The sequence below is a fragment of the Actinomadura sp. NBRC 104425 genome (assembly GCF_030269545.1).
Lineage (GTDB): Bacteria > Actinomycetota > Actinomycetes > Streptosporangiales > Streptosporangiaceae > Spirillospora > Spirillospora keratinilytica.
The window spans coordinates 1-57022 of record NZ_BSTN01000033.1; the positions used below are offsets into that span (position 1 = coordinate 1).

Genomic DNA, 57022 nt, shown 5'->3' on the forward strand with positions numbered 1-57022 from the left:
CTGACTCAGAAGCCCCTTTGCCGCGCGTGTACTGAAGGCACCGCGCCGCAGTCCGAGGTGGAACACAGTCGACAACCCGGGGCAGCCCTGTGCAGGGCTGCCCCCTTCCATGCCCGTCTACCCGCGTTCCGGACCACCCCCGCTCGCGCGGGGAGAACTGCGCGCCCGCGCCCGCACGCGACACCGACCGCGGACCACCCCCGCTCGCGCGGGGAGAACATCGATGGGTTACGTGCGTTCTCGGCAACGTCCGGACCACCCCCGCTCGCGCGGGGAGAACTCCTGGGGAACGTTCCGGGATTGTTCTCCGTGCGGACCACCCCCGCTCGCGCGGGGAGAACGCGGCGTACGCGGTCCGGATCGCCCTCACTTGCGGACCATCCCCGCTCGCGCGGGGAGAACTCCGGTATACCGCCGAGGAGGGACGCCACCGTAGGACCACCCCCGCTCGCGCGGGGAGAACGCCCTCAGCGGCATCTCAGACCACGCGAAGGCCGGACCACCCCCGCTCGCGCGGGGAGAACACCAGCGACTAACGCGCCGCGCCGAATGAGAACGGACCACCCCCGCTCGCGCGGGGAGAACAGCCTTTCCGGTCTCGGGACGGTTATCGGAAACGGACCACCCCCGCTCGCGCGGGGAGAACGCGTGCTCGGTCGCCAACTGGCGGGTGACCTTCGGACCACCCCCGCTCGCGCGGGGAGAACACTTGCTGAGCTGGTGCTATGCGACGGCGTTATCGTTTTGTGACCTTGTGTGGTGTGCCGGTGGTTGGTCGGGCATGGAGGCAGTTTAGGCGCGGCAGGGATCGTGTTGGTGGCTGTGGTGCGGTTGCTCTGGGAGGTTGTGGCCGTGAGCGCAGGTGAACGTGGCGCAGTTCTCCCCGCGCGGGCGGGGGTGGTTCGCTGACGCGGCGGGGCCGGCGGACCGCCATCGGCTGCCGTCTTCGACTACTTCGACTGGAATTTCGTCGGCTGTGTCTGGGGCTGCCGCCGCGAGAGGGCCTGCGGCGTCCGCGTAATGATCGCCGGGCACGCCGGGCACGCTCAGGTGCGCATCGTCCGTTCATGGTGCGTCGTCGACCGGTTTGTTGAACAGCCCACTTGGCCTGCTTCCTTCTCCTGCGTGCAGGGGTGGCGGTGGCCATGCCGTCTACGCTCTCGAACGGCGGCAACCTGTTTGCCTACCTATCAACGGTGCCCGTTTGAACGCCGAGTGTGTCCGCGTCTGGCGGTGCAGCACCGTTCTACTGGGGGTCAAGATTCGCGGGGCCCATGTCGGGAACATGGTCGCCGCCCCTGGGTGCAGTCATCGTCTGCTGGTGGCGCCTGGTTCGCTGATGTTGCTGCATCTGTGAGGGGCGTGGGGCGAGGTGGGGGTATGGGGGCTCGGTGATGTCTGGGTTCGTGTCCGCGAGCCAACATGGAGCCGACACGGGGACGAACCGGGGTGAAGGCGACGGCGGGCATACCGGGGCATACTCGCGTTTGCCCTGGTCAGACTGGGTGGGTCGCGTGGGACTCGAACCCACAACCTACGGATTAAAAGGTCTAGGTCATCATTCCAAGCTTGTCCGGTGACGTCCGGACCCCAAAGCTAGGTGCAGTCTGTGGACGATGGTGGAAACCACGGGACCCCACTGAACTGCAACCGGAACTGCAACCTGGCCTGCAGCACGTCCGCCAGGGGCTGGCGCCGCCCCGCGTGCTTCCCGACTCATGGTCGTTCGACAGCGAGATGGCCACTGCACACCGCTGCCAGTTGGCGCGCGGCCGAGGGGCGGCGTCTTACAGCAACACCGAGCCGTCATGGATGCGGACGTACGGACCTCCATCGCTGAGGGCGTCAAGGACTCGAATAGCGCGGGCTTCCGGCATCATGCTGGCAACTTCCGTCGGCAGAACCCATTCCACTTTTGAGGCTTCGGTAGATGGGCCAGCCTGGCCGCCCACCGGACGACATAGGAAGGCGAGCGAGACAACGCCAAGTTTCATGTTCTTGTAGACACCGGTTAGACGCTCCACTTCGATTCTGACGCCGGTCTCTTCTAGGACTTCACGGATGACACCATCGTGCGGATGTTCATCTAGTTCCAGAACTCCCCCCGGGGGGACCCAGCGACCGTCGTCCATGCGCTTGATGGCAAGGATGTTCCCATCTCCGCGCAGGACGATGCCCGTCACGCTCACCGAGTGCCGAGGTAGGTCAGCGCTGGCGCTCATTCTTCGGCCGCCCATTCGTAGGTAAGTTTCCAAAGCTGGCAGGGGAAGACGTTGTACACAACGTCCAAGGGTTTTCCCGTGCGGTCGAAGGCGAAACGTATCACCTCAAGGACGTGCTGTGATCTGCCGATCTTAAGAAAGTCGGCCTCCTCTTCGGTTGGGCGGCGGGATTCGATCTCTTCCATGAATCGCACGACGCGGTGTCCACGCTCCGCGAGCCGCTCGTAAAGACCGTTCGGTCCCGTGTCCGGGAACGCAATACTTACATCCCCAGCCGCAGACATGGGGACGTATGAAGTCGCCAATTGAACTGGCCGGTCGTCTGCGAACATGTGTCGCTTACGAATCAAGACCCGTTCACCAGTCGCCAAGTCCAAGCGCTCCGCTACCTCGGGTGGCGGGGTAATTTCGTCCACCTGGACGAGTTTCGTGCTCGGCTTGAGTCCGGCCTTCTGCATTCCCTCAGCGAAACTACTCCCGCTGCCTCTGCCGCGCGGGGGTATACGCCGAACTCGCTTTACAGTCGGGATGTCCAGGACGAAGGAACCGATGCCTCGCTCGGTGCGAATCAACCCTTCTGATTCCAGAAGCGCAATCGCGCGATTGATAGAGGTCTGTGTGAGGCCGTACTTGCGGGCCAGCTCCGGCTGGCTGGGCAGAGCCGCGCCCGGCCCGTATGTACCGCGCCTGATCGCTTCCCTCAGGTCGTCCGCTACCTGCTGGTAGCGGGAGCGGGGGCGCTGCAGTGACACGAGCGGCTCCTTCGGCTGTCGGACCTATAACACTGACCATAGCCGTACTGCGGAAGATCCCACATTCTCCCAGCTCAGAGCCCTGTAGCCTGCGAGGGCTTGCAACCTAAAACATATGTGTTAGGCTCCCGCATCGTGAGTGGACCACAGCGGACACTCACGGACACCGCACGACGGCCATGGAGGTTTCCTGTGTCCCGTTCCCTCTCCCCGTTCGCAGACCTGCGGGGGAGACCCATCATCGGTGCTCAGTGCCGGTTTGACCCGGACTTGCACGCCGGTCCGGTCGGTGAGGAGTCGCCGGCCGAGCGTGCGGCCCGTGAGGCGGTGGCCGTGGAGGTGTGCCAGCTGTGCCCGGTGCGTGCCCGGTGCTTGGACTTGGCGATGTGGGTGCGCCCCGAGTACGGGGTGTGGGCTGGGCTGACCGCCGCCGAGCTCGCCGCGCTGGCCGACCTGTCCGAACTCGACATGAAAGAGGTGGCCTAACCCATGACGGCCCGCGCCCTGACCGCGTCGCGTCCCGGCCCGGTGGCCCTGTCGGTTGACCTGCCCGCCGGTGACGTGACGGTCATCGCCGACCCGGCCTGCACGGTCGCCGAGGTCACCGTGACCGCCCGCGGTGACGACCCGGCCGCCCACGACGCCGTCCGTGATGCCGTCCTGCGGTGGGAGGAGGCGACGAACACGCTGAGCGTGCGTGTTGACTCGCATGTCGGCGGCGGTGTCGCCGTCGTGGGCGGTACGCAAACGGTGATCGGCCACCGTGGGATGACCGTCGTGCAGTCGTTCGGCGACATCCCCACCGGTGTGACCGTCAACGGGGCCGCGATCACCGGCGACGGCATCGTCAATCTCGGTGGCCGTGTCGTCATCAACGGAGTCGAGATCACCGGCCGTGGTGCGATCGTGGCCGGTGGCCGAGTTGAGATCACCGCGCACGTTCCCGAGGGCACGAGCGTGGCCGCAGTCACTCAGTCCGCGCCGCTGACCTGTTCCGGCGAGTTCGCCGCGGTCGATTTCACCTCGACTTCCGGTGGCCTGTCGGCCGGTGGGGTCGGTTCGCTGCGTGCCGAGACCACCTCGGGCGCTGTGTCGGCCGCGGCGGTGGACGGTGCGGCGGTGGTCCGGTCGGTGTCGGGGGAGGTGTACCTCGGCCGCGCCGGCGACGTGCACGCCGCTACCACATCCGGGGATGTGACGGTGACCGCCTTCGCCGGCCGGGCCGACGTGTCCACGGTGTCGGGGGATGTGCGGGTGCGCGCCACCGGGGGCGGAACCGTGCGCGCCCGGTCGGTGTCCGGCGACATCACGGTGATCGCGACCGGTACGGCGCTGGCCGAGGGGCTGGCCGTGACCGCCCGTTCGCAGAGCGGCGATGTGGTCACCCCCGACCCTCGGCGTGACGCCCTGGCCTGACCGCTGGTGCGTCCGGGCGGCCGGGCCGGGTGTCCGGCCGCCTCACGGACCGGCGAGACAGGTTCACAGCTGTGCACCCCGGGACGCCCAAACCGCCAAGCCCGGCGTCCCGGGGCCCTTCAAGAAAGGAGTTCCCATCATGACGTACCTGCGTCTCCTGCGCCAGGTCCTGCCGGTGGCGGCCGCTTGCCACCTGTGCGGCGGGTCCGGCGAGATCCGCCCCGGCGACCCGTGCCGGGTCTGCAACGGCACCGGCAGGTGCGGCCGGTGAGAGAACCGGTCGGAAGGAGGAAGCAGCAAGTGAAGCCGAAGAGGTTGTCCCCCGAGACCCGCGCGGTGATCGACGCCGTGCGTGAGGCGGTGGACGTCCCCGCGGCCGCGCCGCACCCGGGTGACCAGCAGCGGCGCGGCGAGATCCTCGATGCCCGCATCCGCCACCTGCTGCGGTCCCTGGAGGCGCTGCCCGGCGGTCGGGTGGACGTGCAGGCGCACATCGCCAGCCTGCGGGCGCTGCTGGCCGCGTACCCGGCGACCGGCTACAGCCACGCCTGCGACACCACGGGCGGTGTGTCGTGACGCCGGACGCGATGCGCGGCGGGATCGCCGTGATGTTCATCCTGCTGGGCGCATCCGTGGTGATCTCGGCCGTGGCGCCCGTGCCGGGGCCGCTGGTCCTGTCCGGCCCGGTGCTGGCCGTTCTGGCGGGCGTGCGCGCCTACCTGGACGGCAGGGAGGGGAGCCAGCGGTGAGCGACCGCTACGACCTGACGAACGAGCTGGTGAACCTCGCCGACGCCGTGCGGGACGCGCTCACCGTCCCGGAACCCGCCGGCGGGGAGTGGGCCGACTACTACCACACCAGCGCCGCCCGGGGCGCCTACGTCAGGGACGCGCTGGCCGGGCTCGCCGGCCTGAGCGGCACGGCCGCCGACCTCGACACGGTCCGTGCCGCCCTCCGCGCCGCGATCGGCGAGATCGAGCGCGCCGACCAGGCCGTCAAGGTGACCTACCCGGTCTCGGCCGGACGGTGCCCGACCTGCCGCGGGCAGATGTGGCAGGTCCGGGGCCGGGACGGCACCCAGACGCCGGAGTGCCCGTGGTGCGATCACGACTACTTCGGCGAGCACCGGGGCGGCGTCTCGGCGAGGGCGTGCCCCGAGTGCCGGGGTGAGGGCCGCCGCTGGTACCAGGGGCCCGGCGTCACGTCCGACTACGCCTACGCCGCGTGCGACGCGTGCGGCGGCGAGGGCCTGCTGGAGGTTTCCCGATGACGACGATGCAGATTCCCGCGCCGGACCCGGACGACATCGAGCAGGGCATCGCCGCGTTGGAGCGGCACTTGGCCGAGGCGGCCGACTCCGCGACGCCGACGCTGCAGCTGCTGCCGTCCGGCGACCTGCCCGTCGCCGGGCGGGTCCCGGACGGCGAGACCAAGCGCGTCAAGCGGTTGCGGGCCGAGGTGGCCGAGGCGCACCGGCTCGCCGAGTTGTACCAGGACGACACGCCGCTGACGTTGGAGTCCGAGCGGGTCCGGCGCCGCCGTCGCCGCGTGTACGAGGCGCACCGGCTGCACGAGCTGTCCCGGGACCCGCGGGCCCTGGCGTGGCAGGCCGCCCGGGTGCGCCGCATCGCCATCGGCGCGTCCATGACGGCGCTGGCCCTGGCGCTCGGCTGGAGCAGCGCCGGAGTCCAGGTGTTCGCCGCAGACGGCGCGCCCGCATGGTCGGCGCAGTGGTTGTTCGCGTGGACCGTTGAGCCGTTCCTCAGCCTGGCGCTGCTGTCCATCGTCGGCGTGCGGGCGTTCCTGGGCGCGCACGGCCAGCCGGTCGAAAGCAGGACGCTCAACTGGCTGGAGGGCCTGTTCCTGGCCCTGACGGTGACGATGAACGCCTACCCGCACTTGCCGGGCGTCGCGTCGCCGTTCTCGTTCGAGCGGCTCATGGTGCACCTGATCGGCCCGATCGTCGCCGTGGCGATCGTGACCGGGCTGCCCGTCCTGCTCGATGCGCTGTCGCGGCTCGACATCGCCACCGAGCCCGAGAGGGCTACCGGCCTTACTGGCCTTACGTACAGGCAAAACGCACCGACCTACCGGTCGGGAAACCGAGCCGAGGTCGACGCGCTCGTGCTCCGGGCGCGGCAGTTGATCGACGCGGGCGAGCTGCCGCCCGAGCCGTCGGCGAACGCGATCCGCGCCCGGTTTCGCTGCGGGATGGACACGGCCCGCGCCGTCCGGGACGCGATCCGGGAGGGCGGCGAGTAGCGGTGCGGCACCGGCCGTACGTCGAGCCCGTCGTCGACGGTTGCCGGATCGGCTACCGGATGCGGTGCACGTGCGGGCAGGCGGGCGAGGTGTACGAGACCCGCCGCGTGCCGCGCTACGAGGTCGACTCGCACATCGCCACCCTGCCGCGCGTCCCCGTCGGCCAGCAGTGCCGCGACCGGCGCGCGCACGGCCGGCGGCCGTGGGAGCCCTACGAGCTGTGCACCAACCAGATGGCCCTGTTCTGAGAGGAGATCCGGTGACCACCGACACCGACCAGAGGCTGCCGCGCTACCGGGGGCTGTGCGGCGCCATCGTCCGCCTCAAGCCGATCGCGGTGGACGAGGGATACGGCCTGACCCGCGGGTTCGGCTGGGAGTGCGACTGCGGCGAGACCGGACAGCACCTGCGCCGCGCCGACCTCAACGCCTCGCTGTTGCTCGCCGACGCCCGCCAGGCCGCCAACCAGCACGCGAGCACGTGCCGGGCTCTGCCCGACCCGATCGGAGAGTGAGAGGAGAACCCACATGTCCAACGACCGCAACAAGTGCGGTGCGACGTTCGTCGGCCGCGACGGCGAGACCGTGAAGTGCGACCGGGACGGCGCCAGGCGGCACGTGGCACACCGCGCCGCCGACGGCACGACCGCCGTCCGGGTCCCGGGCGGCGCCGTCATCACCAAGCCCCGCAACAAGTAGAGCCCGTACCCGGCCGGGGCTCACATCAGCAACGGCCCCGGCCGGGCCCTCAACGAGAGGCAGTCACATCATGACCCACAGGAGGCACCGGTGAGCGACCGCGTCATCGATGAGCTGGCCGGCGTGGAGTTCGGCGGGTCCCTCGCGATCGCGTTCGAGCTGTACGCGCGCGAGTTGTTCACGATCGCTCGCGCGTGGCAGCACGAGCTGGACATGGCCAGCTCGGACGCCGAGGCGGCCATGTCCGAGCTGCACGGGCACCCGCTGCTGTTCGGGTTGGACGCCAAGGTCAAAGCCCGGCGCGTCGCCCGCCGGTTGAAGCGGGCGCAGGCGCTGGCGCACGGCCTGGCCGAGGAGGCCCAGCGGTTCAACCGGGCGTACCGGCGGCACTTCCTGGGGAGCTGACCATGGCATCCGCTGAGCGAATCATCATCCAACTGGGCGAGACCGCCTTCCGCGGGCAGGTCGGCCGGGCCGTCGCCACCTACGCCCGGGACACCCAGACGCTGGCGCACGACATGGCGGCCGAGCTGGACGTGGCCGCCGAGCGGGCGCAGGCGGCGATGTGGAAGCTCCGCAAGCTGCCCGAGATGCGGCGGGTTGACGTGTGGGTGCGGGCCCGGATGGTGTCCCGCCACCTGCGCCGCGCGCGGGCCCTGTGCCAGGGCATCAGCGCCGAGGCGGTCCGGTTCAACGTCGCCTACCGGCGGGAGTTCCTCGACCTGGAAGAGGCGGTCCGCCGCAGGAGCCGCAGGAGTGGCGAGATCGAGGTGAGGCTGTGATGGGCGGACGCATCGAGGCTGCGGGCGGCGCCGCGTTGGACCGGGCCGCCGTCGCCACCGTCTCCAAGATCGGTCCTTTGGTGCCGCCGTGGGCGGTGCTGCTGATCGTGTGGCCGCTCGCGCTTGTGGCGCACGTCCTGTGGGGCGAGCCCCCGGCGGTCGCCTGGGTCGCCATGGCCGGCACCCTCATCGCCGTGATCCTGGCCGCGTTGACCTGGCTCGTCTCGCACGGGTGCGGCATCTTGGGCCGGGTCCACTCCACGGTCACCGCTGGCGGCGCCATGCTGTGGTTCACGGTCGCCACGATCACCGGCCCCACATCGGGGTTCGCGCTCGCTGCGTGGTTCTTCGGCGGCGGCGGACTGGCCGCCGCGTGGAACATCCGCGCCGTCATCCGCGCCAAGAACACCGACAGCGCCGACACCGACCCGCTTGGCGGCCTCTTCGACAAGGCCAAGGAGCGGTTCGGGCTCAAGGGCGCCAGCGTGAAGACCCGCGAGGTCGACGATCACGCGATCAAGGGCACGCTCCAGCTCCCGCCGGGTGAGCGCACCCAGAGCGACATGCTCAAGAAGACGGAGACCATCGAGTCTGGTCTCCGCTTCCCGCCGGGGTCGGTGGTGTTGGCGCCGCATGAGGACGACGCCAGCAAGATGCACATCACCGTGACCGACCCGCGGATGATGCGGCGACCGATCCCGTGGCCCGGTCCGAGCAAGCCGGGCGCGTCCATCGCCGAGCCGCTCCGCATCGGCGTCTACCAGGACGCGACTCCGGCCCTGCTCACCCTGCCCGGCACACACCTGCAGATCATGGGCATGACCGGGTCGGGTAAGTCGATCGGCGGCGGCTGGAACATCCTCGGCGAGGCCATCACCCGGTCGGACGTGGCAACGTTCGTGGCCGACTTGGCCAAGTCAGACCAGACGGTCGGGCCGTTGACCCCCGCCATCACACGGTTCATCAAGACCAAGCCCGAGCTTGTGGCACTCATCCGGGCACTGGTGCGGATCATCCCCGAGCGCACGGCCTGGCTCGCCGAGCATGGCTACCAGCGGTGGGCTCCGGGCTGTGGCCTCACCTACTGGATCGTATGGCTCGAAGAAGCCGCCAAGATCTTTGACGAGCTCGGCTCGCGAGAAGAAGAGCTGCTGTTGCAGGTGCTCAAGGAGGCCCGGTCGGCCGGGTGCAGCATCATCCTCTCGCTCCAGCGCGCCGACTACAGCCAAATGCCCACGATCGCCCGCGCGCAGTTGGCGCGCATGACGTTCGGCGTCGCCAGCACTGAGGACAGCGGGTTCGGGCTCTCCGAGCGCCAGCAGGCCGCTGACTGCGCCCCCGAACTGTGGGGGAGCCATCAGCCCGGCATGGCCTACCTTGACGCGCCAGGCGTGCCTGAGACGCACTACGCGGTGCCGCTCAGGACGTACGCGTGGGGGGCGGACGACCAGGACGCCAACGCCGCGATGCGCGAACACGCGGCCCGCTACCCGGCCGCAGCACGGGACATGGACATGGACGAGTTCACGACGCGCCTGGCGGACTCGGTCGGCACCGGACCGCGCGTCATCCAGGCGACCACCGTCGACCAGGAGGACGACATGCGAGACGACCGAGACGAGGACACCGGCGACGCCATCGCCGACTACCTCGGCGAGCCCGACCCCGACCCCGACCTCGCCGACGTCGCACCCGACGCCGAGATCAAAGAGCCCACCGCCGAGGAAGCCGAGCGGTTCGTGATCCCCGAGCCGACCGCCCAGAAGATGTCGCCGCAGGCCGCACGCCGGCTCCTCGCCGACTGGCTCAAGTTCCGCGCCCGGGGCGGACGGCACACGTTCACCGCGTCCGACCCCGAACTGCTCAAGGTCCGGGACGCCACCGGCAACCGGTCCCGGGCGTGGGCCTACAAGGTCCTGCGCGAACTGGTCGACCTGGGCGTGCTCGCCGAGGACGACGCCGGACCCACCACCCGGTACACGATCGCCGACCTGTCCGCGCTCGACCGGGACCCGGTCGCCGTCTAGACCCTCGCGAGGGGCCCGCACGGCCCGTACCGGCGGGCCCCTCCCCCCGCGCACGGCTGCGCGTGTAGGCGCGCACCCGCACCCGTTGTTGATCTTGTCACGGGCGTGTCACGGACCCTGTCACGGGCGCCTGTCACGGCCGTCACGTGACACCGTGACACCCGCCCTGACCTGCAACTCCCTCCCCCAGCCCCCGCCCGCGTCACGACAGGAGGAAACATGCCCGACACCAGCACCGCAACCGTGCACATCACCACGTTCGGATACCTGCACGGCGCGCCCCCGCCCGCTGAAATCACCCTCGACCTGAGGCACCACTTCCGCGACCCGCACGTGTCCCCCGAGCTGCGGTACCTGACCGCCCACGACGCGCCCGTAAGGGCCGCCGTGCTCGACACCCCCGGCATCCGCCCCCTGATCGACGCCACCGCCGCCATCCGCGCCTACCTCGCCGGACCGTCCGCCGGACCCGTCACCGTCGCCGTCGGCTGCGCCGGCGGCCGCCACCGCGCCGCCACCGTCGGCATGACCCTGGCCGACATCCTGGTCGGACAGGCCGTCGCCCTGACCCACCGCGACCTCCACAGGCGAGTGATCAACCGGTGAACGCGTACACGCGGCTTGAGCGTGGCCGGCCCGTGACGATCGTGACCGGCCCCGGCGGCGGCCGCACCCGCCCCATCACCACTTCCGGTGTGGAGGTGCGGATGGCCGGGTGCCCCCGCTCGCCCCGCAACTGCGCCATCCGCCGCGAGGACGGAACGGTCGTCGTCCGCCCCTACCGCGGGCTGCGCAAGTTCGTGGACTGACCGCCGGTGCGTCCGGGCGGCCGGGCCGGGTGTCCGGCCGCCTCACGGACCGGCGAGACACGCTCACCGGCCACGAACAGTGCCCCTCGGGACGCCCGAACCGCAAGCCCCGGCATCCCGGGGGCCCCTCCCAGACAGGAAAGGAGTCCCCACCCATCATGACCCACCCGGTCCCGCCTGTCCCGCACCGGCCGGACATGGCCGCCTCGCCGCAACGCCACACCTGGCAGCGACGCGACGCCCACAACGCCGTTTGCGTACGGTGCGGCACGCACGCCCAGAAACGGCCCTCGCCGTACGAGCGCCGATGGTTCACCGAGTGGCGGTTGCCCGATGGGACCTACGTCAACAACCACGACGGACAGCCCACGCCGCCGTGCCGGCCGCTCACCGAGGGCGCCGGCACCGGCGACGGCATCCCCGACACCGCCGACCTGTTGACGGCCGCGCTCGGCCACGCGGCCCGCGGCTGGCACGTGTTCCCGCTGCGGCCCGGTGACAAGCGCCCCGCTGTGACCAACTGGGAAGGCCGCGCGACCGCCACCGACACCGCGCGCATCCGGCGATGCTGGCAGCACACCCAGTACAACATCGGGATCGCGTGCGGCCCGTCCGGGTTGGTCGTGATCGACCTCGACACCCCCAAGCCGGGGCAGGTTCCGCCCCCTGAATGGGCCGATGAACCCGGTATCAGCACCGGCGCCGACGTGCTCGCCGCGCTCGCCGAGCGGCACGGCCAGCCGTTCCCATTCGAGACCTACACCGTGCGCACCGCATCGGGCGGGATGCACTTGTACTTCACCGCCCCACCCGGCGTGGCGCTGCGCAACACCGCCGGGCGGCTGGGCTGGCTGATCGACACCCGCGCTCACGGCGGATACGTCGTGGCCGCCGGAAGCGCCGTCGGTCCCAACGCGTACGCCACCGCCTACGACGTGCCGCCGGCGCCGTTGCCCGGCTGGCTGGCCGAGCTGCTGCGCCCGGCGCCGCGGCCGCCGCAACAGCCGGTCGTGGTGCACCTGGCCGCGCCCGGCCGCCGCGCCGCCTACCTGAACAAAGCGATCAAGGCCAGCGTTGACGCGGTCGCCGCCGCACCGCAGGGGCGCCGCAACGCCACCCTGTACGGCGCCGCCGTCGCTCTCGGCCAGTTGGTGGCCGGCGGCGCACTGGACCCAGCCGACACCGAAGACCTGTTGGTCAACGCCGCCGTGCAGTCCGGACAGTCCGAGCTGGCCGCGCGGCGGACCATCATGTCGGGGTTCCGGGCCGGTGCGCAGCGTCCCCGGAGGGTGCCCGCATGACCGCGAACACCCCGCCCCCGAACACCCCGCCCGTGAACGCCCCGCCGGCGGGCGCTCCCCGGCGGTTGAAGGTCGGGTCCGGGCCCGAGACCATCCGCGTCCTCAGAGCGGCGCTGGCCGCCGGTGCGCTGCCCGACACCTACGTCTCCGCCGGGTCCCTGGTGCACATGGAGACCGTGTCGGGCGGTCAGGCCAGCCCGGCCGCCGATGACGATTCGCCTCTGCCGGTGACCGCCAGCCCCATCACCCCCGCGACTTTGGCCAGGGTGCTGGCCGAACACGCCTACGTGTACCGGGAGCGCTCCCGCAAGACCGGTGACGGCGGGGTGGAGTTCTATGAGGAGGAGGTGACCCCGCCGCGCGAGATCCTGGCGTCGGTGCTGGCGGGCAAGACCTGGCCGAACGTGGCGCCGCTGCGCGGCGTGATCGGCGCGCCTGTGCTGCGCCGAGACGGCACCCTGCTGCAACGTCCCGGCTACGACCCCGCCACCGGCCTCTATTTGGCCTCCAAGGTCGCGCTGCCACCGGTTCCCGACGAACCCACCCCCGAGCAGGTCCACGCCGCCCGGGAGTTCCTGCTGGGCCGGTTTCTGCGCGACTTCCCCTGGGCGGGCCCCGCCGACCGGGCGAACTACATCGCGCTGCTGGTGACGCCGATCCTGCGGCACTTCACCCGCTCGCTGACGCCGTTCGGGCTGGTCGATGCGACCATGCCCGCGTCCGGCAAGAGCATCCTGACCGGGGCATGCGGGATGCTGTACGGCCAGCGGGTCATTCCCTGGCCCTACACCGAAGAAGAACTGCGGAAAAGCATCACGGCCGTGCTCGCCGAACAGGTCGGCGTCGTGGTGTGGGACAACCTGGCCGAGGGGACCGTCATCGACTCGGCCACCCTCGCCCTGCTGGTCACCACCGGCGTGTGGTCCGACCGGCAGCTCGGCGCGTCCCGCACCATCGCCACCGTCAACGACCGGCTGTGGATGGCCACCGGCAACAACCTGCAGGTCGGCGGGGACATGGCGTCCCGCACCGTCCGGGTGCACCTCGATCCCAACATGCCCCGCCCCGAACAGCGTGACCAGAGCCGTTTCGGCATCCCGCACCTGGATCAGTGGATCACCGTCCCGGCCAACCAGATGACGGTGCTGTGGCACCTGCTCGTGCTGGTCTTGGACTGGACCCGCCGCGGCGCGCCCCGCGCCGACACCATCGCGATGCGGCAGTTCACCCCCTGGGCCCAAGCGCTGGGCGGGTTCCTGGCACACCATGGCATCGATGGATTCCTCGGCAACGCCGCCGAGGTGCGCGGCATCGACGAAGACGAGAGCCGCTGGCGGGCGTTCCTGGCCTGCTGGCACCGCCTGCACGGCGACCGGCGCATGACCGCCGCCGAGCTGCGCCGGAGCGGTGAACCCGAGCGCATCGGCAACGACGAACACGACCCCTGGGACGGCCAGTTCATCACCACCCACACCGGCCGCCCGCCCAACGTGCTCGCTCTCGGCCGCCTGCTCACCGGCCAGGTCGGCCGGTGGCGCGGTGACTACGTGATCCGCTGCGCCAAAAACGACCGGGGCGACCGCAACGTCTTCTGGGTCGAACACCATGCCTGAACCGATGCCGGACCGGGGACCGCTGAAACATCCCCGCAAACTCCGCAACGCCGCACACCCCCGCTCACCTGCACAAACACGTGCGGAGATAGCGGAGACCAAACTCCGGTCATCTCCGCAACTCCGCAACCCCTGCGGAGATCAACCCCCGGTTGCGGAGATGACCAGAGCCCCACCGTCTCCATCTCCGCACACATCACCGCAGGTCACGGCCACCTTTGCGGAGATGCGGAGATGCGGAGATGTTTCAGCCCCTCACACCAGAGGCCGACGGACGGCCGCCAAAGCACGCCAAGCGACCGGAACAAGGAGGTGCCCATCATGACGACGCCCGCCCCCGAGGTGCCGCCGGAAATGCGGCTCTACAGAGTGACTGACGTTGCGCGCCTGCTGTCGCTGTCGCGCAGCACGCTGTACATCCTTATGGAGTCCGGTCGACTCCGGTCGGTCAAGGAAGGCCGCACCCGCCTGATCCCCGGTACCGCCATCGTCGAGTACATCGCTCGCCTTGAGCAGGAGGGCAGGAGGTGACCAAACAGTCCGGCAAGCGGAAGCCGAACGGACGATCCTCCATTTACTACAGCGAGTCCGACGGCAAGTGGCACGGCTGGGTGACCATGGGGCGTGAAGCCCGATGGTCGCCCCGACCGCAGGCACCGCAAGGCCGCCACGGAGGCCGAAGTCACGCGCAAGGTTCGCGAGCTGGAGGCCAAGCGCGACGCGGGCAAGACCAGTAAGCCCGGTCGCGCGCCGACCGTCGCGGAGTGGATGCGGACTTGGCTCGACACCATCGCCGCACGCAAGGTGGACGAATCCACTATGCGCACCACCTACCGCCCCAAGGTGGAACAGTGGATCATCCCTGGTCTCGGTCAGCATCGCCTAGACCGGCTGCACCCTGACCACCTTGACGCCTTCTACGTCTCCCTGGCGGATGCAGGATTGGCGCCGAACACCGTCTTGCAGATTCACCGCATTCTGTCGCGAGCTCTCAAGGTGGCCACTCAGCGCGAGATCATCGCGCGTAATCCGGCCACGCTTGTAGACGCGCCCCAAGCGGAAGAGACCGAGACTGAGACTCTGACCGCGGCCCAAGCGCGGACGGTGCTCACGATCGCCGGTGAGCAGCGCAATGGAACGCGGTGGTCTGTCGCGCTCGCGCTCGGCCTACGGCAGGGTGAAGCGCTCGGGCTGCGCTGGAGATACGTGGATCTGGAACGCGGTGTCATCCGGGTGCACTGGCAGATCAAGCACATGCCCTACCGGCATGGTTGCGACGATCCCCATGAGTGCGGCGCCCGGCTGCATCGCTGGCCCTGTCCCGAAGACTGCCCAAAGGCCAAACGGACGTCCGGACGGCGCCACGTCTGCCTCACGCGCTGCCCCGCCAATTGCAAGCGCCACAAGGACGGGAAGTGCCCGAAGCTGTGCCCGCCGGACTGCACAGGACACGAGCGTTCGTGCCCCAAGCGGGTCGGGGGATGGAGGTTCACCCGGCCCAAGGGCAAGCGCGGGCGCGAAATCCCCATCCCGCCGCCGCTCCTGGAGCTGCTCAAAGCGCACAAGGCCGCCCAGGATGCCGAACGCCAGGCGGCGGGGGAGAACTGGGAAGACTGGGACCTGGTGTGGTGTCGGCCGGACGGCCGGCCGATCGATCGGCGCGCCGACTGGGGCGCGTGGAAAGAGCTCTTGCGCGCCGCGGGCATCCAGGCGGATGCCTACCGGCTGCACGACGCGCGGCACACGGCGGGCACGCTGCTCGGCGAGCAGGGGGTGAGCATCCACGTGATCCAGCGCATCCTCGGCCATGCTCAGCTCAGCACGACGCGCCGCTACACCCGGCCCACGGACGACCTGACGGTGGACGCCGTGGGGCGCATGGGAGCTGCCCTGTGGGAGTGATCGACTAGGCCGACTGCAACCCAGACTGCAACCCGGAAGGTCAAGGGCGTATGCCGATCACGGCATACGCCCTGCTCGTTCGCGGTGGGTCGCGTGGGACTCGAACCCACAACCTACGGATTAAAAGTCACCGCAGAACATGCTGGCCCGGTATTGGCGGTGTCACGTTGTGCCGTTCTGTGCACATCCAAGTGCATTTCAGGTTCGGGCTGTGCCGCTGCAGACCGTCCCGTACCGATGCCGCCGAGCGGACAACGAGCCAACTAGGCCATCGCCACCCGCCGGCCGCGTCCGCAGCGTTGCCCGTACGGTGGTGTCCCGCGAGCGGGAGGCGAAGCCCGTCAAGTCCGTGATCGGCGCGCTCTGATTCTCCCCGCACAGGTGGGTGGGTGGTTCGTCGGGGAGCTGCGGTGATGTGGTGGCGCCGTTGTCGTGAGTCGGCGGCGGTTCTTGCTGTGGTGTTTGGCGGGGTGTGGTTAGGCTGCTCGGGCGTCGGTCGCCATGTGAGTGGAGTGCCAGTGTTGTCGGAGCATGTTCAGGAGATCGAGGTCAAGTACCGGGTGATCGAGGGGACGGCGCTCGAGGCGGCTCTGGCCGGACGGGGTGTGGTGCTGTCTGCTCCGGTGCGGCAGGACGACCAGGCCTACGCTCCCCGAGGTTGGAGCTATGGGGACAGCAAGATCGGTGTTCCCTTCGCCAGGCTGCGTACCCAGGAGGGGCGGTGCGGGCATCTGTTCACGGTGAAGAGGCCGGTGGCCAATGAGCAGGCGTGCGTCGAGCACGAGACGATGGTCCAGGACCGGGCGCAGATGCACGAAGCCTTGGTGGCGATGGGGTTTCGGCCGACGGTGAGGATCGTGAAGACCCGCCGGACGGCGCGCATGGACACTCGGGAGTTGGGTGAGGTGGCCGTGTGCGTCGACGAGGTCGAGCATCTCGGGCTGTTCCTGGAGCTGGAGGCTCTCGTCCGGGGCGGCTCGGCAGAAGGTGCGCAGCGGGCCCTTGACCGTGTGGCGCGGTCGCTGGGCGTCGGGCTGGAGCGTGTGTCGGATACCTATGACTCGCTGGTGCGGCAGACGCCGGCGACCGCGTGAGTGCCACGTTTTCGTGGGCAAAGGTCAGAAGAGGGTGGCCTCGTCGTCGGTGGTCGGATCGCTGGTCTTCAGCAGGGCTGTTGCGTCGGCGCGTAGTGAGATGCTCACCGCGGCGTGGTCGGTGAGGCGGGGGCCGTGTGGGTTGCGGGTTTCGTGCAGGTAGGTGCTGGAGGCGAGCAGGTCGGCCAGCGTTTGGGACACGTGGAAGTAGTCGTAGCGGTAGCCGTCGCCGGTTCTGCCGATCCATGAGTGCGGTTGGTCTGCGGGACGGCAGTGTTCGTGGGCGTCGACCAGGCCGGATGCGCGGAGCGAGTCGAGCAGGGCGTACTCGAACGGCAGGAAGCCGGTGTGCGCGGGCCGGTGGTCGCGGCTGATGACGTTGTAGTCGCCGCCGAGCACCAGGCTGTCGCGGTGCTCGACCGGCAGGGCCTGGATTGCCTGCAGGAGGGTCGTGATGAACTGCTGTTTGCGGTCGGTCTTGGCGGCGGACCGGTCGCGGCTGGGCACGTACACCGAGGTGACGCACAGCCGGGGCCGGGTGTCCAGGACCGCCGCGGCGACCCGGCCGGGGATGCTGACCTTCGCGAACGCCGCGGGCTCCTGCGGGATGGGGATTTTGGAGACGAGTGCCGTGCCGCGGTCGCCGGGGGTCGGGGTGTGCACCAGCGCGTATCCGGCGCGGTGGAACCGGTCCAGCAGGCGGGTGGTGCCGCGTCCGCTGCTGGTCTCGGTCAGCAGGAACACCTGCTCGGGGCGGGTGGCCAGCCAGCTGAGAATCCGATCGGCGCGGCTTTCGGCCGCTGCGCCGATGTTGATGGTCAGCAGTGACAGCACGGCTTGTGTTTCCTTCGGGTCGTCTATGTCGGCAGGTGATCGAGGTGGTCGCAGATGGTGTCTGCGACCCGGCCCGGGGGTGACGTGCCGCAGTCGAGGCGTTGCTGGTGCCAGCCCCGCGCGGCCAGGAACTCGTAGGCCTCCGCATACAACTGGATGGCTCGGGTCGGCGTCCCTTCCTGTTCCAGACGGGACAGGCGGTCACGCTCATTCAACCGGGCCTGCAAGAGGTCTGCGGGTGCTTGCAGGTAGAACGTCGCGGTCGGGGCGGGCAGGTCGGCGTTGTACAGCCAGATCTCATCCAGGGTGAGCCCGTCCAGGCGCTGCAGGACCAGTGACGAGGGCACGTACCGGTCGCTGATCACCAGTCGGCCTTGGGCGACGGCGGGAAGGATCTCGTGTTCGACGTGGGCGCGCCGGTCGGCGGCGACCGCCAGGGCCAGTGCCCGGCCGCGAAGCCGGGCCTCGGCCGAGCGGATCAGGCGGCCGAGGGGAGTGTTGGACGGCTCCGCAGTGACGTGGACGTCCCGCCCGGCCGCCGACAGCCGTGCTGCGAGGGCGGCGGCGGTGGTGGTCTTGCCGACTCCGTCGGGCCCCTCGATCGCGATGAATACTCCGGTGCGCATCAGTGGCGTCGGCCGATCTGCAGCAGCGGCCGGTGTTCGACCCGGGGGCACTGCTCGGTGTCGACCTCCCCGACCTGTCGTCCCTGAGCAATGACCGCAGCCGGGCAGCCTTTGCCGCAAGCCGCGTTCAGGTCGCATGCCGTGCATGTGGCGTTCGCCCCCGGCCGCAGTACGCGGTCCACGTCGAAGCGGTCCAGCGCCGCGGCGACGTCTGAGTGCAGGATGTTGCCGACCAGGAACGCGGTGTCGGGGACGTTGGACTGCGGGGTGCGGGCGGCGAACACCAGGTACGGGCAGACAGCGGTGGCGCCGTCGGCGAAGACGTAGATGAGCTTTCCGGCGTCGCAGCCGGAGAGGGGCTTGTCGTCGTTGGGGAAGCGGATGTGGACGACTTCGATGCCGCGGTCGCGGAACTGCTCGGTCACCTGGCGGATGGTGTTCATGGTCGCGGTGTCGGCGGCGAGACGGGACTGGCTTTTGACACCGCGGCCAAAAGAGCTGAGCGGGTTCATCAGGACGTACTTTGCGCCGACCTCGACGGCGAACTCGCACAGCTCGGCGAACTCGGCCGGCTCCGTCAACGCGTTCGGGGTGGACAGGAGTCCCTGCAACAACCCGGCCCGAGCGAACTTGCGGATCGTGGCGACCGTCACCTCGAACGAGGAGGTGTCTCCCCGGAAACGGCCGTGGCTGGTACGGCGGAAGCCGTCCAGGCTCACGTTGATGTGGACGCCACCGAGCTCGGCGAGTTCGGCGATCTGCTGGTCGCTGGTCTGGGTGGCGTTGGTGCACAGCCCGACCGGCAGGCCCTCTCCGGTGAGCATGCGGACGATCTCCATCAGCTCGGGGTGCACGAACGGCTCCCCACCCGTCAGCGTGATGCGCTCCACCCGGGCCTGCCGGAGGCGCGGCAGCACGGTGTGGGCCAGGTCGTCGTAGGACAGGTCCCGGCCCTCGCGGGTCGAGGAGACGAAGCAGTGCGCGCAGTGCAGGTTGCAGCGTTCGGTGATCTGCACCAGGGCCTTGCGCCGGTCACCGGCTACGGAGGTCCGAAAGAAGCAGGAGGCGGCGTTGGTGTCGACGATCAAGGAGCGCTTCATCTGTGATCCCCCTGATGAAAGGCGGGTACGGGGTCTGGCTTGTGGGGCGGGGTAGTCCTGCGAGGGCGGGGCGACCGGGCCGCGCTTCCGGCCGCCCCGCCGTCTGGTGCCGCGCCCGTGGAGCCTGCTGCCGGCCTCCAGCGGGTGCGGCCGTAGGGGTTGGCGGCGGCGCGGAGGGAAGGGGCCGCGCCGCCGCCACCGCGGCCCCGGTCCGGCGCCGTGGTCCTGGTCGCCGGGGCCGCGGGGGCTATCTCAGAAGCCGCTCGGCGACGGTGCGGGCCGCGTTCTCCTCGGTGGCCTGGGTGTGCGGCTGCCACATCGTCCGCTGGACGCCGTCAGACAGGCGCCGGGCTGCCCACCATCCGCTGCCATCCGGGCGCAGCTCGGCCAGCTCTTGGACGGTCGGGTGGTCGCTGGCACGGATGACGTATGCGCCGTCACACGTGCGCCATAGGTACAGATCGGTCACGGTGTCCCTTCGGATGCCCTCAGCTCTGTTGGTGTGAGATCGCACGGATCGGCTCGGGGCCTTCTGGTATCCCGAGCGGGGGCGTGTGGCGGGTGCGGGCAGTACGTCCAGGAGGGCCGAGCATGACCGTGTGCTGGTTCGGTGCGGGGCCATCGCACCGGGCCCGGTCACCGCGCTGCCTCCCTGGCGCGTTCGGCACGCCGGGCGAGGTGTCCGAGGACGTGCAGGACCGCGTCGTCCAGGTGCACGCCGTCGGCCTCGGAGATCGGCTCATCCGCCTCGGTGAAGACCCACAGGCGGCCGTCGTCCTCCGGCCGCGGTCGACAGGTGATCGTCAGCGAGACTCCCGTCGCGTCCGCGACGTGCAGCATGTGGTCGACTGTCAGACCGCGCATGGCCAACTTCTGGCCGAGCGCCGCCAGCGGGTTGTACGAGTCGGGGACGTCTGTTCGATCGTCCATGGTCGGGTCCCTTTCGTTCGACAGGGCCCAGGGATCTCAGCGACCCGGGGCTGTCTTGTTGTGTGGAGTGGCGCCGAAGCGCTGAGGGAAGGCCGCACGGCCCGGCCGAGCAGTCCCCTTGTGAGGGCCGGGCCGTGCGGCTGCGGGCGGCGAGGAGTGCGGAGCCGCCCGCGAGGAGCCGCGCGCGCCGGGGAAGCGCTGCGCGCGGTGAGGAATGCGGGGTGTCGCCCGGTGGATGGGGCGCACGGCTTCCGTCTTGCGGCTCTGGGGCACCCAGTGGCCGGGCGGTCGTGCGAGATCATCCGGGCCCGCGGCCGACGCCGGGGGCGTAGGCGTCGGCCGCGAGACCATCCCCCTTGCGGAGCCTGTGGCCAGGCCGGGGAGGCTGACCGCGGTGGGGGCGGGGGCGGTGACACGGCCCATGGGCCTGGCCGTGTCACCGCCAGGCTGCAACCACCGGTGGGGCCGTCGAAGCGGAGCGTCCTGCCTTCTCGGAGCTGCAGCGGTCATAGGGCGGCTTCCGTCCGGGCGGCCTCTGAAAGGTACGGCGTCGCTCGGCTGATTGCCTGCCGGGCAGTACGAGAGCTGCCCGAGCTGGTCGTCACGGTGCACGGACGTGGCGCGTTCGTCGTGCCCGTCGGCGACCAGTAGGTGCCCGATCATTACCATTGCCGCCCCTGCTGGTGGTTGGCCGAGGGGTGCGCCTGGTAGGGGACGGGCGGGTGCGGCTGACGGGCGCGCCTGATCTGCTCGGCGAGTTGCTCGGGGGTCGCGGCCGTGAGCATCGGGCCGCGGCGGTCGAACGCGAACCAGTTCCCGGTGTACTCGCCGTATCCGGCCACGATGCCGGGGAAGTGCTGCTCAAGCCCTCGTTCGATCCGAGCGCGAGTCGCTTCCCACGCGCGGACCTCCTCGGCGGACGGCCCGGCGCGGTGGGAGGGGGCGGGATTGTTCATCGGTCCACTCCGTGGAGCTTTCTGGCCAGGGTGGAGATGGTCGGGGCACGCAGCTCCAGGGGTTCGGTGCCGTCCTCGGCGTGCAACTGCCGTGCGATCCAGTCTCCGTGCCTGCCGTCTGGCCGCATCTCGCGCCAGATCTCCCACTCGCCTCCGAACTCGGCGGCCAGGACCTCGGCTGCTGAGGGACCGTGCGCTGTGTCCACTGCGATGACCATCTCTGGCTCCCTGCCCTGATGGGATGCCAAGACGGTACGCAGCGTCATGGGGTCATAACAGAGACGGGGCGCGGTAGTTTCACCGCACCCCGCCGGGAACTGCTATGGAACGTGGTACCTACGGCTCGACCCCCATGAAGTCTGCGAGATCCAACATCTCCTCAGAGGGCATCCGCGGCCGTGACTGAAGGATCTCGCGCATGATGTCCCGCCCGTACTGCTGGTACCGCAGCCAGCTGGGATGGTCGGCGCGGATCTTCTTCATGGTTTCGGTGGCCTTCTCCGCGTCGCCCGTGCGCAGCTGTGCCTTGGCCCGGTCGAGCCTGTGCCTGTCCCAGGTGCTGGCGTGCACCTTTCCGACGCCTTGGGGGAGGTTGCGTGAGATCTCTAGGGTTCGGTCCGGCTTGTCGTCCAGCAGTTCGACCTCTGCACGATGAAGCTCGGTGGTGAGTGGCCCGAAGGAGATGTGTCCGGCGAGGTCCTCGTGCTGGCGGCCGAGCCGAGCCCCGGCGGTCGACGCGGTCAGGGCGTACTCGCGGGCTTCCTCGGGTTTGTTGTTGCGGGAAGCGGCGCCCGCGGCCCGCAGCAGCAGGTAGCCCCAACCGGCCAGTTCGTCCGGGGTGGCCGTGGACATCTTCGGTTCGATCTGGTCGGCGGTGTCCACGCACAGCCGTTCCACTTCGTCGAGTCGTCCCTGCCGCAGCATGGCCCATGCCTGACTGCTCACGGCTGCGGCGGCCAGGCCCATGTCGCCGATCTCCAGCGCGTCGCGCAGGCTGCCGTGCAGAGCGATGAGCGCCAGGTCGTGGGCGCGAATCTGGATGAGGTATCGGCCGGCGAGTCCGGTGATGTCGGCGCGCAGGCGAAGCGCCTCGCGGTGGTCGTCGCCGGTGTCGTAGGCGTCGACGTGATGGTGTGCGGACTTCACGAGGCCAGGCATCATCGCCGCGAGGTCGTCGTACCGGTCGTCGTGGTAGGCGGCGGCGATCGAGGCGACGGCGCGCTTCAAGCGGTGGAGGTCGGGCTGGTCGCCGTCGGCGGTGCCGTACAGCGGGCGGCCGGACAGGCCGATCGGCGGGTTGATCGCCGATCGCATGTCGGCCAGGACGATGTCGTCTGCGCGTGCCTCGGAGGGCTCGGGGGAGGAGGGCGTCACGAACCAGACGGTCTTGACGCCGAGCGCGCGGGCGAGCTGGTGGTAGGTCTCCATGCGGCCGGTGCCGCCCTGTTCGATTTTGCGGATCACCGCGACGCTGAGACCTGATCTTTCCGCCAGCTCTTCCTGGGTCATTCCGCGACGGGTGCGGAGGCTCCGCACCCGCTCGGAGATGCTAGCGTCTTTCATAGGCCTTGCCTCTTTCCTGAAATGCATCGACCACTATCAGGCTAAGGGGCAGGGCCTCAGCTCGTCATGAGCCCGGCAAGGAACATCCTGTGCACACCCAAAAATGTTGGTGGGCGGGATGCTGTGCGTCGTGGGTGCTACAAGTAGTTGACGATCTTGCAGGACGCGGGGCCGTCTGTGAGCCAGCGCCTACGCGCATTTCACCTTCCTGTGCCGCTACGCCTTCACCCGTATCGGTCCCGGCACCTGGGTTATGTACTCCATAACGGATACGAGGGACGATGCTTCTGGCCGCTCGGTTCGTCCGACAGCTGCCGGATTGAAGCTGACCAGCGCCGTCCGAAGCGGCAGGGGCACCCCGGCGACCCCGGTCAATTGCGTGTTGGCCGTGGACGACTCGATCGCCTACCTGGCGTCCTGCCGCGTCGCCGAAGGGGTCTCCCTCGGAGGCCAGCGCCATCGGCCACGGCCCCCGCGACGGCCAACCTCGCCAACCGCGTCACCGCGGGCACTCCGCACGAGCAGATGATCAAGGGGCTGATCGCCGACAGACACGACAGCCACATGGTCTTCACGTGGTGACGGCTGCTTCAGGGCGGTGAGCGCAACAGCCTTGCAGCTCGCCACTCAGTAGCAGTGGTTATGCATATGCAAAACCAGGATGCAAGTGCAGTCGGCGCTTGTGGGGTGCTTGGACATCACAGCTGCGGCCAGGGGGTCGTGCGTGCGGTGGTACAGGCCGTTGTCAGTCGGTACGCGCCGGACGAAGATTCACGGCGTCGGTGACAAGACCTGGACGTGCGCACAATCGGCCCTTGGCTGCGGGGATATCTGGAGCCCAGCCTGTCAGCGGTCGCTGTGCTGGTGGCGGAGGCGGGTGAGGAGGCGGTGGGTTTCGTCGTCGGGTTCGGTGTCGAGTTCGGCGAGGCGGGTGGTGAGTAGCTGGTAGGTGCGGCGGACGGCGTCGGGGCGGTCGAGGCGGGCTTGGAGTTGCATGATCGAGCGGTAGAGCGGTTCTGAGTAGGGATCGTGCCGGAGGGCCTGTTCGAGGGTGGCCAGTGCTTGGTCGGGGTGGTCGTTCTGGGTGAGGTGTGCCAGGTGGGCCAGTGCGTCGACGGCGGTGCGGCGGAGGTATTCGCGGTGGGCTTCGGCCCATTCCTCGGTGAGGTCGGTGGCGAAGTCGCCGGTGTAGAGGTTGGTGAGGGGGCGCAGGGCGTCGATCCGCGCGGCGTCGTCGGTGGCTTGGTGGGCTTGCTGCAGGAGTGCGGACAGGCGCCATACGTCGACGTGGATGAGGTGGGGGTCGAGGCGGTAGCGGCCGGCGGCGTGGAGGATGAACATGGGCTCGCGCAGGCCGGTGGCGTGGCGCAGGACTTTGCGGATGTTGCTGACGGCGGTGTGGAACATGGTGGCGGCGTTGTCGGGTTCGTGGTCTGGCCAGAGCGCGGCGCTGCCTTGGTCGCGTGTGATGCCGTCGGGGTGGAGGGCGAGGTAGGCCAGCAGGCCTTTGGAGCTTCGGCGTAGTCCGGTGTCGATGGGCCCGCCGGTGGTGCGAAGGCGCGTGGGGCCCAGCAGAAGCAGTTGGACCAGGGACTGCTGTGCCTGGTCGGCCTGTGGTCGTGGCGGTACGGGGGTGGGGGGTGGTGGTGTTCGGTCGGTGCGTTGAGGGGGAGTGGGGTCGGGTTTGCCGGTGGCGGTGCGGAGGGTTTGGAGCATGTCGGCGGCATCGTCGGCGGTGAGGTGGAACAGGTGGGTCCCGGTCAGGAGGTCGGCGTGCGGGCCGTGGGCGTTGGTGATGGTTCCGTTGTCGGCGATGTTGGTTGTGGTGCCCTGTGGCCAGGGCCCGTGGACCAGGGCGCCGATGCCGTGGCGGTGACCGAGCTGGATGACGGTGTGCAGCCGGTGGGAGCACTCGTCGGGGACCGAGGCGACGACGAGGAGGGCGGGGAGTGGTTCGCCTGGGTCTGCGGTGCGCAGGCTGGGCAGGTCGGGTGCGTCGGCGGTTTCCAGGAGCCGGGCTCGGCGGATGATCTCGGTTTCCAGGTGGGTGATGGCCGCGTTCAGCGTCGGGGTGATGGTGAGGCCAGGGAGACCGGCGGCCACTTCGATGATGTCGGAGCTTGGGTACAGCGTGCGGACGTCGTGCTCTGGGATGAGAAGTTCGACGCGGTCGCGGCGGGCTTTGGCGAGGAGCTCGGTGGTGATGGCCCGGATCGCGGACGCGGCGCCGTCGCCGTCGAGCCCGATGCTCAGGCCGGGCAAGGGCAGGGTTACGGCGTTCCCACGGAGGGTCCCCACGGTGATGTGATCTGGGGTGGGCGGGTTCTGGTTCGTGGTGACCAGGTCGATGTCGCTGGGGATCGGCTCGCCGTGCTCGGCGCGCATGTCGAGGTGCGTCTTGTGCGCCTTGGCGACGGCCGCTGGCGGGGCTGGATCTGGGGTGGTCGCGCTGGGCCACTGCTCGTGATTGAGGGGGCGTCGGCGTCGGCGGTGGAGCCGGGTCATGGCGAGGGCGAGGCTAAGGGCCGCTGCCAGTCCGAGTCCGATCCGGGTGCCGGAGGGAAGCGTCACGGTTGAGGCTGTCTGGCCGGAAGGTGGCGGGGTCGCCGAGTCATGAGGCTGGGGCCCGGTGCTTGCAGATGCGGAGGGAGCGGGGGCGGAGGTTGTTGGTCGACGAGCAACTGGGTTTGGTTGGCGCGCGTCGCTCGCCGGAGCTTGAGTGGCCTTTTGCGAACCGGTTGGTGCAGCGTCAGCGTGCTTGGGAGCGTCGGTGGGCTGGTCCCGGGATTGCTGAGGGGCGGTGGTCGTGCGGGTGTCGAGCGGGATGCGTATCCGCTGGCCGGGGTAGATGAGGCTGGGGCGTCGCAGAAGCGGGACACCTGTTGGCTGGTCGAGGTCGCGGCTGGCCTTGAAGATCCTCGGGTAGAGCCTCCCGGAGCCGTAATGGCGGCGCGCGATGTCCCACAGGGTGTCTCCCCGCTTGATCGTCCGTGTGCGCCAACTCGGTCGCTTGGCATCCGCTTTTGAGGGCTCCGTGGTCGGGACGGCTTGAGGGTGCGTCGAAGCGTCGCTCGTGAAGGACGGTGACGGCGCCGGGAGCTCCTCGGCTTCCGCCGTCACCGCGTGCGCGGGGAGGGAGCCAACGGAGCTGGTCAGGGCTGTACTCGCTGTGAAAAGGAGCGCGGCCATGGCGACCAGGTCCCGGGCCAGGAGCTGCGCCGGGCGGACCGGCCTGGGCAGGTGCGGTCCCGGGCGTCCAGCGAGGTAGCCAACGGTTTCGGTCCCGATGAGGACGGCGAACAGGAGCCAAGCCGACCAGCCGATCAGCCTCACGGCGCTCAGGAACAGTGCGTGGTCGTCGTCGGGCCTCATCAGGGCGGAGGCGACCTCCGGCCATGCGGGCAGGTGGTCGGGGATGGGTGAGCCGCCGACCACGTACAGGAGGAAGGGGAAGCCGACGAGCAGGGACGCCAGGACGATGAAGGCGCCGATGCCGCGCCAGATCTCGGCGGTGCGGGTCATGGCTGCTGTGGTCCTTCTACTCCGGTGGTGAGTTCAGCGGTTGCGACGCCGCTGGCGCTCACTGAGGGAATCCCGATGAGGGGGAGGAAGAGGGCTGGCTTGGTGATCGTCACGCGTACCTGAATAGAGCGGGGTCCGACTGTCGTGACCGAGCCGGTGTGCCCGCTTGCCCGCAGGTAGTTCTGGGCGGCGCGCAGTGCGTGCGCGCGGTCGACGACGAAGCGGCCTTGCGCGTAGGCGCGGTCGAGGTCGACTTGGCCGGCGCCCGCACGTGCGGCTTCCTGGGCGGTGGCGTAGGCGTCGTGCCGGGCCTGCAGTTTCTGCCCGAAGTCCACGACGGCGCCGAAGAGGGTCACCACGACCAGGGTGATGATGACGGCGAAGACGCTCAGGCTGCCCTGATCGCGAGGTCCTGAACGATCCCACAGGCGCGCACGTGAAGGTGGACAGTACGGCATCTGGCTCATCCTCGGTACGGGTCGATGGGTGACAGCCGTTCCCTGGTGACGGTGCGGGATCCGGGCAGCCCTGGGAGACCGAGGTCCGCCAGCCGGATGTGACAGGTGACCTGCGCGCCCACAGTGGCGTTCCGGCCGGCAGGACGGTGAAACCCCGACACGTCGAGCCGGACTTGCGGAGTGCAGTGCAGCCCGCGGTTGCGCAAGGTGGCCCTCGCGCTGGCGGCCGCGGCGGCCTGTGCCTGTCCGGCGGTTCTGGAGATGGAGGCTTGGCGGGCGGCGTCGGCGGCTGCCTGGCTGACCACGGCACTGCCGTGCTGGATGCGCATCGCGATCAGCAAGCCCGCCAGAAAAAGCATGAACAACGGCGCCAGGATGGCCGCTTCGACGACCACGTTCCCCGCGTCGCTCGCGCGGCCTCGTCTCCCCATGTGCATCTGCAGGGTCATGGCTGTTGCGGAGTGGTGAAGCGCTCACGTGCGCCGCGGACGGTGCGTTCGATGCGGAAGTGCATGCCGGGCACGACCGAGGGCGCGAATCCGTGGACGCGGACGGTAATGGTGTTGGTCCCCGTCACGGTCACGGCCGGGGATTGCAGGACCGGTTCCTGACGGGCGAAAGCCGCGGCGGCGTGATGCCCTCCGGCATGGGTTCCGTGGCGGGCGCGGGCCACGCGTAGCCCCTCCTCCGCCGCGCCCAGAGCGACGTCCTGTGCGACGGATACCAACACGGCCTGGATCAGAGCCAGGAACAGCACGCCGATCGCCGGGAACACGATGGCGATCGAGACGGTGGCCGAACCGGCGTCCCGGTCGCGGCTCCCCGCTGGCCTGCGGGGCGGCACGTGTGTGGGCTGCGGTGTCGCACGGACCATCACGCGACTATCCGGGGATCTTGCTGATCCAGCTGTGGACCTTGCCGGAGACAGCGAGGTAGATGGTGAAGGCCAGGGTGGCGAACCCCGCGACGAGGATGATCGTCTCCACGACGCTGGAGCCCCGATCATCACCGCGGATGGGTTCCCGCGGCGCGTTGACGAGCTGGACGGCGATGACGGCGAGCAGGGCCGCCGCCGCGTTGATCTGCTTCATGCCCCTCCCTTTGCGGTTGGCTCTTTCGCTGGCGGTTTCAGCCGGATCCCATGAGCTTGGAGAAGAACGGGAAGCCGACGAGGATGACGAAGCCGAGCATGAGGAGGGAGGTTGGGACCCACATGGTGGTGGTGCGGCTGTTGGCTTCGGAACGGGCGGACGCCGCGGCTTCCCGCCGCATGGAGGAGACCTTGGCGACCAGGACGTCGTGCATCTTCGCGCCCTCGATTCCGGCTATCTCGGCAGTGTGAGCCAGGTCGATCAGGTCGCGGACGCCGATGTCCTCACCCAGCCGGGCCAGCAGTCCCCAGGGGTGTTGCTGGGCATGGCGGGCCCGCGTGAGCGTCTGGTGGATGCGTTGGAACGCCCACCCGTCGGCGGTCTTCGTCGGCTCCTCCAACGCGGCGTTGAGCGCGGAACCTGCTTCGCGTTCGAGGACGACGAGTTGGAGGTAGGCGGAGAAGGCGTACCGGAAGTCTTTGCGGCGCTGACGGGCTTCGGAACGCGCACTCCAGTCGGGGATGAACGACAGCAGCACGGCCAGGGCCAGACTGGCCATCACCGGCACCGGCCAGGTGAAACTCCCGCCGGTCAGCGCCACCAGCCAAAAGAACACCGACGGCGTGACGAGCCCGGTGACGAACAGGATCAGCTTGTCCAGCATGAACCGTTCGACCGGCCGATCGAGCAGAGCCAGATCGGCTCGGGGGAGGGCCAGCGCCCCGGAAGGGCGGGCGAGGTGCTCGACCAGCCACTTTCCGACCCGCTCACCGCCGGACGGGGCCGGCGGGGATGACGGCGGAACGAGCGGGGTGGCCTGAATACGGGCCAGGGCGAGGTCCAACCGCGGTGGAGCAGGCCGGAACTCGCGGACCACCGTGATGATCCCGAGTGCGGCCAGGAAACCCGCTGTCGCGGCGAGCGTGATCACGATGCTGCTCCTCGCTCGCGGGCGGGTGAAGGGTGACGCGCGTGCAGAAAGCGGCTGCCGGTCGACAGGACGGACAGCCGCCGCATCCACCAGAGCCCGACGGCGTAGATGGCGGCGACCACGCCCAGGACCGCTTGCCCCAGGGGCGTCCCGTAGGGTTCGGCCAGGGTTTGGGACGACACGAACAGGGCGCTGAGGGCTCCAACCGAAAGCACGATCACCAGCAGGGTGGTGCGAAGGCTGGCGCGCTCGGCCTCCACATCCCGCCTGACCAGGACCTCGTGCTCGACCGCGTCGGCCAGCAGGCTGAGTGCCTGACGCGTGCCGGGCCCGCGCCGCTTAGCGGCCAGGATCAGCGCGCAGGCGATCAGATCGCCGACCGGGTCGTCCAAGTCGTCGGCGAACGCACGCAGGGCCTGCTCGGTGGCGGCGTGGTTGTTGAGCCGGTCGGCCAGCATCCCGACCGGCTCCCGGATGGCCGCCGGAGCAACCCGGGCACTGTCGGCGAGCGCCTGCTCCAGGCCGCGGCTGGCGCCCATCATCTCCGCCAGCCGCCGCGCCCACTGCGCCATCGCGTCGAGCTTCGCGATCTGCCGCGTCGGTGCGCGTCCCGACAGCATCGGCGGAAGGGCGTAGACGGCCGCGCCGACGGCGATGGCGGCGACCGGCCAACGCAACGCCAGCAATACCGCCAAGGCCGCACCTGTGGCGGTCAGCAGCCGATTGCGGCGCTCAGGCCGCACAGCCGATCGCAACACCACCTGGAGCCGCGACGGCGGACGCCCATCCCGGCGACCCGGAGGAGCACCGATCAGCCCCGCGATGATGCTGAGGGCAGCGGCAGCGACGCACATGCCCGCGCAGGCGGCCAGCAGCACCATCACGACCACCCCGCGCCGGACGAGGCGGTGTCGGCATCGCTCGTCAGCATGGCGGGATCGAACCCGTGCGCTTCCAGTTCGTCCAGCAAGGTCGCGCTGATGTGGCCGCCGGCGGGTGTGGCGACCCCCTCCGGACCTGGGACGAAGATGTGGTTGCGTGTCGGTTCGGCGGAATCGGCGGGCGGCCCGACCTCCATCACCTCGGTCACGAACCGTGCGTTCCGTACCGGGTCGCGTTCGATGTAGACGATGAGCGGCTCGGCCATCCCGAACATCAGGTGCAGGTCTTCGGGACTGAGCCCAAGGTCTGCGCGGCGGCCGAGCTGGACGACGCGGTTGAACACGTGCTCTGGACGATGCACGTGGAGGGTGCACATCGAGCCGCGCGCCCCGCTGTACATCACCTCGAGCATCGGCGCGAGTTCGCCTTGCCGGGCCTCGCCGACGATGACTCGATCCGGGTTGAGCCGCAGGCATGCCGGTACCAGGTCCTGCAGGCGGACCAGGCCGGCGCCCTCGGCGTTGGCCTGGCGTGCTTCGAGTGCGACCACGTCGTGGTGGCGGTGCGCCAGGCGGGGGTCGTCCAGGAACAGCTCGAAGTCGCTTTCCAGCGTGATGATCCGCTCGTCGGCGGGAATCTCGTTGGCCAGCGCGCGAACCAGCGTGGTCTTCCCGCTGTTGACCTCCCCGCACACGATGATGTTCCGGCGGGCCAGGATCGCCGCACGCAGGAACTGCTCCAGCGGCTCGGTCAACGTCCCCAGCTTCGTCAGCTGCCCCAACGTGACATCGACGAGCCGATGCACCCGGATCGCCAGATGCGGATGCCGTGACACCCAGTGCACCACCGCCAGCCGCACGCCGTCGGAGAGCGCGACGTCCAGCAGCGGGCTGGCATGCGAGAATTCCCGGCCGGTGTTGCCGCGGCGCGCCAGCAGCTGGATCCACTCCACCAGGCGTTCGTCGTTCTCGGCCACCGGCGGGCCCGGCTTCTTGGAGCCGTCGGTGTAGGTGATCCAGGTCTGGCGGCAGCCGTTGACCACGATGTTCTCCACATCGGATCGCTCCAGGAACGGCTGCAACGGCCCCAGGCCGAAGCGTTGATCGAAGACCGCTTGGGCCACCTGCCGCTGAACCTCGGCGGACGGAACCAGATGTCCGGATGTCATCTGGTCATGAGCCCACTGTTGGACTTGAGCTTCGATCAGGTCCCGCGCGTGCCTGCGGTCCACAGCGTCGTCCAGCACGTCCGCCAGGCTTTGTGAGATCTCGCGGATCACCGTCCAATCAGCCACCGGGCCAGCCTCGGCCGGCGTGACGTCGCTGCCAGCCCCGAAGGAAAGCCGGGCATCATGCCCGGCGCTGGTCGTGACGAGGGGGTCGCTCCATCCCCGGGCCGTCACGGGGCACTCCTGGACGCCGCCAGACCTGAGCGCGAACCTTCTACCTGGTCGGCCACCTCGTCGGCGGCCTGCCGCATACGCCGTCCCAGCCCATCCAGCCCGCGCATCAGCAACGAGGACTTGAAGGTCAATCGTGGTGGTGCGCCATCGGACAGGACTCGCGCATCCGCGGGCGAGTGGGGAAGTTCGGCGAACACGGGTACGTCGAGGACCCGCCCCACCTCGGCAGCGCTGTAGGAGCCGTCGTCCAACAGACACAGCCCGATCCGCGCGTTGCTCCCGACAACGTTCCGGAGCACATCCAGGCGAGGACGGGCGGCGTCCACCTGCCCCAACGTGGGCCGCAGCATCATCAGCACGACGTCGGCGGCCTCCAGCACACTGACCGGCGTTTCGGCGCTGCCGATCCGTCCCAGGTCGGCGATCACGTCCCCGTCGCCGGTCAGGAACGCCTTCACCAGCGACTGCCAGGCCGGGGCCAGCTGTCGGGCGTGCCGAGGATCATGAATGCCGTACAGCAGCCGTGCCTGGCCCGACTCTGTGAGCGGCAGTGTGTAGTCGTCCAAGGCCGCCGCAGCCTTCGGATCGCTCTGCAGCGCCATCGCCAGGCCCAGGAGCCCGGGACCAGGCGGTTGCGTCAACCGGTCCGTCATGAAGCCGGAAAGGACCCGGCGACCGGCGGGATCGCACTCGGCCAGCAACACCCTGCCCGGCCAGGTGAGCGACAGCCCCACGGCTGTCGTCGTCACACCGGGTGCCCCGCCAGGCGAGGTCAAGCAGAACAGGGCCATCCTCAACCCCTCCTCGCCGTCACGACCAACGCCACAGCTCCCACCGCCGCTTGTCTGGCCACGGCCGCACTGTCCGCCTGGGCCACCGCAAGAGAGACCGTCACAGTCCCTTCCGTGCTTGGCTGTCCAACCTGATCGACGACAGCGGCGATACCCGTTCGTGCCATGCCCGCCTCCTGCGTCGGTCCGTCGCCCTCGTGGCCGCTGCTCCGATCGGGGTTTCCGGACGCTCCGGGCGTCGAGATCACCCGTACCTGCCATCCCGGCGCAAGCCCTGGAGGAAGCTCGGCGGTCTTCAACGGCACCGTCACCAGCGCCTGCCCTGGGGACGGGCTGACCTGGCCGGTGAGCTGGGACGCGGACAGCAACGTGCCTTTCCTCAGCCCGACCGCCGCCCGCTGCCCGGCGACCTCGGCCAGCTGGTGCGCGGGAATCGTCTGAACGATCGGGTCCACAGCGACCTGTGCGGTCGTCAGGTCGGCACGCGAGATCTGCTGCCCCACCGGTACGTCCCGCGCCAACACCACAACCGGCACCCGACGACTGGAACTCTGGAAGAGATAGACGTTCATCAGCACCGCCAGCGTCATCAGCATCACACCGGCCACGATCCAGGCCGGACGTCGCTGCCGAGGCAGCCGCGCGGAGATCGAACGGAATGGGCTCGCGGTGCCTTGCGCCGACCGAGGCTTGGACAGGGTCCTCTGCGCCATCGTCTTCCTTACTGCCGTTCGTACAGGCCCTGAGCTTCGGCCACTCGAAGCGGGAAGCTGGTGGAACGACTCAGCGGCGGCAACGCGCCTCCCGTTCCTCCGGAGCCGGTCCAGGTGCCTCCCCACACGACCGTGACGCGCACTCGATAGGCGCCGGCCGGTTGGCCGGCGGATGACCGTGTGTAGGCGTGAGAGCACGTGGATCGCTGTGCAGCCGCGGGCCGCGACGGGTCATAGACGGTGCCGGTTCCACGGCAGCGGAATGCCCTCTGCCCGTTGCCGGGGTCAATGGTCAGGCTCTGCGGCCTGGCGGTAACCTCCACCCACACGCCGCCCGCCTCGGCGCGATCGCTCAGCGGCCCGCCGTTCGTCACCCAGAACCAATGCGGCAAGCCCACCAGGCCCTGCGCGCCCCGGGGCGGCGCCGTCCGCACAGAGGGCGCAGGGATGGGGAGCCGCTCCCATGTTGAGGCCGCCAGCTGGGCTGGGGAGACTCGTCTCCCACGCGTCGGGGAGCGGGGGATGACACAGAGCGGAGCGCCCCCCTCCAGAATCCAGGGAGAACACAAGGCTGATGGGAGAGACGACTCGGAGGAGTCGCCTTTCTTGCTGCGTGGCGTCTTCGCCCTGTGCGCTCCCACTGGCTTCTTGTGCGTCGCGCCCGGCTTCCCTTCCGAGGCAGCGCCGAAGCTGTAACCGTCCATATTCGTCGTTGGTGGGAGCGGGTCCACGGGCAGGGAAGGCCCAATCGGAAGAAGCGCGAGGACGAGGCCGGCGGCGAGAGTGGGCATCCCTCAGCAGCCCTCGCCGAGAATGATGTGCTTGCTGACGCGCCAGCGTCCATCGGCCCCCTTCTTCAGGGTGGCCTCAACATGCCGCTCCCGGACACCCCGGTTGATCTTCTTGTCGGTGCGGGTGTCGCGCAGCCCGGCGTTAGTGGCGTCTTGGCAATCACGAAGAGTGGCGTCGTCGCCGTCAACGCTGACGCTGTTGATGTGGACGATCACTGATCCATAGGTGGCGAGGTGATCTGCCTTGTGTTCCTTGACGACTTCGAGAACCCGCGAGAGCTGAGGGTCGATCATATATGTCGCTAGTTGCTGCTTGCGGGTAGCGTCGGGCAGTGAATCTGCGCGCTCCAGCGCGGAAACGAATCCTCGGTACGCACTCTTCACCGCCTCGGATTCCGGTGCCGCCGCGGTGTCGGAAGGCGTTCCCGGTGCACCTTGCGCTTCCCGTGCCGACTGCTTTGGCAGCGTGACGCTGGCTTGCTCCGGAGTGCAGCCCGACAGGAGCGCAAGAAAGGTCAAGACTGTTATCGTTCGAGCAAGTTTCGTCGGGGTGGCGCCTTTTGACCTCGGGGCGGCCCTGCTCATATCAACTCCTCGATCGTTGACAGTGGTCAGGCCGTGGATGATGGTAGGCCGTACGGGAGGAGTCAGCCCCTCTTCCACTCCGCAAAGAGAGTAAATTTTCGCGGGAGTGGTGAGTCTACTGGCGAGATCCAGTAATTTGACTGAATTGCTAGCATCCTCCCCTGAAAAGGTATGCTCGTTTTGGTCCGCCGTTCCATCCGGGCGGTGACTCTCTCGGCCTGCTGACGTGTCTGGAACGCTGGGCCGAGCCAAGGGGACCACTAGATGCTTTTCATCCTCGGGTGGCAGCCTGGATCTCGCCGTCTTGCAGGACGTGGATGGCCTTGGCGGGTCGGCCGGCCTTGTGCGGGCAGCAGCGCAGCTTGCGCAGGATATGCCAAGTCTTCAGCTGGGCGATGGCGCGTTCGCCGGGGCCGCGTAGCCGCGCGTGCGCATGGTTGGCGTCCTTCTGCGGCCCTGGCTTGCCCTTCCCCTTGTACGGCGTGATCAGCGGTGCACCCGCACCCTGATATCCCGTGTCGGCGGCGTGATCAGCCCGGCGGCCTCCAACTGGCGCAGGATGCCCCAAATCCGGGCGGCCGTCAGATCCCCGATCGCGCCGGGCAGCGCCCCCGACACCCACACGATATGGATTCGTGTGATCACGCTCGCTTGGAGCGATCTGTCAGGCGATCTTCAGGCGACGTCCCAGCGCCTCCGCGCCGCGTACGTCCTGTCCGGCGGCGATGTGCACGGTCAGCCGCCGGTTCTGAGCCAGTGGCGATAGGTCGGTGCCAGCCGCGATCCCCTTGATATGAAGTTCCTTGAGTTTCGGTAGTTCGGCCAGGGGGCGCAGGTCCGCGACGGCATCGCAGCGGGACAACCACAGGCGTCTCAGTTCGGTGAGCCCTTGCAGGGGAGTCAGATCGCCGACGCGGGTGTGCGATGCGCTGAGGCTCTGCAGGTAAGTCTGCCCGGCGAGTGGACGCAGGTCACTCACCGTGGATCCGTCGATACACAGGTGCTGGAGCTGGAGCCCGGTCAGCGGTCTGAGGTCGTTGAGCCAGTCGCAGTCGTCGAGGTAGAGAATGGTCACGTTTGGGGCGGCATGGATAAGCGCGTCAAATTCGTGGCCGAGGTCCGAACGCGCCAGCGAGAGATCGTTTACGGTGCCGAGCGGGGGAAGTTGCCGCAGGGGGCGCAGTCGGCGGCAGCCGACTAGGCCCAGCGTCTGGAGCGCGGTGGACCGCAGCAATGGCGAGTAGTCCTCAATGTCCTCGCACCGCTGAAGCCAGATCACCTTCAGTGGGGGCAGCGTGTCCAGGAAGCCGAGGTCTGCGAGCCCGGGGGCATCGACGACGAGCCCGCGGAGCTGGGGCAGTACGGGCAGGCTGGTCAGGTCGGCACCGGGTTCGCTGTAGTAGAGGTGCAGCTGCTGGAGCGAGGCGGCGTGAGCTGAGAGAAAGCCCAGATCGACCCGCCCGTCCAGGTTCCGCGCCGCCAGCGACGATACCGGGGATGCCTTGCTGAGTGCGGCGAGCCGATCCGGCGACGTGACGACGAGGGCTCCGCCCGGCGGCCTGGCCGCCAGGACACGCTCAGCGTACTCGTCGGGGTCGAAGTACTCCCATGCATCACTGAGCTCGAGCTGAACGGCCACGCGTGGGTCGGCAGCGTAACGGGCCAACACGTCCAGTGCCTCAGGTCCGTTGATCAGCCAGGCTGTCTGGACGGTCGCCCTGGCCGAAGCCTCCGACAGCCCGTCCAGGCTCTGCGGTAGCCGCGCCAGGACCGGTTCGCCGGCGGTGGCCAGCGACCGGGCCGCGGCATCGGTACGCGGAGGGATCAGATCATCTAGGCACCGGTCGAGAGCTGCGCGCAGGTCGTCGGGAACGAAGGGGAGCGTCTCCAGGCACGCCACCGCCAGCAGCTTGAGCTGCCGAGCCCTCCTCGGCTCGGCCCCCGCCCGGCCGAGGATGCCCGTGATCAGCTCCCGGCGCAGCGGTTCGTTGGCGTGGCCGGCGGCCATGATGACGGTCTCGCGCCACTGGTCGCGGTGGGCGTTGCGCACCAGCAGGTCCATGTCGCCAAGGTCAGCGGCCTGCTTAGCGGCCAAGTATTCCTGAACGGTGCGATGCACGAAGTTGATCCGGCCAGGTACCGGTTCACGGATAACGCCGCTGCGGTGCAGCAGCACCTCCAAAACCTGCTCGGCACGGGCCCGCACCTGCGGCATCGCGGTCAAACGGTCGGCGATCAGCCGCTCCACCATCGGCTTGGGCAGCTCGACACGGCTACTGGTCGACAGATGCCACGCCAGCTCCTGCAGGATGCGGATCTTCTGCTCGCGCTCCAACAGGACGGTTCGGGCGCTGGGCACATTGCGGACGGTGTCCCTGGTCTCCAGCAGCATGTCCAACGCCGCCGCGTACAGCCCCATCCGGTCGCGGGGCAGGGCCTCCCGGTCCAGGTTGAGCGCACACAGCATCGCCGCCAGCAACGGCGTGGCGGCCAGCGTTCGCAGATGCGGTCCGGCTTCCAACCGGGCCAGCAGCTTGGCCTCATAGGCGGGCAACCGTTCGACAGGGCATGGCAGGTCGGCGCAGTCGCGCACAGCGTCGTGCCAGCGCCGCACCAGGGCGCGCAGGTCCGCCGGGCCAAGCTGCTCCAAGAAGACCGTGCCGAAGCCCTCGGCGCGCAGCCAGCCCGTGGCGGCCGCCGCGGGCCGTGAGGTGACCACGACGCGAATGCTCGGGAACTGGGCGACGAAGTCCTTGAGCCAATGGCGGACGGCTTGCCGCTGGGAGGCGGTCACCTCGTCGACCCCGTCGACCAGCAGCATGGCACGGCCCGACAGCAGCCGCCGGTGCACCCAGCCGCGCGGCATGATCCCGCTCAGGTTGCCGGCTACGTCATCCAGGTACTCCTCGGGGCGTGGCAGCGGCCGGTCCGCGTAGCTGCGCAGCTTGATCAGGAACGGCACGTAGCCGTTGAGGTCCGATAGTTCCCCGGTGAAGGCACCGCGCGCGGCTGTGACGGCCAGCCAGAACAGCAGAGTGCTCTTGCCGCCGCCCGCCTCGCCGCGGATGAGGACCCGCTGGTGCTGGCTCAGGGCGTGCTCCACTCGGATCGTGCCGCTGTCGCGGTTGTCCGAACGCCAGTCGCTGATGGGGATCGCCTCGGGTCTGCCCGCGCGCGGCCGGTCCTCTTTGGAGACGTTCAGGCTGATGTAGGCGACACTCACCGTGGTCTGCGGTCGAGTGAGGCGTTCAAAACGCAGGCCGAGCAGCTCCACCTGGTCGAGCTTCTCGCTGACGGTGGTCAGGTAGCGGCGGGTGAACTCCTCATCGTCGGACTCCCCTTCTGGCGCGGTGAGCGATCGCGCGGGAAGGCGGGCCAGCACCGCCTCCACTCGCTCGGCCAGCCCCGACAGCCGGGCCAGCGTCTCTGCAGCGGCCCGCGGCTCGAACTGCGGCAGATGTATGAGGATGCGCGCTAGGCAGTCGCAGCATTCGTCCAGCACGACCTCATACAGCCGCGCGCCGGCCTCACCGAGCTGAAAGTCGGCCTGCCGCGCGGGTAGGGTTGCACGCAGTCGCCGCGCCAGCTTCACCGGGTCCATGTCATCGGCCAGCAGCGCCTCATCCGACAGGTCGGCGCGGTCGAGGGTCATGATCACCTGGTGCAGGACGGCCTCGCGGTCGTTGTCGTCGAGGCCGCCGAATTCCTGCCTGGTGAAGGTCAGCAGCCGTTCGGTTACCGCGTCGGCGATGGCCTCGAACTGCCGCGTGGCCTTGCGCTGTTTGAACTCGTCGGGAAATCCGGTCTTGATCAGCTCGACCAGATCCTTGGAGACCGCCGCCCTGGCTGTACGCCCCGACAACCAACGGCCGACCACCAGCTGCGCCACGGCTCTACCCACACCCAGCGCGGCTACCTCGACGGACACGGCACCCCCAATTCACTCTGCAGGTATCAGTATCGCAACAACCCGCTTCCGTGTCCTGTGGTCGTCCTCCTCTGGTTAGTGTCGTCAGCGCGCAGGAGACGGTGAGAGCAAGCCGAACCGTCCTCGAGTCGATAGTGCGACAGTCGGAATATCGCCTCGTCACCAATTGCCACCGACCGCCCCACCGGCAGAGGACGCGCCATCGGCATGGCTCGGCCAGCGGGAACCTGCCCCTGTTCACACGCCGATTCAAGGCCCTGAAGGTCACTATCCGGCGGCTGATGGTGCCCGCATATCTGCGGCGGCGTTATCCCACCCTGATGGGCGATGGCCTGCTGTCACCTCTGCGAGCGGACGTGGTCTGCTGTTGCTCTCGTCCGCCACCATGGCAACGCCTGTAGAACCTCGGTCTCTTTGGCCGCGGCATTTTTGTTATCCGAGGAAAAGTGATGTGGGCCTTGTGATAAGGCACATCCGGGCCGACGGAACCTCGATCTACAGATTGCAGAAAGAAGCCGGAGCCCACGAGATTCTACAAGATCTGCGGTGCGGACGGCGGTGGATGCGCTCGATCGGCAAGATCGGGCTGCAGCAGAGCCGGTACAAGGCGGCAAAGCGGTACCCGACCCAGCAGGCTTGGGAGCGCTGACCGCTGCCGGGTACGACGTTGAGGTCGACATCGACGACGTGACGCCGGCTCGCCAAGGCCATCCAAGTCCAGCAAGACCGCGAGATCCAGGACGCCACCCGAGGATGAAAAGCAGTCACTTGGGTAGACCGGTGCGACTTGATTGCTCGGGGTGCTCATATGAGGTCACAAGCACCTGTCCGGCCGCGTGCGTGGTGACGCCCGGCGGGCCGACAAATTCCAAAGGAGACAGTCGAGACGTCAGTCAGTCGGTGGGTCAGACCCACCTGCGGCGTCACCACGAACATCATCACTGTCAGTCGAGATGAGTGACCGAAAGTTGCCCTGTGCGGATAGCGTTCAGGAGGGCCTTCTCTGCGGCCTTGCGCTGTCTGTAGAGGTGGTGCGCGGGGATGCCTTGCTCCAGTGCGACATCTTTGACTGATCTACCGTTCAGCCGAGTTGCGGCGATCAAAGACGCGGATGCCGGACTGATGATGTCCTGGTTCACGGCTTCTTTGAGGACGGTCTCGGGCCCTGCCTTCTCTGGGATGTTGGGGCCGGCGGGCATCTGCAGTGGATCACAGGCCAGGTGACGGCGTTCGCGTGCACGGACGCGAAGTGCGCCCTTGCGGGCCCAGAACAACAGACGGGGGGCGATGTTCGGGCGCTGGATGTCGATGTGTGCCAGCTGAGCGACGAACTCGGTAAGCATCTCCGAGACGATGTCGTCGATGCAGTGTACGGGACTGGTCTGAACCGCGCGGCCCGCAACGGCCTTCAGGCCGGGCATCGCGACTCCGACGCAGCCGATGACCCAGGCCGGATCCCCAGAACGGGCACGGGTGACGAGCTCGGCCCACACCGCGTCCTTGAGGGCGTCGGTGGCCGACTTACTGAGCAGCCTGTCGCGCAGTTCTGCGAGGTCGATCTCGCGAGCGGGAAGCCCGTGTCCGAGGTCGCGGCCGTCGAGCGCTAGTGGACGTGGCCCGGTGGTCAGAAGTTTGAAGGCCGTGTCTGCGGTCTTTAGGGCGTTGGCCCATTGCGCTGTGGTGCTGGCGGTCAGCTTCCCGTCGGTGGCTGGTTTGGTGGACATGACGACCCCCGATGTCGTGTGGCTACTGGGCGTCGCCAGGTATCCGCCGCGGCATGGGCAGTTCATCGGCACTGCATGGGCTGAGCAGGCCCTCAAGAGCATGTGGACAACGCGCCGATCTCGCGCCCAGATCCCCTGTGACCTGCGGAAACGCTGTGCTGATGGTGGGGTCGGCTCGCAAAGGCAAAGTGCCGCGATGTGCTGAGATCTGGGCTGACCTGCTCCTTCGGACAACGAAAGGTGGCCAGGTAAGAATCAGGTAACCCCTCCCGGGCCGGCCCCTCGGTGGGCTGCTGATCCCGAAATCTCCGAGTGCTGCTGTATTGGCCGAGCATGGGTGCTGATGGGGAATCGGAAGACGATCGACTGCCCCCGCGTGCGAGATACGGAATGTTCTCGCGGCCGGCACGCTGAAAGTCTTATGGCGTGCGACTTGACGCGGGTAGTGAAGACGGTATTCCTTGACGCCGCCCGGCCGTGTTACGAAGGGGTGGCACGGCCGGGCCCTCAAGTCAGGGAGAGGAGTCCGCTGAATGGCAAGAGGGAAGTGGAAGATGTGCACCGCGGCCGAATGGTTGTGGGGTGCCGACCCGCTGAGGTGGCGGCGTGTCTACGCGGGGAGAACCGACCAGGTGACGGCGGCGCGGTTGTTCGCCATGGCGCTGTTCGCGGGTACCGGGCGGGAGGATGACGTGGGCGTCGTGGTCGCCGAGCTGGCGAGTAACGCCGTGCTGCATACGCGGTCGGGGGAACCCGGTGGCTGGTTCGGGCTGGAGGTCACCTTCGCCGATGTCGCCTACATCGGGATCACCGATCTCGGCGGGGGATGCGTGCCGTTGTTCCGCTCGAAGAAGCGGGGATGCGAGCTGAAGGAAGGAGGGCGCGGTCTGCAGGTCGTCGCCGAACTCGCCATCTCCTACGGCATCCACGGCTCGGTCGAACTCGGCCACACCGTCTGGGCCGATATCTCATTCCGCAGTCAAGATCAGGCCGCTGCGCCTCACGTTTCGCTGGCGCAGTAGCAGAGGTCATCCTGTCGGTAACCGGCTGCCCTCTAGCAAGCGAAGTCAGAAAACACTTGGCTCCCAAAGCCCCATCCGCCGACCCGCGCCTGGGTATCGGGTGGGGCTTCCGCCGTGAGTTGGTGGTTCACCACGGTTGCCGTATTGGGATCCGTCTAAGGTGTGAGGCCGGCGTCGGCGCATCATCAGGTCGGGATAGTGGGCAAGGAACAACGTACTGCCGCGACACTTAGAGTCTTTCGATCGGTCTTTCGTTCCGGGTTCTCTTCGGTCTTCTGGCTATGAACGGAAGGTGCCTCCACATGTGTCTGTACAGGCCAGTTCGCTTCTGCATATTCCATCCCTGAGCCCGACTCGTCCCCAGGACGACCCCTGGTAATAGCGGTCCTCGGCTGCCAAGCGGATCCCCGTCATGCCCCTCTGCCCCGGCCCCTTCGAGGGGAGCTCTACCCGAAGCGGTCGCCGGCCTGCATCAGCCGGAGTGCACCTATGGAACCCGAGGCGTCGCATGCGGGGAGATGAGCGGGCACACCGGACGCCGGGGTTTGTCGTTCGCCCGCGCCCCACTCGAGACGGAATCCGAAAGAGGCGCCCCCGGGGTTGATGGCGTGACGCCCACATGCCACCGGCCGGGGGAATTCAAGTTTTACGGTGGTTTGAATTCGTGGCCATGTGGATGGTGTGCCGGTTGGCTAGTCCAGTTAGTGAGATGAATAAAAATCCGGCGGCGGTTCTTGCCTAGTGGCGCGTTATCGAGAAATGGTCGATGTACCGACGGACGGGAACGGCGCCGATATCCGGGCGCCGTGGCCAACGAATTGGAGGCGAAATGGCATCGGAGAAGACCGCCGCGAACGGCGCCACCGAAAACCGGCCCACGGGCGCCAAGGGCGCCGCGAATGGTGCGGTCAATGGTCCGGGTTTCGGACGTCCGTCCGGCGCGGCTGGCGCCGTATGGGACGCGCTGACGGCCAACCCCGGCGCCACGGTCGCGACCATCGCCATGGCGGCACAGGTCAGCCGCGCCACCGTGGCGCGCGTACTGACGGCCATGGAGGGCGACGGCCGCGCCGTCCGCACGCACGGCGGGTGGGACAACGGTAAGCGACGGCCCGACACCTGGAACGCGGTCGCGCCCGATGCCCCGGAGTCCGATGCACATGCGGACGACACCACACCCGCCACCGAGCCCGCCGATGACGTGGCGGCCACGGACACCGCTTCACAGGAAGCCCCGCAGGACGAGCCCGGCATCAGCGGCGCGCCGAACACGACCGATGGCACCGACGACGGCGCGACAACGGACGGCGACGGCTCCGGCATGGACGCGGCGGCGGTCGCTGAGGCCCGGGACGCGCTGACGGCGCTGGGCGCGGCGATCAGCGACGCGCTTTCCGCACTGGACCGGGGTGACGGCGCGGCCGCATTGACGGCCATCCACACCGTGTACGGCGGGTCGGGTAAGGCGCGGCGGCTGGTGCGCGCGGCGGTCAACGGGCGGCCGCGCACCGCCTCGGGGCGGCCGCGATCACGGCAGGGCGAAATGCGCGCGAAGGTCGCGGCGCATCTGGCCGCTCACCCCGGCGCCGAGTTCACTCCGCACGAGCTCGGAAAGGTGCTCGGGCATTCGGCCGGTGCCGTCTCCAACGCCCTGGACCGCCTGGTCGAGGCCGGTGAGGCCGCGCTGGTGTGCGAACGTCCCCGCCGGTTCACCGCCGCCGAATCCGCTGCCCGCACGAAGGCCGATACCGCGCGCTGACCGACACCGCACACGGGGACGGGCGCGGCGCAACGCCCGCCCGTCCCGAACGGCCACCATTCCGGACCTTAGACCACTTTCGACAGGAGAAGACCGCGATGACCGTTGCGCGATCCATGCCCGTGACCGTTTCGACGTCCGCCACCACCCGACGTTTGGGACAGGGCGAACTCCGCCGCCTGGTCGCCGCTCACCTGGCCGCCGATCCGGCCCGCGCATTCACCCCGGGCGAAATCGCCAAGGCGTTGGACCGGTCGGCCGGTGCCGTCGGCAACGCGCTGGCGACGTTGGCCGACCACGGCCACGCCGAGGAGGTGTCGAACCGGCCGCGCCGCTACCGGGCCACGGCCACCACTGCCCACGCCGCCACGCCGCCCTCCGGTGGCAGGGTGCGCGGCACGTGCGCAGGAAAGCCCGCCGCGCGCCCGTCCGGTCCGGCCGCCTCGGCACCGGTCGTCAGCACGAAAGAGCCATCGCCGGTGGATGGGCGCAAGCCGATCGTGCGACCGAACGGGCAGACGTACCACCCGCGCCAGTTGGCCGACCTTCCCGACGTGGTCGCGTTGCGGCGGCTGCGTGAGGCGGGCATCCCGGCGCTGTTGTACGGCCCGCCCGGGACCGGCAAGACGTCCCTGGTCGAAGCGGCGTTCCCCGACCTCATCACGGTGGCCGGAGACGGTGACACGGCGGTCGCCGATTTCATCGGCGAATACACCCAAGCGCCCGGCGGGGGTTACGAGTTCGTCTACGGCCCGTTGGTCACCGCCATGACCGAAGGTCGGGCGCTGCTCATCGATGACGCCACGCTGATCTCGCCGAAGGTGCTGGCTGTGGTCTATCCGGCGATGGACGGGCGGCGCCAGATCACCGTGAAGGCGCACAAGGGCGAGACGATCAGCGCGGCGCCCGGCTTCTACGTGATCGCCGGTCACAACCCGGGCGTTCATGGCGCGGTGTTGACCGAGGCGCTAGCGTCTCGGTTCGCCGCACAAATCAGGGTGTCGACCGACTACGACCTGGCGCGCACTCTCAAAATCGACCCAAAGGCGGTGCGGGTGGCGCGGAACCTGTCCAAGCGGCAGGAGTCGGGCGAAATCGGCTGGGCGCCGCAACTTCGGGAACTGATCGCCTTTCAGAAGATCGCCGACGTTCTCGGTGCGGACGCGGCGGTGTCCAACCTCGTCGGCATCGCGCCCGAAGAAGACCGCCCCGTCGTCGCCGATGTCGTCGCCGCCGTCTACGGCCGTCCGATTACACCGCTGTCGCTTGGACGCCAGATCTGACCGACGGCGCCCACGGCATCCGGCCGACACCACCACCCGAACACAAACCGTCTGAAGAAACGGGGGACCACCCATGACCGCGCACATCATCGCCGCACCCTCGGCGGAACCGGCGCCGGGGACCGACCCGCACGGCCCTTGGCTGAGGCTGTCGGCCGCCTTCACCGAGGCCGTCGCCGACCTCGCCGACCGCGAAGACCTGACCGTCACCTGCGCCCCGGGCAAGGGACGCGGCGCGCCGGGATGTTTCATCCCTGCCCAGGCCACCATTGAACTGGACGGCGCCCACCTCGGCCACGACCCCCGGACGTGTGACCCGTCCCGGGTATCGGACCGGGAACGGTACCCGGCGCTCTGGGGTGTGCTGACACACGAGGCCGCGCACGCCCACCACACCCGCTGGACACCGCCGCACGGCACACCCGCCGCCCACATCGACGCCGCGTTGGCGTTGGAAGAATCCCGGATCGAGGCCGCCCAAATCCGCCGCCGTCCGGCCGACCGCCGCTGGCTACGCGCCTCGGCAAGCCGCCTCGTCCTCGCCGATTTCATGCCGCCCGCCGGGACCACACCCGGCCCGATGCCCGGTGATCCCACGCCGAGAGCCGCCGCGTCCGGCGGCGCCACGATCAGCGCGACCATGACCCCGTGGGACGCCGGACGCGCCGCCGCCCTGCTGCTGGCACGCACCGACGCAGGGATTCTCGACCACGTCGAAACCAAGCCGCTGACCGAAATGATCATCAAGATCCTGGGCGAGAAGCGGCTCAACGCCCTCGCCGACCTGTGGGGCATCGCGCACCGTACCGGCGATGACGACCGGGAAACGATGATCGACCTCGGCCGCCGCTGGTGCGAGATCATCGGCATTGATCCGGAACGGCCCGCACCCGAACCGCCCCCCACCTCGGGCGAGCCGTCCGGGCCGTCCCCCTTGGCTGAGGCGATCAGCGGCGCCCTCCGCGCGGTCGCCAAGACGGATGGGGCATCCACCTCGGGCGCGGCGGAAGAGAAGGACGACCGGCGGCGCCGCGAACAGGCCGTTCGTGAGGCGACCGAACGCGCGGCCCGCCGGGTGTTCCGATCAACCCACTCTGAGCGCGGGCGCCACGGCCCCACCGCCATAATCGGCACCCGGGCGCCACGTGGCGACGAACAGGCCGCCGCGCGCCGCCTGGCACGCCAGTTGCGCGCCGCCGCGCACCGTGAACGCGTCGCCACCGTCCAGACCTCACCCGCACCACCCGGACGGCTGCGCATGCGCGCCGCGCTGGCCGCCGACGCCCAACGCGCCGCCGGTGCCGTGCCCACGGCCGAACCGTTCACCCGGACCACACGGCGCCACGTCCCCGCACCGCCGTTGCGCATCGGCATCGCCTGTGATGTGTCCGGATCGATGGTGGAGGCGTCCGTACCGGTCGCCTCGGCGGCGTGGATTCTCGCCCGAGCCGCATCCCACATCCCCGATGCGCGTTCGGCGACCGTCATCTTCGGCGCGAAGGTCCGCCCCGTCACGCATCCGGGAGCCGTTCCGGCGACCGTCACGGAGTTCACCGCATGCGATTCGACCGAGCAATTCGTCCAAGCGGTGGACGCCCTGGACGGCGGCCTTGACCTCAGCCGCCCCGGCGCCGCCCGGCTTCTGGTCGTCGTCTCCGACGGCATCTTCACCGCCGAACAGCGCCGCATCGGCCAAAAGCGCATCGACCGGCTGACCGCCGCCGGATGCGCGGTGCTCTGGCTGAACCTGACCGGGCGGGCGTACCCGATGGACGGCGCACACCTGCTCACGCTGACCAATCCGGCGGCGACGGTGACCGCGATCGGGGCCGCCGCTGCCCGCGCCCTACGCAACGCCTGACGGCCCTGACGGCGGGGCGCGGCCGTGATGGCGACCGCGCCCCGCCGTTCCCCGATCCCCCGCTTCAACTGCATCTGTGTACAACTCGAACGGAGAAATCGTGGCCGGCGAGATGTTCGTTCTTCTCGGTTGGGCATGGGACATCGACACCGCGACCCGACTGGCCGCACGGCACCCCGTCATGCAGGCCGACGTCGACCGGTTGGCGTGGGCCCGGCCGGTGATTCAGATCGACCCTGAGCACGCCGCCACCGTTGACCTGTCCCGCCCCCTACTGGCCGTGCCGATCCCGAACGCGCAGACACCCCTGGTGATCGACGGCTATCACAGAATTCACCGCGCGCTGACCACCGGGATCCGGACCCTGCCGGTCGTCGTCCTCGACGAGCGCGACGAACGCGCCTGCCGCATCCGAGGAGGAGGCATCTGACAACCCCGCATGCACGCGCTGACACCACGGTCTCGCCACACGCGTGACACCTTCGATGGTGCCTGCCGCGGCCAGCGGTGCCGCCCTAACGAACGCCAACCCGCCGTCGGCGCGGTGCTACACCCGGCCTCACCCATCAGGGGCAGAAACACCAACCATCACCGGCTTTGGTCCTGGTGCGGTGACGGTGTCGTCCAGGAGCGTCCCCACGTGTCCTTTGACTGGCCGAACCGTCCCGAAGGCCACCACCTTCCAGGGCGATCCAGCGACTCGCGTTAGCAGACCGACCGTCCCGGAGGGCACTCCCGCGCGAACGGCGAGATGACGGTACGGACCATTTCGCGCGGGCGTGCCCTCCGAATGCGGGCGCGCGGGCAGTGAGAAGCCGCAGCGTCTCGGTGAACGATCTCGACTGATCGCCAGTGCCTCTTCGTCCCGAACAAGGTCTATGCGGATTCGCTACCTGGAACGAATGGTGTCTACCGAGGTGGGGCCGTCATCATGACGCAGGCTCGCGCTGTCTCACGTGGCCTCGCAAGCACGATCGTCCCACAGCTTCCCACAGCGGAGACCAGGCCGGACGCGTGGAAGCCCCCCATGAGTGACGGTGGCACGTCACCGTGAGACCGACAACGGGAGCACCAACGCCTCCAGGGTCGGAGCGCCCTCCCATGAAGGTCGCAACTGCCCTAGGCCGGTCCAGCCCCACCGGGCATAAGCGGCCTTTGCCGCAGTGTTGTCCGGCATTACAAGCAGCGTTGCCCGCTCCTCGCGACGCCTGGACAGTAGTTCATCATGGAGTGCCCGCCCCACACCCTTGCTGCGCCATGGTCTCCTCACCATCAGCTCGGAAAGCGCGAACGTACGCGTTCCCGTCTCCCTGAGTTGCTCGTCCGGTACTTGTGTCAGCATGCCTTGCCACCACCCGCTACCGGCCTGGAGTGGGAAGCCGTAGGCATAGCCGATCATCTCGCCGTCGGGGGTATATGCCGCGACAAGTTCCCAGCCGGGCGCGGTCATGTGCCCGGTGATCTGGCGGCGGTATCGATCTTCAGTGAAGAACTCGCGCGGCTCGGTATTGGCGTATATCTCTTGTTGCACTGAGATGAGTGTGTCAAGCAGTCGGCGCGCGTCGGCGGCGTCATGGTGTCGGAGGTCGAACTGGAAGTCTGTCATTTGATCGTCTAGCCTCCGAATGCCTCGTCGTACTGCTCATTGAACTTCTGCGCTGACGCGCAGTGCACAGTTCTCGACATCCGCCTCAGCGAGGCCAGTTGTCTTCGGATGCGCGTTGAGTTGACCATGGCGACGAGGGGGATCGCTTCCGTGGCCACCTCGAAGGCGTCCGCCTGATTTCCGGCTCGGCGCAGGGCATCTGCTAGCCGGACCGTGTAGTACGTGGTGTTGCGCGGGAAGGCCGGATGTGGCTCTTCTTTGATGGCCTGGAACAACTTCGCGGCTCGTCGATGCTCACCCAAGGTCACGTACGCCATGCCTTCGACACCGGCTACCTCTGCGGGTGTGAGCGCCCCCAAAAAGGACAAGTCATCTTCGTGGGGGCCTTTGTCGAATTCTCTCTTCGCGAGAGTGAGGTGACGTTGGGCGCTGGTGCGGTCCTGCATACCCGCGTATCCCTGAGCGCACCGCAGATGCAGCAATGCGGTCATACGCGGTGTGGCCCACCCGGCAGATGTGCGCAGTCCTCTTTCCGCGAGTTGGACGGCTTCACGTGAACGCCCTTGACGCTGAGACTGCAGGGACATGTACGACAGCACTCGCGCTTCGAGCTGCAGGTCCTCCCGCGTCCGGGCCAGCAGCAAGGTTTCCAGGTAGTGCTGCCAAGCCATGTCATGACGTTCTGCGTCATAGGCCGTCCAGCCCGCCCAAGCACCAAGATGCCCGGCTACTTGGTACAACTCACCCTCCAAGCGGGAAGGGTAAGTGCCGTGCTGTATCCAGGCGTCGACCTGAGCCAGCAGCGCGGCGGCCCCCTCACAGATGAGGTCGCCGCCGCGCTGCGCATCCGTATGCTCCAGCTGCTCCAACGCGGACCGAACGAGCCCGAGGTGCTCATCACCAATGAGGGGACCCTGTCCTGGGTGCAGTAGCGAACGGGCAGAGGCCGCTAGGCCGAGACCTGCGAGGAAGTCCAGGATGAATCGTCGGCGCTTCGTTTGATCATCACTCCTGTAGGTGCTGGCGTCAGGTTCACGGCCATCGGCTTCTGATGGTTCACCAGAGCTGCTGTTGTCCCCGAACAGCTCCTCAACGTCCATGCCGAATGCGGCTGAGTAGGCCAACTGGTAGCGCTCGCTGATACCGACCTTGCCGGCCTCCCAACGCTTCACGTAAGAGATCAGGGTTTCCAGGTCGGGGCACTGATCGGTGATGTGATCGGCGAGTCGGCGGGCCATCTCCGGTTTCAGCCAGCGGCGCCGTTTGCGCTCGGTGCGCAGACGGGCGCCGATCCTACGCCGTTCTTCGGCGGTGGTCATAGCGGATGCCCTTCGGATCGCCGGTGCTCCGGATTGCTCCTCCCGGTGCTCCCCATTGTGCCCCTGCCTCTACGGCATGGGACGCGGTTTGACTTGCCTTCATCAGACGAAAGCGGCCCCGGACGCGACGATCGCGGCGTCGGCCGGGGCCTTGACCGGAAGGAGGCTCCGGTCCATGGACGATCGTACGGCCGGATATGAACCGTCTGGCCCATTGGCCGCGTTGGCGGTGAATCTGTCGGCGCGGCGGTTGGTGATCGACAGGACGGTGCGCGCGGTCCGCGAAGTGAACAAGGACGTCCCGGAATGCTGTGACGAGGTGCGGTACGTGTCGGACACGGTGGTGTGCCGACCGCGTGAGGACGACGGCGGGACGCCGTGGGTCTTCACGTCGTGGGGTGCGCTGATCGCTTCGGCCGATCAGGTGGAGGACGCGGCGATGTACGTCTACACGTATGTGTCGCGGCGACCGGAGCAGGCGCGGCCGAGGGTGTCGTCGTGACCGCGCCGACGGTCGGCGTCCGGTCGTGGGCGGCCGTCGAGATGGACCCCGAGCGGGCATTGGCCGAGTTCGCCCGCTGGTTTCCGGGGGTGCCGACGTGGTTCGGCGAGTACACCGGCCAGTGGTTCGCGCTGCTACGGCGGCCGGGCGGTGACCAGCTCGTCGAGGCGGACACCCCCGAGAACCTGGCACGCCGTCTGAACGCCGCCGGGGCGCGCCCCCGTCGCAGGATGCCGGACCGGTCGGCCGGAATGCCGGGGGGCGGTGGGACGGCGGCGGGCGTGCAGTGGTCGCCCCCGCCGCACTCGCCGCGCCGGGCGGGGTCGGAGCGGCCGGGGCCCACGAAGCGTCCTCCGCGTGGTCGGCATGAAGCGAAAAGGCGCCGGGGATGGCTGCGGCGGCTCCTCGACTGGCTGACGCGGACGGAGGAGCGGTGAGTGGGGCGGGCCAGATGCGGGGCCGGGACGGCAGTGTCGGCGTCGGGCGTGCGCTATGGGTGGCGATCCTGGCCGCCCTGGACAGTGACGACGCGGCATTGCGCACCGAGGTCTATGCCGCGGTGATCCGGGTCGGGCTCCCCGCGTGGATGGACGTGCTGGACGACCCGGCGGCGCTGTCGGCCCACGTGCGGGAGGCGACCGGCGGCCGGGTCACCCTCACCGGCACCGACGACCAGGCGGACGGCAACGGCGGTGACCGCGGGGACCGGATGTCCCCGGGGTGGGGGCCGATGCGCCCGAACATCTCCCCGGCCTCCTCGCCCATCCCGATGCCGGACGCGTAGAGCCGGGGGCGGCCCCGCGGTGTGGACACTTCCCCGTATGTCCCGCGCCGTCGCCCCCTTCCAACCGCCGCGCCCCCGGGCGTCCCAGCCCCCTCCCGGGTGGCGCGGCCCTTTGCCGGCGGCGGCGCGGATGGCCGGTATGTCAACCTCTGCCGCGCCGCCGCCCTTTCCAACGCCACACCCCCGGGGGAACCAAGGGGGTGCGGTCCTCGACACAGGAGGATTTCCATGGTCAGGGACCTGACCGATTCGCTGCGCATTCGCCCGCCCGATCTGGTGCTGGTGCTGCTGGTCGGGGACGGAACGGGCGCCCGGCGCATGCCGACCGTCACCCTGCCTGACCTGCCCACGACCGTGCGGCAGGCCGCGGCCGTCGGTATTCGAGCGGTGAAGCTGTTCGCGAGCAGCTCGACGCGAGACGCGCGTGGGACGGCCGGACAGGACCCGGGGTGTTTGATGGTGCAGGCGATCAGGGCGGTCAAGGACCAGCATCCGGACATGGCCGTGATGACCGAGACCTGCCTGTGCTCCTACACCGACAGCGGTGAGTGCCACCTGTCGCACCCCGACGGCTCTGTCGACTTGCCGGCTACCGCCGACGCCCTGGTCGCGCAGGCGGTGACGCAGGCCGCCGCAGGCGCCGATATCGTCGGCCCGGCAGCCATGGCGGCGGGTTCGGTGCGCGCCTGCCGACAGGCCCTCGACGGCGCCGGGTATGGACGTGTGCGGATGATGACGCATCTGATCCTTGCGTCCGGCCTGTACGACGTGTACCGGATGACGATGAACGCAGCTCCGGCTTCCGGCGGTCGCCTCCTGCAGATCAGCCCGGACCGCGCGGGTCGCGCTGTATCGATGGGGCTGCGCATGCTGCAGGAGGGCGCCGGCTCGCTGCTGCTGGAACCTGCACTGTTCTGCACCGACATCCTCATCGCGCTGCGCGCCCGGACGGCGGCGCCGCTGCTGCCGTTCTCGGTGTCGGGCGAGTACCTCTCGCTGGCCCCGGATGTGCTCGCCGAGGAGTACACGATGCTGCGCCGCGCGGGCGCCACCCAGATCATCACCTACGCCGCAACCGACCTGGCCGCCTCCTGGTCGATACCGTCATCAGGGGTAGCCGACTCGACCAGACCAAGGACCGCATCCCTATGACCATCGTGCCCGCCGGCGCCACAGCCGTGTCCTCGCCCGCCGAGGTCTACTTCTCTAGGGCCCTGCCTTCGGGTCGGCCGCTGCGGCTGGGCGGCCGCACCAGCCACCTGGCCCGCGCCTACGCTCGGCGAGTCATTGACGCGCTGGCCGCGGCAGTTCCCGGCCTGCAGATCGAGTACGTGCCCATCGAGACGTCCGCGGACCGGCACAAGGGCGACCTGTCGGAGCTGGGCGGCAAGGGCCTGTTCATGAAGGAGATCGACAAGGCCCTCATGACCGGCGCGATCGACGCGGCCGTGCACTGCATGAAAGACGTCCCCGGTGACGTCCCGCTGCCCAAGGGGCTGGTCTTCGCCGCCTACATGCAGCGCGAAGACGTCCGCGACGCCGTCGTGTTCCCCGAGGGCTCCGAATACAGCAACCTCGCCGAACTGCCGCCCGGCGCGAAGATCGGCACGTCGGCCGTCCGCCGCAAGGCACAGATCCTCCGCAAGTACCCCCACGTCAACGTGCAGCGCTTCCGCGGCAACGTCATCCCCCGCCTGACCCGACTGGACGAGGAGAAGACCGTGGACGCGCTGGTGCTGGCGCGCGGCGGGCTCGCCAAGGTCGGGATGGAGCATCGCATCTCGCAAGTGCTCAGCATGGACGAGATGTGCCCGGCCATCGGCGCCGGCGTCGTGGGCGTCCAGTGCCGCGCGTCCGACGAGGGCATCGTGGAACTGCTCCAGATGATCGACCACGCCGAGACCCGCACGCACATCCTGGCCGAGCGGACCATGCTCCACGGGCTGCAGGGCCACTGCAACTCCCCGATCGCCGGCCACTGTCACACCACCGAGGACGGTCAACTCAGCCTCATCGGCATGGTGTTCAGTCGAGATGGGGCGACCTTCGCCTACGCCCACGAGTGGGACACCCCCGACCGGGCGTTCGAACTCGGCGCCTACGTCGCGGGCGTACTCAACCGCAAAGGCGCCCGCGACATCATCGCCGGCATCCCCCACTGACCAACCGACAATCCTCGGACACGCGGAACGGCCCCCGTCCCGGGCGAACCGGAGCGGGGGTCGTGCAATCCGGCCTCCAACTTTTCCGGGGCGGTCCAGTGATAGACCAGCCGCGCGTGCGCATCTGGGCCTGCCAGGTCCTCGCGCATGACGGGAGGCTGGGTGATGTACCGGCCCGGCCACGCGGGCGCTTTCGACCTGCCGGACGGCGAGCATGCCGCACTGGCGCCGCGAGGCCCCTGCTTCGAGGCACGTTCAACGGTCGAGGGTGGGGCGGGCGAAGCCTAGTAGGGTGCGGCGGTTGTAGGACTGGATCTGGACGACTGTTCCGGTGTGCGGCGCGGCGATCATCTTGCCTTGGGCGATGACGAGGCCGACGTGGCCGGGGTTGGTGGTGGAGGTTCCGGGGCCGGAGTTGAAGAAGACCAGGTCGCCTGGTTGTTCGTGGCCTTGGCGGACGTGCGGCTCTCGTCTCCACTGTTCTCCGGATGTGCGCGGGATGGCCACTCCGGCGTGACGGTAGGCGGCGAAAGTCAAGCCGGAACAGTCGAAGGCGCTGGGGCCTGTGGCGCCCCATAGGTAGGGCTTGCCGAGTTGGGCGTGGGCGAATGCGACTGCTTTGGCTGCTGCTGGGCCGGGAGCCTGTGCCGACCATCCTGACGGTAGGCCGGCCTCGCCGCACGCCTCGCTTATGTCCATGGCTTGTCCCTGGTTGGTTCGGCTCGCTTGGGCGTAGGTGTGAGCCTGGCGGAGGACGGTGTTGACGTAGGCGTTCGAGTGGTTGTACCGGAAGAGGGCTTTGCGCATGTTGCGGGGTGCGCCGTTGTGCTTGAGGTAGCGGGCGGCGCTGGGGATGGCGTCGGCGGGGTCGTAGATGTCCTTGTCGCCGTCGTGGTCGCCGTCGACGCCGAAGGCCGCCCAGGTGCCGGGCATGAACTGCATCGGCCCGGCCGCCCCCGCCTCATTGGTGCCTGATCTGATTCCGGAGCCGGGGCCGCGTCCGTGGTCGGACTCCACCTTGCCGACGGCGGCGAGTATGTGCCATCCGATGCCGTACTGCCGGCCCGCCTTGACGTACAGGACGAGATAGGCGGCGGGGATCCCGGCAACGGTCTGGCTCGGGGACGGCTGGCAGGCGGCTTCCCCGGGCCCGGAGCCGGGCAGGACTACCCCGAACACCGCGACGAACACGGCCGCGAGCATGAGCAGGGCGACCACTGCACCGATGAGCAGCGGCATCAGGAGGTCTCGGGGCGACGGCCTCGGGTGGTTCCCCATACCTGCGCTAGAGCGGCGAGGCGTTGCCGGGGGCCGTGGGTGCCGGTCGGTTGCCATACCGGTCCGGCTGGTCCTTCGGGTGAGGTCGTGGGGGTGTGGACGGCGGTGGCGACCGGGATCTCGGGGGTGCCGAGCCGTTGGTGGAGGTTGGCCTCGCGCTTGGGGCTGGGCAGCCAGAACAGGACGGGTGTGGTGGTGCCGGTGCTTTCGGCGAGGTCGGCGTAGCGGCCGAGTTTGGCCGTGACCCGTGCCAGGGGTTCGGTGCCGGTGTCGTGTTCGAGGAAGAAGTCGAGGGTGTTCGGTGTGCCGTCGGGGCCGGGCTCGGTCCACCGGCCGAAGGCGTCGGGGCGGGCGAGGTCACCCCAAACAGTGGCGCAGCGTTGCTCGGACCACCACTCGTCCAGGCTGGTGCCGTCGGTGTGGCGGCGGGCGTGCGCGTGCAGGTGGGCGAAGAAGTCGTTTACGCCGACCTGGTGCCCGAGCCGAGGCGAAAGGGCGATGGCGGTGACGTCGGCCTGTCGGTAGCCGAACTCCTGGACGGTTTTTGCGCGCGCTGCGGCCAGGACGTGGGCGCCGGCGGGGCCGAGGACCCAGTGCCAGGGGCGGGACCCGACAGGGCTCCAGGGCCGGAACCGCTGCAACGCATAGAGGCGGTAAAGCTGGCCGAGGCGTTGCCGGGCGCGTTCGGCGGTGCGGAAGAACATGGCAGTGATCTGGTCGGTGGTGAGCACTTTGTGCTCCCACACCAGGGTCAGGATGGCGCGGTCGCGTTCGGTGAGGCGGTAGGCCAGATCGGCGACCAGTTCCGGCGTCATCCTCGGCGGACGCACCTGCGACCCGCGCAGGCGGTGGACGGCCTTCGTCGGTCGAGTCATGCAAGCTCCTCATCCTTGGGTGGCGGGCACTCGTCGGCCGGGAGGCCGGCGCCGGGCTCGGTGGAGAGGTCGCGGAGCCTGACCTCGGGGATGTGGCGCTCGGGAGCGGTGGCCACGAATTGCTCGTAGGACGCCTGCTGGACCTGGCGTGCGCGCCCGGGGATGCGGTCGGGCAGGGGCCGGGTGCGGAAGGTGAACGCCGGAGTCGGCGCGTTGCCGTCCATCAGCCGTCCGACGGCTTGGAAGGCGCCGAGGTGGGACAGGTCGTGCGGAGTGAGCAGCGGCGCGGTGTGGCGGGACAAATCCGCGGCATCTTCGGGGGAAGCGGCGAAGTAAATCTTGTTGCGCGCATCGGCGGACACCGCCTCACGCAGGTCCTTGGGCAGCTGAGACAGGTGTTGGTGGGCCAGGACGAGGCTGAAACGGTAGGCGCGGGCCTCGGCGAGGATGTCACTGACCGAACCCGGCAGGTTCACAAAGTTGTGCGCCTCGTCGATGTAGGCCGCGGCGTCACGTCGTTCGTGTTCGGGTTGCTGCGCGCGTGGTGTGATCGCCTGCCAGGTGTGCGCGAGCAGGAGCGACCCGAACAACCGGACGGCGTCCTCGCCGAGCACGCCTTTGGGAAGCCGGGCCAGGATCAGTCCGCCGGTGTCGAGCAGGCGGGCCAGATCGACGGTGGACTGGCCACCGGAGAGGGTGTCGCGGATGAACGGCCGCAACAGTACGGCGCGGAGCTTGTTCATCACCGGGCTGATCGCCGAAGCGCGGGCGGCCGGGGTCAACTCGTCGTAGGAGGCCCAGAACCCGCGCAGCAGCTCGTCGGTCAGCCTGGCGGTGACCCGCGCCCGGTAGGGGGAGTCGACCAGCAGCCGCGGGATGTCCCCGAGGGTGGCGCGGGCACCGTTGACGCGGACGAGGGTGAGGCAGGCCGACCGGAGCAGGTCGTCCAGGCGGGGGCCCCAGGCGGAGGGGAAACAGCGGCGGAAGGTGGTGACGATCGATTCGGCGGCGAACGCCGGATCCTGTCCCGTCAGCACGTTCAAGCACGGCGGCTTCCCGGGCGCGTCCGGGTCGAACACCACCGTTCGACCGATCGCCCGTTCGGGGAGGCGGTCCATGACGTCGGCGATCAGGTCGCCTTTGGGGTCGATGACGAGCGCGCCGCGGCCGGCTTCGGCGTCGGCCAGCACGAGGTTGGCCAGGAAGGTGGACTTGCCGACCCCGGTCTGCCCGAGCACGTGGACGTGCTGCCGGGCGCTGGCGACGGCGAGGCCGACCGGCCGGGCCGCGCCGGCCTCGGCGTCGCCGAGCACCCGGATCCCCGGGCCCGAGGTGGGGACGGCGGGGGAAGGCGCGACGGGGCGGGCGCCCGCGCGGGTCACCCCGGGCGCCGCCAGATCGTGCGGCAGGTGGGCGAGGGCGGCCAGCTCGGGAACCGACAGCAGGAAACCGCGGTCGAGGCGGCGGGCGGCCAAGTGCACGAGAGGTGAGGGGAGCCGTCGACGGCGCAGGAACTGGGTGCTGGAGGTGAACAGGGCGAAGGTGGAGGCGATCTCGTGGCCGTAGCCCCTCAGCCAGGCTTTCGCTTCCTCGCCGTGGCGGCGAGTGGTCGCGACGCCGTAACAGATCCGCACGGCGTAGCGGGGGTGTGCGGCCTTGCCGAGGATGGCGCGGACCTGCTCGGCACGCTCGGGAAAGTGTCGCGTTATCTCGCCCGTTCGCCGATTTGGTGTCATGCCGGGGGTGAGCAGGTCGAACAGCACGCCTCTGGCCGTGGTGGAACCGCCGGTGCGGAGTGTGGCTGCGGCTCGGTACGCGCGGCGCAGGCGTCGCCCGGTTGCGGGACGGGCGGACACCTGCACCGCGAGGTATTCACCTTCGGCCAGTCCGGACGCCGCGCCGAGCAGTGCCCGCAGCGGGTCGGAGGCGTGGTCGGTGGCCAGGGGGAAGGAGTCGGGACGTCCGAGCACCAGACGGCCACCGGCCGCAGCGGCCATGTCGAGCGGGATCGGTGGCGTGGCGGGGCGAGTGGTCAGTGTGGCGCCGGGCCAAGCGGACAGGGTCGCCTTCTCCACCAGACCGTCGGGGACGGTGCCGGGGACCCAGATCTGAAAGCGGACGCCGTTGTGGTCGGCGATGTATTCGAAGGTCAGATGCGGCTGGCCGAAGACGAGGCGTTTCCAAGCGGGGGCGGTGAGTCCCACCAGGTGCGACCACCAGGCCGCGGCGCTGCTGTCTTCGATCTTGGGCGGAACCGCGATTTCGATCAGCCGCGCGCCGTGCGCGAGGCGGTGGTTCTGCCATCGCCACAGTAGCGACCGCGCCGCAGTTGCCGCTGCCGCTGCGGCGAGGACGCTCGCGAGAATGACCGGGCCGTAGGCGGCCGCTAGGTCTGCGAGTCGTTCAGGGTTGCGCAGCAATTCGGTCGGAAGGTCCCACCAGGGGCCATCGGACCTGGAAGAGGGATTGAACCTCATCGAGGCCCGCCTTCCTGGGCTCGCGACACCGGGAGCGGGCTCGAGGCGGCGTCTGCGAGCTCGGCGGGGTCGGTGGTCGCCAAGATGTGCTCGCGAGCGCTGGCGATGCCGCTGAAGGCCGCCCGATCGCAGCCTGCCCCCGTACCACAGAGCAGGCCCTCGCCGCGGTTCGCCGCCAAGAGGAAGGCCTTCTCACCGTCAGTGAGGTCGAACGCTTCGGCGACCTCGTCGATGACCTGGGGCGCCTGGCGCAGCAGAACTTGCGTCGCGGAATTGGCTACCACGGCCCGTCCGAGGTCAGAGGAGAGCAGGTCGGCGGCGTCCTGTGTGACGACGGCCAGGCCCGTCCAATACTTGCGCGCCGACTTGGCGAGCTTGTAGAGAAACCG

At 69.1% G+C, this 57022-nt stretch carries 58 protein-coding genes, 2 pseudogenes and 1 CRISPR repeat array (1 of these 61 cut by a window edge); of the genes and pseudogenes, 30 read left to right on the forward strand and 30 right to left on the reverse strand.

Features of this window, described 5'->3' with window-relative positions; genetic code table 11:
- Positions 1–129 precede the first annotated feature (129 nt).
- Positions 130–707: a CRISPR direct-repeat array (repeat unit 29 nt; unit sequence CGGACCACCCCCGCTCGCGCGGGGAGAAC).
- A 1080-nt stretch (positions 708–1787) separates the two neighbouring features.
- Complete coding sequence (locus tag QSK22_RS29885; RefSeq protein WP_502872386.1) at positions 1788–2222, reverse strand: NUDIX domain-containing protein; 435 nt, start codon at positions 2220–2222, stop codon at positions 1788–1790.
- Positions 2219–2974: a GntR family transcriptional regulator gene (locus QSK22_RS29890; RefSeq protein ID WP_285497792.1), complete on the reverse strand. Its 756-nt coding sequence runs from the start codon at positions 2972–2974 to the stop codon at positions 2219–2221. Before QSK22_RS29890 ends, QSK22_RS29885 begins: the two co-directional genes overlap by 4 nt.
- A gap of 270 nt (positions 2975–3244) precedes the next feature.
- Between QSK22_RS29890 and QSK22_RS29895 the strand changes: the two genes are divergently transcribed.
- The 20 genes and pseudogenes from QSK22_RS29895 (at position 3245) to QSK22_RS29990 (ending at position 16878) form a co-directional block, all read left to right on the forward strand.
- Positions 3245–3460, forward strand: coding sequence for a WhiB family transcriptional regulator (locus QSK22_RS29895; RefSeq protein ID WP_285497793.1), 216 nt, complete (start codon positions 3245–3247; stop codon positions 3458–3460).
- Between the two features lie 3 nt (positions 3461–3463).
- Positions 3464–4390, forward strand: coding sequence for a DUF4097 family beta strand repeat-containing protein (locus QSK22_RS29900; protein ID WP_285497794.1), 927 nt, complete (start codon positions 3464–3466; stop codon positions 4388–4390).
- Between the two features lie 139 nt (positions 4391–4529).
- The gene (locus QSK22_RS29905; protein WP_285497795.1) at positions 4530–4661 is read left to right on the forward strand and encodes a hypothetical protein; all 132 of its coding nucleotides are present in this window, start codon (positions 4530–4532) and stop codon (positions 4659–4661) included.
- Positions 4662–4690: 29 nt separating this feature from the next.
- Positions 4691–4966, forward strand: a complete 276-nt coding sequence (locus QSK22_RS29910; RefSeq protein WP_285497796.1) for a hypothetical protein — start codon at positions 4691–4693, stop codon at positions 4964–4966.
- The gene (locus tag QSK22_RS29915; protein WP_285497797.1) at positions 4963–5139 is read left to right on the forward strand and encodes a hypothetical protein; all 177 of its coding nucleotides are present in this window, start codon (positions 4963–4965) and stop codon (positions 5137–5139) included. Before QSK22_RS29910 ends, QSK22_RS29915 begins: the two co-directional genes overlap by 4 nt.
- Positions 5136–5660 (forward strand): hypothetical protein, encoded by a 525-nt coding sequence (locus QSK22_RS29920; RefSeq protein ID WP_285497798.1) that lies wholly within the window; start codon positions 5136–5138, stop codon positions 5658–5660. Before QSK22_RS29915 ends, QSK22_RS29920 begins: the two co-directional genes overlap by 4 nt.
- On the forward strand, positions 5657–6652 hold the full coding sequence (locus tag QSK22_RS29925) for a hypothetical protein (protein WP_285497799.1): 996 nt from the start codon (positions 5657–5659) through the stop codon (positions 6650–6652). The genes QSK22_RS29920 and QSK22_RS29925 overlap by 4 nt, the downstream gene beginning before the upstream one ends.
- 2 nt (positions 6653–6654) lie before the next feature.
- On the forward strand, positions 6655–6900 hold the full coding sequence (locus QSK22_RS29930; protein ID WP_285497800.1) for a hypothetical protein: 246 nt from the start codon (positions 6655–6657) through the stop codon (positions 6898–6900).
- Positions 6901–6911: 11 nt separating this feature from the next.
- Positions 6912–7166, forward strand: a complete 255-nt coding sequence (locus QSK22_RS29935) for a hypothetical protein (RefSeq protein WP_285497801.1) — start codon at positions 6912–6914, stop codon at positions 7164–7166.
- Positions 7167–7179: 13 nt separating this feature from the next.
- A complete protein-coding gene (locus QSK22_RS29940; protein WP_285497802.1) occupies positions 7180–7350 on the forward strand; it encodes a hypothetical protein in 171 nt (56 codons plus the stop codon).
- A gap of 90 nt (positions 7351–7440) precedes the next feature.
- A complete protein-coding gene (locus QSK22_RS29945) occupies positions 7441–7755 on the forward strand; it encodes a hypothetical protein (RefSeq protein ID WP_285497803.1) in 315 nt (104 codons plus the stop codon).
- Positions 7731–8132, forward strand: a pseudogene (locus tag QSK22_RS29950) (hypothetical protein); the annotation flags it as partial. The gene QSK22_RS29945 and the pseudogene QSK22_RS29950, both read left to right, overlap by 25 nt.
- Positions 8132–10159: an FtsK/SpoIIIE domain-containing protein gene (locus tag QSK22_RS29955; RefSeq protein ID WP_285497806.1), complete on the forward strand. Its 2028-nt coding sequence runs from the start codon at positions 8132–8134 to the stop codon at positions 10157–10159. The pseudogene QSK22_RS29950 and the gene QSK22_RS29955, both read left to right, overlap by 1 nt.
- Before the next feature lie 219 nt (positions 10160–10378).
- Complete coding sequence (locus QSK22_RS29960) at positions 10379–10765, forward strand: RapZ C-terminal domain-containing protein (protein ID WP_285497807.1); 387 nt, start codon at positions 10379–10381, stop codon at positions 10763–10765.
- A 32-nt stretch (positions 10766–10797) separates the two neighbouring features.
- Positions 10798–10968, forward strand: coding sequence for a hypothetical protein (locus tag QSK22_RS29965; RefSeq protein WP_285497808.1), 171 nt, complete (start codon positions 10798–10800; stop codon positions 10966–10968).
- Positions 10969–11126: 158 nt separating this feature from the next.
- Positions 11127–12269, forward strand: coding sequence for a bifunctional DNA primase/polymerase (locus QSK22_RS29970; RefSeq protein ID WP_285497809.1), 1143 nt, complete (start codon positions 11127–11129; stop codon positions 12267–12269).
- On the forward strand, positions 12266–13882 hold the full coding sequence (locus QSK22_RS29975; protein WP_285497810.1) for a hypothetical protein: 1617 nt from the start codon (positions 12266–12268) through the stop codon (positions 13880–13882). The genes QSK22_RS29970 and QSK22_RS29975 overlap by 4 nt, the downstream gene beginning before the upstream one ends.
- A gap of 321 nt (positions 13883–14203) precedes the next feature.
- The gene (locus tag QSK22_RS29980; RefSeq protein ID WP_285497811.1) at positions 14204–14413 is read left to right on the forward strand and encodes a helix-turn-helix domain-containing protein; all 210 of its coding nucleotides are present in this window, start codon (positions 14204–14206) and stop codon (positions 14411–14413) included.
- A gap of 93 nt (positions 14414–14506) precedes the next feature.
- Positions 14507–15784, forward strand: coding sequence for a tyrosine-type recombinase/integrase (locus tag QSK22_RS29985; protein ID WP_285497812.1), 1278 nt, complete (start codon positions 14507–14509; stop codon positions 15782–15784).
- 518 nt (positions 15785–16302) lie between these two features.
- Positions 16303–16878: a class IV adenylate cyclase gene (locus tag QSK22_RS29990; protein WP_285497813.1), complete on the forward strand. Its 576-nt coding sequence runs from the start codon at positions 16303–16305 to the stop codon at positions 16876–16878.
- Positions 16879–16902: 24 nt separating this feature from the next.
- On the opposite strand, the gene QSK22_RS29995 is transcribed toward QSK22_RS29990, so the two are convergent.
- The 22 genes and pseudogenes from QSK22_RS29995 to QSK22_RS30100 form a co-directional block, all read right to left on the reverse strand.
- Positions 16903–17712 carry an endonuclease/exonuclease/phosphatase family protein gene (locus QSK22_RS29995; protein WP_285497814.1) on the reverse strand — a complete coding sequence of 270 codons (810 nt, stop codon included), beginning with the start codon at positions 17710–17712 and terminating at the stop codon, positions 16903–16905.
- A gap of 23 nt (positions 17713–17735) precedes the next feature.
- Positions 17736–18338, reverse strand: coding sequence for a dTMP kinase (tmk, locus tag QSK22_RS30000; RefSeq protein ID WP_285497815.1), 603 nt, complete (start codon positions 18336–18338; stop codon positions 17736–17738).
- A complete protein-coding gene (locus QSK22_RS30005; RefSeq protein ID WP_285497817.1) occupies positions 18338–19438 on the reverse strand; it encodes a radical SAM protein in 1101 nt (366 codons plus the stop codon). Before QSK22_RS30005 ends, tmk begins: the two co-directional genes overlap by 1 nt.
- Before the next feature lie 247 nt (positions 19439–19685).
- Positions 19686–19907: a hypothetical protein gene (locus QSK22_RS30010; RefSeq protein WP_285497818.1), complete on the reverse strand. Its 222-nt coding sequence runs from the start codon at positions 19905–19907 to the stop codon at positions 19686–19688.
- Positions 19908–20074: 167 nt separating this feature from the next.
- Entirely contained in the window at positions 20075–20368 is a 294-nt protein-coding gene (locus QSK22_RS30015; RefSeq protein WP_285497819.1) for a hypothetical protein, read from the reverse strand.
- A gap of 662 nt (positions 20369–21030) precedes the next feature.
- Positions 21031–21324, reverse strand: a complete 294-nt coding sequence (locus QSK22_RS30020) for a hypothetical protein (RefSeq protein ID WP_285497820.1) — start codon at positions 21322–21324, stop codon at positions 21031–21033.
- Positions 21321–21542, reverse strand: a complete 222-nt coding sequence (locus QSK22_RS30025) for a hypothetical protein (RefSeq protein ID WP_285497821.1) — start codon at positions 21540–21542, stop codon at positions 21321–21323. Before QSK22_RS30025 ends, QSK22_RS30020 begins: the two co-directional genes overlap by 4 nt.
- A gap of 118 nt (positions 21543–21660) precedes the next feature.
- Entirely contained in the window at positions 21661–22914 is a 1254-nt protein-coding gene (locus QSK22_RS30030) for a helix-turn-helix domain-containing protein (RefSeq protein ID WP_352231504.1), read from the reverse strand.
- 819 nt (positions 22915–23733) lie between these two features.
- On the reverse strand, positions 23734–26409 hold the full coding sequence (locus tag QSK22_RS30035; protein WP_285497822.1) for an AfsR/SARP family transcriptional regulator: 2676 nt from the start codon (positions 26407–26409) through the stop codon (positions 23734–23736).
- The gene (locus tag QSK22_RS30040) at positions 26406–26876 is read right to left on the reverse strand and encodes a TadE/TadG family type IV pilus assembly protein (RefSeq protein ID WP_285497823.1); all 471 of its coding nucleotides are present in this window, start codon (positions 26874–26876) and stop codon (positions 26406–26408) included. The genes QSK22_RS30035 and QSK22_RS30040 overlap by 4 nt, the downstream gene beginning before the upstream one ends.
- Positions 26873–27316 (reverse strand): TadE/TadG family type IV pilus assembly protein, encoded by a 444-nt coding sequence (locus tag QSK22_RS30045; RefSeq protein ID WP_285497824.1) that lies wholly within the window; start codon positions 27314–27316, stop codon positions 26873–26875. Before QSK22_RS30045 ends, QSK22_RS30040 begins: the two co-directional genes overlap by 4 nt.
- Positions 27313–27741 (reverse strand): TadE family protein, encoded by a 429-nt coding sequence (locus QSK22_RS30050; protein ID WP_285497825.1) that lies wholly within the window; start codon positions 27739–27741, stop codon positions 27313–27315. The genes QSK22_RS30045 and QSK22_RS30050 overlap by 4 nt, the downstream gene beginning before the upstream one ends.
- 7 nt (positions 27742–27748) lie before the next feature.
- A complete protein-coding gene (locus tag QSK22_RS30055) occupies positions 27749–27958 on the reverse strand; it encodes a hypothetical protein (protein ID WP_285497826.1) in 210 nt (69 codons plus the stop codon).
- A 37-nt stretch (positions 27959–27995) separates the two neighbouring features.
- Positions 27996–28889 carry a type II secretion system F family protein gene (locus QSK22_RS30060; RefSeq protein WP_285497827.1) on the reverse strand — a complete coding sequence of 298 codons (894 nt, stop codon included), beginning with the start codon at positions 28887–28889 and terminating at the stop codon, positions 27996–27998.
- Entirely contained in the window at positions 28886–29770 is an 885-nt protein-coding gene (locus tag QSK22_RS30065; RefSeq protein ID WP_285497828.1) for a type II secretion system F family protein, read from the reverse strand. The genes QSK22_RS30060 and QSK22_RS30065 overlap by 4 nt, the downstream gene beginning before the upstream one ends.
- Positions 29770–31173: a TadA family conjugal transfer-associated ATPase gene (locus QSK22_RS30070; protein WP_285497829.1), complete on the reverse strand. Its 1404-nt coding sequence runs from the start codon at positions 31171–31173 to the stop codon at positions 29770–29772. Before QSK22_RS30070 ends, QSK22_RS30065 begins: the two co-directional genes overlap by 1 nt.
- Positions 31170–31907: a hypothetical protein gene (locus QSK22_RS30075; RefSeq protein WP_285497830.1), complete on the reverse strand. Its 738-nt coding sequence runs from the start codon at positions 31905–31907 to the stop codon at positions 31170–31172. Before QSK22_RS30075 ends, QSK22_RS30070 begins: the two co-directional genes overlap by 4 nt.
- Positions 31908–31966: 59 nt before the next feature.
- Positions 31967–32677 (reverse strand): SAF domain-containing protein, encoded by a 711-nt coding sequence (locus QSK22_RS30080; RefSeq protein WP_285497831.1) that lies wholly within the window; start codon positions 32675–32677, stop codon positions 31967–31969.
- Between the two features lie 794 nt (positions 32678–33471).
- On the reverse strand, positions 33472–33987 hold the full coding sequence (locus QSK22_RS30085) for a hypothetical protein (RefSeq protein ID WP_285497832.1): 516 nt from the start codon (positions 33985–33987) through the stop codon (positions 33472–33474).
- Between the two features lie 337 nt (positions 33988–34324).
- Positions 34325–34680 (reverse strand): annotated as a pseudogene (locus QSK22_RS30090) (transposase family protein); the annotation flags it as partial.
- A 37-nt stretch (positions 34681–34717) separates the two neighbouring features.
- Positions 34718–37981 (reverse strand): NACHT domain-containing protein, encoded by a 3264-nt coding sequence (locus QSK22_RS30095; RefSeq protein WP_285497833.1) that lies wholly within the window; start codon positions 37979–37981, stop codon positions 34718–34720.
- A gap of 944 nt (positions 37982–38925) precedes the next feature.
- Positions 38926–39705 (reverse strand): hypothetical protein, encoded by a 780-nt coding sequence (locus QSK22_RS30100; protein WP_285497834.1) that lies wholly within the window; start codon positions 39703–39705, stop codon positions 38926–38928.
- Positions 39706–40238: 533 nt separating this feature from the next.
- On the opposite strand from QSK22_RS30100, the gene QSK22_RS30105 reads away from it, so the two are divergent.
- The 5 genes from QSK22_RS30105 (at position 40239) to QSK22_RS30125 (ending at position 46060) form a co-directional block, all read left to right on the forward strand.
- On the forward strand, positions 40239–40727 hold the full coding sequence (locus QSK22_RS30105) for an ATP-binding protein (RefSeq protein WP_285497835.1): 489 nt from the start codon (positions 40239–40241) through the stop codon (positions 40725–40727).
- Positions 40728–41556: 829 nt separating this feature from the next.
- Positions 41557–42486, forward strand: a complete 930-nt coding sequence (locus QSK22_RS30110; RefSeq protein ID WP_285497836.1) for a helix-turn-helix domain-containing protein — start codon at positions 41557–41559, stop codon at positions 42484–42486.
- A gap of 98 nt (positions 42487–42584) precedes the next feature.
- Positions 42585–43769 (forward strand): AAA family ATPase, encoded by a 1185-nt coding sequence (locus QSK22_RS30115; RefSeq protein WP_285497837.1) that lies wholly within the window; start codon positions 42585–42587, stop codon positions 43767–43769.
- Positions 43770–43842: 73 nt separating this feature from the next.
- Positions 43843–45630 carry a vWA domain-containing protein gene (locus QSK22_RS30120; protein WP_285497838.1) on the forward strand — a complete coding sequence of 596 codons (1788 nt, stop codon included), beginning with the start codon at positions 43843–43845 and terminating at the stop codon, positions 45628–45630.
- A gap of 100 nt (positions 45631–45730) precedes the next feature.
- The gene (locus tag QSK22_RS30125) at positions 45731–46060 is read left to right on the forward strand and encodes a ParB N-terminal domain-containing protein (RefSeq protein WP_285497839.1); all 330 of its coding nucleotides are present in this window, start codon (positions 45731–45733) and stop codon (positions 46058–46060) included.
- 615 nt (positions 46061–46675) lie between these two features.
- Here QSK22_RS30125 and QSK22_RS30130 read toward each other — a convergent pair.
- Together QSK22_RS30130 and QSK22_RS30135 are read right to left on the reverse strand one after the other, a co-directional pair.
- On the reverse strand, positions 46676–47236 hold the full coding sequence (locus tag QSK22_RS30130) for a GNAT family N-acetyltransferase (RefSeq protein WP_285497840.1): 561 nt from the start codon (positions 47234–47236) through the stop codon (positions 46676–46678).
- An 8-nt stretch (positions 47237–47244) separates the two neighbouring features.
- Positions 47245–48555 (reverse strand): NsdA family TPR-like regulatory protein, encoded by a 1311-nt coding sequence (locus QSK22_RS30135; protein WP_285497841.1) that lies wholly within the window; start codon positions 48553–48555, stop codon positions 47245–47247.
- A gap of 214 nt (positions 48556–48769) precedes the next feature.
- Here QSK22_RS30135 and QSK22_RS30140 point away from each other — a divergent pair, with 214 nt between their 5' ends.
- The 5 genes from QSK22_RS30140 (at position 48770) to hemC (ending at position 52003) form a co-directional block, all read left to right on the forward strand.
- Positions 48770–49057 carry a hypothetical protein gene (locus QSK22_RS30140; RefSeq protein WP_285497842.1) on the forward strand — a complete coding sequence of 96 codons (288 nt, stop codon included), beginning with the start codon at positions 48770–48772 and terminating at the stop codon, positions 49055–49057.
- Positions 49054–49494 carry a hypothetical protein gene (locus QSK22_RS30145; protein WP_285497843.1) on the forward strand — a complete coding sequence of 147 codons (441 nt, stop codon included), beginning with the start codon at positions 49054–49056 and terminating at the stop codon, positions 49492–49494. The genes QSK22_RS30140 and QSK22_RS30145 overlap by 4 nt, the downstream gene beginning before the upstream one ends.
- The gene (locus QSK22_RS30150; RefSeq protein ID WP_285497844.1) at positions 49491–49841 is read left to right on the forward strand and encodes a hypothetical protein; all 351 of its coding nucleotides are present in this window, start codon (positions 49491–49493) and stop codon (positions 49839–49841) included. Before QSK22_RS30145 ends, QSK22_RS30150 begins: the two co-directional genes overlap by 4 nt.
- A 99-nt stretch (positions 49842–49940) precedes the next feature.
- A complete protein-coding gene (locus QSK22_RS30155) occupies positions 49941–50993 on the forward strand; it encodes a porphobilinogen synthase (RefSeq protein ID WP_285497845.1) in 1053 nt (350 codons plus the stop codon).
- Positions 50990–52003, forward strand: a complete 1014-nt coding sequence (gene hemC, locus QSK22_RS30160; RefSeq protein ID WP_285497847.1) for a hydroxymethylbilane synthase — start codon at positions 50990–50992, stop codon at positions 52001–52003. Before QSK22_RS30155 ends, hemC begins: the two co-directional genes overlap by 4 nt.
- Positions 52004–52258: 255 nt before the next feature.
- On the opposite strand, the gene QSK22_RS30165 is transcribed toward hemC, so the two are convergent.
- The 4 genes from QSK22_RS30165 to QSK22_RS30180 all read right to left on the reverse strand — a co-directional run.
- Positions 52259–53242 carry a C40 family peptidase gene (locus tag QSK22_RS30165; protein WP_285497848.1) on the reverse strand — a complete coding sequence of 328 codons (984 nt, stop codon included), beginning with the start codon at positions 53240–53242 and terminating at the stop codon, positions 52259–52261.
- The gene (locus QSK22_RS30170; protein ID WP_285497849.1) at positions 53242–54156 is read right to left on the reverse strand and encodes a replication-relaxation family protein; all 915 of its coding nucleotides are present in this window, start codon (positions 54154–54156) and stop codon (positions 53242–53244) included. The genes QSK22_RS30165 and QSK22_RS30170 overlap by 1 nt, the downstream gene beginning before the upstream one ends.
- Entirely contained in the window at positions 54153–56360 is a 2208-nt protein-coding gene (locus QSK22_RS30175) for a type IV secretory system conjugative DNA transfer family protein (protein WP_285497850.1), read from the reverse strand. The genes QSK22_RS30170 and QSK22_RS30175 overlap by 4 nt, the downstream gene beginning before the upstream one ends.
- A 269-nt stretch (positions 56361–56629) precedes the next feature.
- Positions 56630–57022, reverse strand: partial view of a VirB4 family type IV secretion system protein gene (locus QSK22_RS30180; protein WP_285497851.1) — the 3' end only. It continues 1320 nt past the right edge of the window; the window shows 393 of its 1713 coding nt (coding positions 1321–1713); its start codon lies beyond the right edge, outside the window; its stop codon occupies positions 56630–56632.

Coding starts and splice junctions, on each gene's coding strand:
- QSK22_RS29885 (WP_502872386.1), bottom strand. CDS start 2,222: ATGAGCGCCAGCGCTGACCTACCTCGGCACTCGGTGAGCGTGACGGGC.
- QSK22_RS29900 (WP_285497794.1), top strand. CDS start 3,464: ATGACGGCCCGCGCCCTGACCGCGTCGCGTCCCGGCCCGGTGGCCCTG.
- QSK22_RS29905 (WP_285497795.1), top strand. CDS start 4,530: ATGACGTACCTGCGTCTCCTGCGCCAGGTCCTGCCGGTGGCGGCCGCT.
- QSK22_RS29925 (WP_285497799.1), top strand. CDS start 5,657: ATGACGACGATGCAGATTCCCGCGCCGGACCCGGACGACATCGAGCAG.
- QSK22_RS29940 (WP_285497802.1), top strand. CDS start 7,180: ATGTCCAACGACCGCAACAAGTGCGGTGCGACGTTCGTCGGCCGCGAC.
- QSK22_RS29955 (WP_285497806.1), top strand. CDS start 8,132: ATGGGCGGACGCATCGAGGCTGCGGGCGGCGCCGCGTTGGACCGGGCC.
- QSK22_RS29960 (WP_285497807.1), top strand. CDS start 10,379: ATGCCCGACACCAGCACCGCAACCGTGCACATCACCACGTTCGGATAC.
- QSK22_RS29970 (WP_285497809.1), top strand. CDS start 11,127: ATGACCCACCCGGTCCCGCCTGTCCCGCACCGGCCGGACATGGCCGCC.
- QSK22_RS29975 (WP_285497810.1), top strand. CDS start 12,266: ATGACCGCGAACACCCCGCCCCCGAACACCCCGCCCGTGAACGCCCCG.
- QSK22_RS29980 (WP_285497811.1), top strand. CDS start 14,204: ATGACGACGCCCGCCCCCGAGGTGCCGCCGGAAATGCGGCTCTACAGA.
- tmk (WP_285497815.1), bottom strand. CDS start 18,338: ATGCGCACCGGAGTATTCATCGCGATCGAGGGGCCCGACGGAGTCGGC.
- QSK22_RS30005 (WP_285497817.1), bottom strand. CDS start 19,438: ATGAAGCGCTCCTTGATCGTCGACACCAACGCCGCCTCCTGCTTCTTT.
- QSK22_RS30015 (WP_285497819.1), bottom strand. CDS start 20,368: ATGGACGATCGAACAGACGTCCCCGACTCGTACAACCCGCTGGCGGCG.
- QSK22_RS30020 (WP_285497820.1), bottom strand. CDS start 21,324: ATGAACAATCCCGCCCCCTCCCACCGCGCCGGGCCGTCCGCCGAGGAG.
- QSK22_RS30025 (WP_285497821.1), bottom strand. CDS start 21,542: ATGGTCATCGCAGTGGACACAGCGCACGGTCCCTCAGCAGCCGAGGTC.
- QSK22_RS30030 (WP_352231504.1), bottom strand. CDS start 22,914: ATGCATTTCAGGAAAGAGGCAAGGCCTATGAAAGACGCTAGCATCTCC.
- QSK22_RS30035 (WP_285497822.1), bottom strand. CDS start 26,409: ATGACCCGCACCGCCGAGATCTGGCGCGGCATCGGCGCCTTCATCGTC.
- QSK22_RS30040 (WP_285497823.1), bottom strand. CDS start 26,876: ATGAGCCAGATGCCGTACTGTCCACCTTCACGTGCGCGCCTGTGGGAT.
- QSK22_RS30045 (WP_285497824.1), bottom strand. CDS start 27,316: ATGACCCTGCAGATGCACATGGGGAGACGAGGCCGCGCGAGCGACGCG.
- QSK22_RS30050 (WP_285497825.1), bottom strand. CDS start 27,741: ATGGTCCGTGCGACACCGCAGCCCACACACGTGCCGCCCCGCAGGCCA.
- QSK22_RS30055 (WP_285497826.1), bottom strand. CDS start 27,958: ATGAAGCAGATCAACGCGGCGGCGGCCCTGCTCGCCGTCATCGCCGTC.
- QSK22_RS30065 (WP_285497828.1), bottom strand. CDS start 29,770: ATGGTGCTGCTGGCCGCCTGCGCGGGCATGTGCGTCGCTGCCGCTGCC.
- QSK22_RS30080 (WP_285497831.1), bottom strand. CDS start 32,677: ATGGCGCAGAGGACCCTGTCCAAGCCTCGGTCGGCGCAAGGCACCGCG.
- QSK22_RS30100 (WP_285497834.1), bottom strand. CDS start 39,705: ATGTCCACCAAACCAGCCACCGACGGGAAGCTGACCGCCAGCACCACA.
- QSK22_RS30105 (WP_285497835.1), top strand. CDS start 40,239: ATGGCAAGAGGGAAGTGGAAGATGTGCACCGCGGCCGAATGGTTGTGG.
- QSK22_RS30110 (WP_285497836.1), top strand. CDS start 41,557: ATGGCATCGGAGAAGACCGCCGCGAACGGCGCCACCGAAAACCGGCCC.
- QSK22_RS30115 (WP_285497837.1), top strand. CDS start 42,585: ATGACCGTTGCGCGATCCATGCCCGTGACCGTTTCGACGTCCGCCACC.
- QSK22_RS30120 (WP_285497838.1), top strand. CDS start 43,843: ATGACCGCGCACATCATCGCCGCACCCTCGGCGGAACCGGCGCCGGGG.
- QSK22_RS30130 (WP_285497840.1), bottom strand. CDS start 47,236: ATGACAGACTTCCAGTTCGACCTCCGACACCATGACGCCGCCGACGCG.
- QSK22_RS30135 (WP_285497841.1), bottom strand. CDS start 48,555: ATGACCACCGCCGAAGAACGGCGTAGGATCGGCGCCCGTCTGCGCACC.
- hemC (WP_285497847.1), top strand. CDS start 50,990: ATGACCATCGTGCCCGCCGGCGCCACAGCCGTGTCCTCGCCCGCCGAG.
- QSK22_RS30165 (WP_285497848.1), bottom strand. CDS start 53,242: ATGCCGCTGCTCATCGGTGCAGTGGTCGCCCTGCTCATGCTCGCGGCC.
- QSK22_RS30170 (WP_285497849.1), bottom strand. CDS start 54,156: ATGACTCGACCGACGAAGGCCGTCCACCGCCTGCGCGGGTCGCAGGTG.